Genomic DNA, 57,671 nt, shown 5'->3' with positions numbered 1-57,671 from the left:
GACCTTGAAGTCCCCGGAGAGCGTGTCGACCGCGTGCGCCTCCTTGCCCAGCCGGGCCGCCACCGCCGGGGAGGCGATGACCGGCAGCACGCGCTCAGGGCCGGACTGCGCCCCCTTGGGCAACGGCGCCGACGGGCCGGTGGCCTTCAGCAGGCCGCTCGGGAAGTCCGGCAGTCCGGTCGTCCGGGCCAGCCGGGTGTACGAGGCCGGGTCGACGCCCACCATGGTCATGGCCCTCGCCCCGCTCGCCCCGGCCGCGTCGCCGCCACCGATGTCCGCGCCCGAACCCGTACCCGTGACCCTGTCGCCCGTACCGCTGCCGTCCGCATCGCCGGCAGCGGCCGCCGTCTCCGGCATGGTCACGCCGAACTCGATCCGCAGCGGGGCCGCGCTCCGTACCCCGTCCAGGTCGCGCACCGTACGGACCAGCTCGTCGGGCAGCGTGGCCCGCTCGCTCCTGCCGCTGACCCGGGCGTCCGCGCCGACGGCCGTCAGCGCCGCGTCGTCCCGCGCGTCCCCGATCCCGGCGATCACCGAGCCGCCGAACGCCGCCGTGGCCAGCGCCAGCAGCAGGGCCAGCAGCGGCAGGGCCCCGCCGGCCGAGGAACGGCCGGCCCGGGCCAGCGAGAGGAAGCCGATCGCCCCGCGCAGCCGGGCCATGGGGCGCGCGGCGAGACGCAGGGGCAGCGGATAGAGCCGTACGAGCACCAGTGCCGCGATCAGTGCGACCAGCACGGGTGCCCCGCTGACCAGCACATCGGTGCCGCCGGACGTGCCGCGACGGCGCAGCGCCGTCACCGCGCCGACCGCCAGCACGAGCAGGGTCAGTTCGGCGACGGTCCGCCGACGCGAGGGCTTGGCGCTCACCATGTCCTCGCGGGCGCCGTGCAGGGTGGGCCGGATGTGCTGGAGCGTCGTCCGCAGAGGCAGCGCGACGCAGACGAGAAGCCCGACGCCCGCCGCCGCCAGCGCCGCCGGCCACCAGCGGCCCTCGCCCACGGCCAGTACCGCGAGCAGCAGTCCGAGGGCGCTCGCGGGCAGCACGGTCACCGAGGTCTCCGCGAGCAGACGGCCGCCGATGCCACGCAGCGAGCCGCCGCGCGAGCGCATCAGCGCCAGTTCGGCCTTGCGACGGGCGGCGATCAGGGCGCCCGTCATCACCAGGACGACGGCGGCCACGGAGCCGATGCCGAGGGCGGCGACCGCGATCACGGGGCTGATCGCGTCCCGCATCCGAGCGTTGTCCCTCACGATGTGGCCGAGCCCGGTGAGAACCGCCGCGGTGTCCCCGGCGATCGCCCGCACCTTCAGCAGCCCGGGGCCGCTCTCCAGCGAGGCGATGACGGACGTCAGCCGGTCGCCGTCGGGGCCGGTGAGCGCGGAGGGGTCGGGCGGTATCCGCCAGAAGACGGCCGGTTCGGTGGCGGTGGCCAGGAGCGCGGGCCCGGCGTCCTCGGCCAGCAGGACGGTGCCGGTCCAGTAGTTCTGCGGGAATCGGCTCGTCGGGTCCGGGATCAGCGACGGGGTGCGCACCAGCGGATCGGCCGACCAGTAGCTGCCGCGCGGGTCACGGGGGGCGACGATGCCCGTGATGGTCACCTTCAGCGAGCCCCCGGCCGCCGTGGGCAGTTCGAGGGTCGAGCCGACCTCCATGTTCAGCGCGGCGGCCGTCTCCTCGGTGACCGCGCCCCCCACCGCACGCGAGGCGGACGTCACCGCGTCGGGCGTCGCCGGCCAGGCCCCCTCGACCAGCCGGGCATGGTCCTTCAGCCCCGTCTGCGCCGTGTACGAGAGCTGCGGCGGCACCGTGTCGGGCCTCGGCAGCCAGGGCTCGGTCGCGAGGACCGGCTTCGTGGTGCGCAGGCCGTACGCCACGGACGACATGTCCGCGCGCAGCGGTGCGGGCAGGGCCTTGACGAGCGCACCGCCGACCCGCTTCAGCTCCGGGGACCGCACCCCGGCCTCCCGCTGCGCCTGCGGCAGTTCGAGTCCGGGCTGGGGGCGGGCGATCTCCAGGGCGCTGCGCCCCGCGTCGGCCCGCCGGATGTCATGGCGCAACCCCTTCGTCTCGTACGCGTCCACGGCCCGCGGGAACGCCGCGGCGAGGAACGCCGTCACCAGGACCAGCACCGCGAGGGCCACCGCCGCGCCGGGTGCGGTACGCAGCCGGGTCCGTATCCAGGGGGCGCTCGCCGCCCGCTTGCCGTCACTCATGTCAGTGGTCCCCCTGGTGGCGCAGTGTGACCGCCGGGTCGCCGCGGCGCAGCGCCATCGTCGCGACGATCACGAGCGGCAGTGCGGCGACCCCGGCCAGCAGTGCGGCGACCTGCCCGGCGGGCAGCTCGACCAGCACCGACGGAACGGGCCGGTCCGCCTGCCCGGTGAGCACGATGAGCGGGACGACGGCCCGGGTCAGCACGGTGCCGATGCCGAGCCCGATCAGCAGGGCGAGAGCGATCAGCACACCCTGCTCGGCGGCGATCATCCGGGCCAGCTGGCGGCGCGGGGCGCCGAGCGCCCGCAACACGCCGAGCTCCGCCGACCGTTCGCGCCGGGAGCCCGAGGCGCTGACCGCGAAGCCGACCGCCGCGAGCGCGGCGGCGACCACCGCGACGGCGGGCAGCGCCGACTGCGGCCCCGCCCCCAGCGGGTCGTCCACCAACTGCTGGGCGGCCTCGGCCCGGACCAGTACCTGAGCCGGGTCGGTGTCCGGCAGCGCGCGCAGGGCGGCGGCGACCTTCGGGGCGTCGCCGGGGCCGGCGCTCAGCCACCACTCGGTCGCCTCGATCGTGGCCGTCGTCCGCCGGGCCAGGACCTCGGTGACGGCCGTGAGGTCCAGCAGCAGAGCGCCGCCGTACTGCGCCGGGTCCGCGGCGCCGGACAGCTCGGCGGTCCCGGTGGTGGGCAGCCGGCGCACCGACTCCGCCAGGGTCACCCGGACGGTGTTCCCGGCCAGGGTGAGGTCGATCTCGTCACCCAGCTTCGCGTTCGCCTTCTCCAGGTAGTCGTCCGTCGCGACCGCCTTGAGGGGCGCGGCCTCCGGCCGGGCGGCGGTGATCCGCAGGGTGCTGGTGGTCTGCTTCCAGTCGTCCTCGGTCTCCACGCCGGTGTCGTACGTGAAGTCCGGCAGCCCGGATGTCCCGTTGCGCACCGGCGTTTCACCGGGGCGGCTGTCACCGTGCTCGGTGAGCGCCATCGACGCGTCCCAGCGCACCGACCCGGAGACCGGCACCGGGCGTTCCCGTCCTTCGGAGGAGTCGGCACCGGACGCGGGGTCGCCGCCGGGGCCCGTGACGGCGCGTACGTCACTCACCACGACCCGACGCTTCTGCGCCTGGCGGAACGGTGGTGTGTCGTCGACCTCGATACCGGTCACGGCCAGGCCGCCCGCCGCCGACACCGCGAACGACACCGGGACCGGTCGGCCGTCCACGGGTACCGGGCCGGCCAGGAACCGGTAGGGGAGGCCGTAGCGGTCCTCCAGGAGCACGGTGACCACCGGGGGATTCCCGTCCGGATCCACGGCGGACCGGGAGGGCTTCGGCGACACCGTGGTGATCCGCAGGTCCAGCTTCACCCGGGTGCTGTCCTCGGGGAGGACGAGCCCGGGGCGGGGGGCCGGCTTCGGGGCGATGGCGTCGAACACCCGGCGCGGGCTTCCGCCGGCGAGGTCGGAGCGCATCAGCATGTCCTCGTCCGCGTGGGCGGTGTCCAGGGCGAGGACCTCGGCCGTGCGTCCCCCGGAGGCCTCCACCGTCGTCCGGTGGGCGGGGGCCGCCTGCCGTACCCCGTCCAGGCCGCTGTAGATCCCGGCCGCCGCCGGGCCGCTGCCGTGCCCGCCCACCAGCCGGACCGCGGCCCCGGAACCGAAGTCGGCCTGGTCGGACTGCGAACGGTCCCACGAGGCGCTCTGCCCGATCGCCAGCATGCCCATCGCGACCGACAGGACCAGCAGCAGCACCGGACCCGCGCCGCGCAACGGGCGACGGCTGAACTGCCAGCCCGCCAGGGCCGCGGGCAGCCCCCGGCCCTTGGCCGCCCGCCGCTCCGCGAGCCGCGCGGCGGGCGGCAGCAGCCGCAGCGTGAGGACCGTTCCGGCGAGCAGCGCGAGGGCGGGGGCGGTGACCAGCAGCGGGTCGATCCCGAGGTTGCCCGCCCGGTCGCCGGTGAGCGCCCCGCCGCCGGCCTGCCGGTCCAGCTGCCAGTACGCCACCGCCGCGATCAGCAGCAGCCCGAGGTCCGCCCCCGCCCGCACCGGTCCCGGCAGCGACGCGGCCCGGGTCCGGCGCCCGCCCGCCCCGGCCGTCAGCGACGGCGCCACCACGGCCAGCGCACAGGCCAGCGCGACGGCCGCGGAGACCAGCCACACGGTCCCGGTCGAGGCCGCGCCGACCTCAAGACCGATCCGGGACAGGGCGCTGCGCTCGGCCAGCAGCCCGGTCAGCGGCCCCGCGAGCAGCGGGGCGACCACCGCGGCGGGCACGGCCAGCAGCAGCGCCTCGATCGCGGCGAACGAGGTGATCCGGCCCCGCGAACCGCCCCGGGCCCGCAGCAGTTCCCGTTCGCCGTCCCGCTCGCTGTTCAGCAGCCGGGCCACGAGCAGCAGGGCGTACGCGGCGAGCAGCACCAGCTGCACCGCGACGATCATCAGCGTGGACCGGGAGACCAGCAGCGCCCGGTCGAGCTGGTCGAGCACGGTCGGCAGCGACATCCGCGCGGTGACACCGGACTTGAACACGGGCGCGGCCGTCAGCGCCTCCGGGGCGCCGGCCGACGCGTCCCGCAGCCCGTCCATGGAGCCGGTGGTCAGCGTGGCGAAGTCGGCGGACGCCAGCCAGGACGTCTGCCCGCCGCCGAGCGTGCCCGAGGCGAGGACCGAGGGGTCGGTGAGCAGCGGGCCGTACGTCGTGAAGGCGAGCTTGCGCACCCCGCGCCCGCCCAGCGGGTCCAGCTGCCAGTACGGGTCGGACCGGTCGGCGGCCTCGTAGACGCCGGTGACGAGGACCCGCTGCTTCTTGTCGTCGTGCAGCCGGTCGGTGACGGTGAGCCGCGCGCCCGGCTTCAGCTTCAGCGCCTCGGCGGCGACGACGGGCAGCGCGACCTGTACGGGCCCGGTGCCGTCGGAGGCCGCGGGCGCCTTGCCCTCGGTGATCCTTGTCCGGTCGGGGTCGAGGGCGGAGAAGTGGGTGAGGTCCGGTTCGCCGCGCCGGGCCGCCGGGTCCTGGAGGCTCCGCGGCAGCGCGTACGACCCCGAACTCTCCAGCTTCCCCACGGTCACGGGCAGCCCGTCGAAGGCGTCGCGGGATGCCTTGCGGACGGCCTCGTCGGCCTCCGCGCGCTGTTCGTGGTCCACCGACGCGGACACGACGAGAGCGGCGGACGCGGCGGACCGGTGGGTGAGCGTGTGGCGCAGGGCCGCGTCCCCGACGGAACCTGAGAACGCGGTGAGCGCGGCCAGTACGGAGGTGGTCAGCAGGACGGCGAGGACGGCCGCCGAGAGCAGCAGGCGATGAGCCCGCACCCGCAGAAGGACGAAACCCGTCACCTGATCCCCCAGCCCCGGAAACACCGCATGCGCACGCCCCCCGACGTACACGTGATGTTCTCAGAGGGACCGGGGTTTCGGTAACCGCTTACAGGCGCACCTTGATGCGATCGTGATCGTTATCCGGAGGTGGAGCGTCGCATTTCGGTGACGCCCGGTCACGGATCGTTCACATGCCGACTCGTGGACCGCGCTGTCAGTCCGCGGTGTTGACCATCGAGGCGGCGGCGTAGGTCAGGTAGTCCCACAGCTGCCGCTCGTGCTCGGGCGCCAGCCCCAACTCGTCCAGCGCGACCCGCATGTGGGAGAGCCAGGCGTCATGGGCCGCGCGGTCCACCCGGAACGGCGCGTGGCGCATCCGCAGCCGCGGGTGGCCCCGGTGGTCGCTGTAGGTGCGCGGGCCGCCCCAGTACTGCATCAGGAAGAGCGCGAACCGCTCCTCGGCCGGACCCAGATCCTCCTCCGGGTACATCGGCCGCAGCAGTTCGTCACCCGCCACGCCCTCGTAGAAGCGGTGGACCAGGCGCCGGAAGGTCGCCTCGCCGCCGACCTGCTCGTAGAAGGTCTGCTCCTGAAGCGTGTCGCGCGGAATCTCAGTCACCCGTCCATGGTCGCAGACGCACCGCCCGAGGTCAGGAGTCCTAGGACCAAGGTCCGGATTCAGGGCCGTGCGCTCCCTCTCGCCCCCACGGCTCCGGCGCAGGACAGTGGAGACATGGGTGCACACCGGCAGAGCCCCTCCCCGTCCGCCCCCGACGCCGAGGCCGACGCGGCGCGGGACGCCCTCGTGCGGGAGATCGTCGCGCGGGGCGGACTCACCGATCCCGCCTGGCGGACCGCCTTCGCCGAGGTGCCCCGCCATCTGTTCGTGCCGTTCTTCTACGTGCACGGAATCGGCGGCTACGAACGCCTCGGGGCCGAGGACGCGGACCCCGGGCAACGCTCACGCTGGCTGCACGGGGTGTACGCGGACGGGGCGCTGGCCACCTGGCTCAAGGACGGCGAACTCGTCTCGTCCTCCAGTCAGCCGTCCCTGATGGCCCTGATGCTCGACGCCCTCGACGTACGGGACGGTCACACGGTTCTGGAGATCGGCACCGGCCCCGGCTACAACGCGGCGCTCCTCGCCCACCGGCTCGGCGCCCCCGCCGTGACCAGCGTCGATCTGGACCCGGAGATCACGGAATCCGCCCGCTTCCACCTCGCCGCGGCCGGGTACCACCCGACGGTGATCACCGGCGACGGGGCCCTGGGCTGCCCGGAGCGCGCCCCGTACGACCGGATCATCGCGACCTGCACCCTGCCCTCCGTACCGCGGAGCTGGCCGGAACAGTGCCGTCCGGGGGCGTTGATCCTCGCGCCGCTCGCCACCGGACTGGTCCTGCTGGAGGTCCGCACGACGGCGCACGGCCCGCGCGCCGAGGGGCACTTCCTGCACACCCCGGCGTACTTCGTGCCCCTGCGCGGGGCGCTGCCGCTGTCCGACGGGCTGCCGCACCTCGGCGGACTGGCGCGCCGGGTGGCGGGCGACGACCTGTTCCGGTTCCTCCTGACGCTGACCGCGGGCACCCTCGATCCGCACGAGGCCCTCTCCCTCTGGGAGCGCGAGGGGCGGCCGCAGCGGGAGAGATACGGCATCACGGTCGGCCAGGGCCGGCAGTGGGCCTGGCTCGACGACCCGCAGGGCCCGTACACCTGGCCCCTCGCCCCCGGCCGGTGAGCGGCCAGGTGGGCGGGGGACTCAGTCCCGGCGGACCGTGATCGTCGTCCACGCCCCGACGTGCACCTGGTCGCCGTCCTGGAGCGGCACGGGGACGTAGGGCTGGATCGGCTCCTCGGCGCCGTTCAGCGTGGTGCCGTTGGTGGAGTTCTGGTCGACGACCGCCCAGCCGCCGTCCGGCTGCTGCACCAGCACCGCGTGCTGGTGCGAGACGCCCGGGTCCTCCGGGGGCACCGACAGATCGACGTCGGGGGACTCCCCGGTGCTCTGCCGGCGACGCCCGATGGTGACCTGGCTGCCGGTGAGCGGAAGGCGCTGCTCCGGGGAGTACGCGGGGAGGTTCAGCCCGGTCGCCTCGGGGCCGCTGCGCTGCATCATCGCGAGGAAGTACGCACGGTCCGGGGCGATCACGGCGGTCCAGGTGGCGGCCTGCTGCGGCCCGCCCTGGCCGGGCACGCCGCCGTGCTGCGGGCCCTGGTCGTAGCTCTGGTCCTGCCCGTGCTGCTGCTGTCCCTGACCCTGGTGGCCCGGCTGTCCCTGTCCCTGGTGACCCTGGCCAGGCTGTCCCTGGTGGGGGCCCGGCTGCTGGAACTGCTGGGGCGGCTGCTGCGACTGCGCCTGGGAGGGCGGCGACAGCATCCAGTCGTCCCCACCGCCGGTGTGCCCCGACGACTGCGGCGGCGCGGGCGGCGCCGACTGCTGGTGCTGCTGCGGCGGTGCGAAGGGCGAGGCCTGCTGGGGCTCGAACGGCGACGGAGCCGACTGCTGCGGCTCGAACGGCGAGCGCGTCGACGGCGGGCCCTGCTGCTGGAACGAGGACGGCGGAGGACCCTGCTGGAAGGACTGCGGAGGACCGCCCTGGCCGCCGTTCCCCTGCGGACCGTTCTGCTCGGGGGCGAGCGGCTCGGCGGGACGGTTCATCTGCGAGGGCCGCGAGCCCTGGTAGTCGAACGGATCGCGCGGCCGGGGCGCGCCGGGCGGACCGCCCTGCGCACCAGGACCACCAGGACCACCGGGGCCGGGCTGGCCGCCGGGACCACCGGGACCGGGCTGGCCGCCGGGGCCGCCGGGGCCGGACGGTCCGCCGGGGTTCTGCGCCTGGAAGCCGGGCGGCAGGTTGAGGCCGGGCGGCGGGCCGCTGGGCGTGCTGTGCTGCGGGGCCAGCGGGGTGTAGGAGGTCGCCGTGTTGGTGAGGAAGTTCCAGCGGCACTCCTCGCAGAAGGGCGCCATCGCCTCACGCGGCGTACGGCACTGCGGGCAGAGCTCCGCCTGCATGGTGGGCTGTCCGCCACCGGTGCCGGACCCGGGCTGCGGGTAGCCGTATCCGGGCGCGGGCGGCGGAGGAGGCGGCGGGGGCACCGCGCCCGCGGGCGCACCACCGGTCGTCATGCGGTGTCCGCAGACCTCGCACCAGTCCTCGGAACCCGACTGGTGTCCGTTCGGGCAGGTCGGCATGTCGGCGCTTCCCCCTCTCCTCTTCCGGCCGCGGAGGCCGCATGCTGTCGGTCGCGGCGTCTTGACCGCGGGTGATCGTTCCGTGCTACTTCTTGACGCGAACGGTCTTGGTGGAGCGGGTTTCGAGGGTCATCTCGTCCGCTTCCGCGACCTTCGCCTTCAGTCGCACAGTACCTGTCGCGGCATCGACGACGTCGACCACCTTCGAAAGCAGTTTCGCAGTGTCCTGGTTCCCGGACGCCGACGCCAGCTGCACCGCACGGCCCAGCTTCGCCGTCGCGCCGTCGAAGTCGCCCGACTTGCGTGCGTCCAGCCCCTGCTGGATGACTTGTGCCAGTTCCGCCTGACCCGTGTAGTGCGCGACCTGCGGATTGATCGACGTCGACGCCACCATGTCGTCCGTCCACACGGCCCGTACGAGCCCCTGCGACAGCGTCTGCGGCGTACCCGCGCCCGAGGGGTCGGGCAGGATCAGCGAGACCCGGGCCGCCAGCATCTCCTGGCCGATCCCGGCCTCCGGCACCAGGACGCACACGTGGTAGTCGCGGGACTCGTCGCCCCAGGAACCGGTCGGGTAGTCCCCGGCCCGGGCGTTCGCCTCGGTGCGCCGGGCGGTCAGGTCGGCGACGGTCGGCGCGACCTGCTTCACGAACCGGATCTCCACGCCCACCGGGGTCCAGAGCCGCAGCGCGACGTCCGCGACCTCCTTGCCCATGGCGTTCTCCATCATCCGCGTGAAGCCCGCGGCCAGGCCCGAGGGGTCGGCGACGATGTCGGCCGTGCCGAGGAGGGCGGCGGCTATCCCGGTGACCTCCTTCACCTCCCAGTCGGTGCCCACCCCGCGGGCGTCGCAGGTGAACCGGCCCGCGCAGGAGTCCAGGGCCGCCCGCAGATCCTCGGGCGACTCGTGCTCGTTGCGGCCGTCGGTCAGCAGGATGCCGTGCCGGATGGAGACGTCGGCGGCGTTCAGCAGCCGGTCCGCCAGCCGCAGCCAGGTGCCGATCGCGGTGCCTCCGCCCGCGCTCAGCTTCCGCAGAGCCTCTTTGGCCTGGGCCTTCGTCCGAGCGTCGGCGACCGCGAGCCGGCCGTCGCCCGGATAGACGTCCTTCGCCACATGCGTCCCGGCGACCACCGCGAACCGGGTCCCCTCGCGCAGCGTGTCGATCGCCGCCGCCGTCGCGTCGCGCGCGTTGCGCATCTTCGTCGGCGGGTAGTCCATCGAGCCCGAACAGTCGACCATCAGCACCACGGCCGCGCCGGGCCCCTGCCCGGCACCCGGCGCGGACGAGGGCACCGCGTCCGCCAGGGGTATCCCGCCGGTGGTGCCGCCGCCGGTCGAGGTCACCGTGACGATCGCGTTGACCTCACGGCCGCCCTCGGGAAGGAACTCGTTCTGGTACACCTCGACGGAGAACTGCGGCACGTTCGACTTGGAGAAGTTGGCCATCTGGTCGGCTCCTTGAGGCTCAAACGGTTTCGCAGGCCGATCCTGCCCCTTGCGGCCGGACGGCGAACGGCAGAAGTGCCACTGTTACGTTGTCGTGGCCCCCACCGTCGAGCGCGTGTCCGACGAGCACCCGGGCGCCGCGCAGCGGGTGTTCCTGGGCGTCGGCCGGGACCGCGGCGGCCATCTCCTCGGCGGACTCGGCGTAGTTCCACAGGCCGTCCGTGCACACGACCACCAGGCCCGGCCGGTCCGGCTTGAACGCGGCGGTGTGCGGCTCCAGTTCGTACGCGTCGGCGCCGAGCCAGCCGGTGATGGCGTGGGCGCGCTCGTCCGCGTACGCCTCGGCCTCGTTCATCAGGCCGGCCGCCACCATCTGCGCGGCCCAGGAGTCGTCCTCGGTGAGCCGGGCGGTCGGCCGGCTCCGGTCCTGGGGCACCCAGTAGACCCGGCTGTCGCCGACCCAGCCGACGATCAGCAGCTCGCCGGCCATGACCGCGCCGACCAGGGTGCAGGCCGGGGCGTTCTGGTGGCGGTGCGCGTCGTGTTCCATCGCCCCGGCCGGTTCCTGCGCCAGGGCGTTGACCGCCTCGGACGCGGCGACGATCGCCTCGTGCATCGCCTGCTGCGGATGCGTACCGCGCGGCAGGGACTCCAGCAGCGACTCGTTGGCGGCGTTCGCGGCGGCGGCCGACGCCTCGTCGGGGCGGCTCGCCGAGGAGACGCCGTCGCAGACGATCGCGACGACGGCGGGCGAACCGTCCGGCAGGGCGGTCGAGGACACCGCGAAGGAGTCCTCGTTGCGGTGGTGGCGCAGGCCCCGGTCGCTCACCGCGGCCACCGCGTCGAGCTCCCGCTCCATGTGGTCGCGCTCGCGGGGCTGGGCGTGCCCGCAGTTCTCGCAGTAGCCGTCGGGGCCCACCCGGCCGGAGCGGCAGGCCACACAGACCTTCCCCCCGGCGGCGGGTGCGGTGGCTGCTGCGGCGGCGTGCTCCGCCGTACGGGGATCGGGCGCGGCGAGTGCGAAGTCACCGGAGTGCTCGGCGGCGTCCGGGTCCGCCCGGTCGTCGTGGCGCACCGCGGCGGCCGAGGGCTCCGGCGCGCCGAGGGGCTCCGGCCCCGGCCCGGACCCGACGGGCGCGGACCCGACCGGCCAGGACCCGACCGGCGTGCCCGGCTCCTGCTCCTGCTCCGGCTCCTGCTCCTGCTCGGCCAGGGGCCTGCCGCCCGAGTCCGTGCCCGGCAGGTCCGACGGGCGGTGCACGGGCGCGGGCACGTCCGAGCTGTCGGTCTCCGCGGCGGCGGGCCACCGCACGGCCTCGGCGCCCGCCGCTTCCGGGGCGGCCGGGGGCACGGTGATGGCCATCGTGGGCCGGTCACCGGGGCGCGCGGGCACTGCGGAGAGGTCGTAGCCGCACGCCCCGCAGAACAGGTCGCCCGCAGCTGGCGGCTCCTCGCAGCCGGGGCACTTCGACAGGGCGGGCTGCTGCTGGCTCTGTGACATCTTCACACCCACGTCCGGGGGCGGAAACGGTTGGCCCGCTCCACCAGTTCGATCCTCTCGTCGCCCCGCTGCGCGAGCCGGGCGAGCATCCGGTACGAGCGCTCCAGCCCGAACCGCAGTCCCCGCTCGGTCGTTTCGGCGCCGAGCAGCTTCCGTGCATCCGGCGGACCGGCGGCCGGTCCGCCCGGCCCGGGGACACCGGGACTACCGGAGAGTACCCAGTCCAGCGCCTTGCCCAGTACCTCCGTCGACAACTGCTCGTGCCGTACCGGGTCCAGACCGAAGGCGCCCAGCGCGGTCACCTGGGCTCCGGCGGCCGTCAGATCGGCCAGCAGCGGCTCCCGGTGCGAGCGTTCGCGCAGCCGCGCCCGGACGGCGGCGACCCGCGCCGCCGTGTAGTGGATCGAGGCCTCCGGCACCGACTCCAGGGTGCTCACCGCCGCACCCCGCTCCCCGGCGGCGATCTGCACCCGGGCCAGGCCGAACGCGGCGCTGACGAACCCCGGATCGGTCGCCCACACCAGGCGGTAGTACTCGGCGGCGTTGTCCAGCTGGCCCAGCACCTCCGCGCAGATCCCGAGCGCCAGCTTGGGCGCCATCTCGCCGGGGAACGCGTCGTAGACCGCGTCGAAGGAGAGGGCCGCCGTCTCGTGGTCACCGGTCACCAGCGAGGTGACGCCCCGATACCAGACGACCCGCCAGTCGTCCGCGTGTTCACCCTCCAGGGTGGTCAGCGCACGGGCGGCCGCATCCGGCTCCCGCATCTCCAGCCGGGCCCGCAGCTCTCGCAGCCGGGTCTCCGGCGAGGGGACGGGGACCGTGTGCAGGGCGGTGATCAGCTCGGCCGGGGCGGAGGCCATCAGACCCGCGAGGAAACCGGCGTTCGGGTCCAGCGCGTCGACCCGGGGGACCGGCAGCGCCAACGCGGTGGCCGGGGCGTCGAACAGGGCGAGCAGGACACCCCCACCGGGGCCGTACGGTCCGGCCGGGGCGGTCCGGACGTACGGTCCGGCGGAGGCACCAGCGGCGTGCGGGGCCTGGTCGGGCGGCCGGGGCGCCGGAACAGGAGCGTGCGCCGGGGGAGCGTACGCGGGCGGAGCCCCGCCGCCCGGCGCGGAGCCCCGCACATGGGTCGGCGGCACGGCCAGCGGAGCGGCGCCCGCCGTGTGACCCCCCGCCGGGCCGGACGGCTGCGCGCCCACCGGCAGCGCCCCCGCCACCGCGGACGTCACGGCCCCCGGCACGACGGGAGCCGCACCGCCGTGGACCTGCCCGCCGCCCTGCGCGGGAATGCCGGCCGTCCGACCGCCGCGCCCCTTCCGGCGGCCCAGCGGCCCGCCGCGTCCGGAGCCGGTGTCCCGGCCGCCCAGCTGCGAGACGTCGTCCGTCTGCGGGGCGAACAACTCCGTGTCGACCACGCGCAGTTCCGCGCCGAACAGCGTCGACAGGGCCGGGCGCGGCCGGCCCGTCTGGAGCACCACGACCTCCCGCAGCACCCCCGTCAGCTGCTCGGCCATCTCCGCGGCCGAGGCGAACCGCCGGGCCGGGTCCGGATCCGTGGCCCGCACCAGCAGCCGGTAGAACGACTCGTAGGTGCGGAACACCTCGATGGTGTCCGGGTCCGGCAGCGAGTCCACGAAGACGTTCGTGTACCCCTGGAAGTCGAAGGTGAGGACCGCCAGCGTCCGGGCCACCGTGTACAGATCGGAGGCGACCGACGGGCCGAGCTCCGCCACCTCGGGGGCCTGGTAGCCGACCGTGCCGTAGATCGCGGACTCTTCGTCGTCCATCCGGCGCACCGCGCCCATGTCGATCAGCTTGAGCTGGTCCTCGGTCTGGATCGCGTTGTCGACCTTGAAGTCGCAGTAGAGCAGATTGCGGCTGTGCAGATGACCGAGCGCCTCCAGCGCCTCGATCCCGTACGCGCAGGCCTGCTCCACCGGCAGCGGGTCGCGCTTCCCGGCCGGGGTGCGGCGCTCGTTGGCGATCTCCTTGAGGGCCTTGCCGCCGACGTACTCCATGACGATGTAGCCGTCGAGGGAGCCGGTGCGCTGGTCCAGGTGCTCGACGAAGTTGTAGATCCGCACGATGTTGGAGTGCTCGATCTCGGCGAGGAAGCGGCGCTCGGAGATCGCGGCGGCCATCGCGTCCTGGTCGCCGGTGTCCAGCAGGCCCTTGAGCACCACCCAGCGGTCCGAGACGGCCCGGTCCACCGCGAGATACACCCAGCCGAGACCGCCGTGCGCGAGACAGCCGACGACCTCGTACTGGCCGTGCACGATGTCGCCGCCGGTCAGCTTCGGCACGAAGGAGTACGGGTGGCCGCACTTGGTGCAGAACCCCTCGGTGCGGCCCGGCCGCTCACCGCGGGAACGGCCCACCGGGGCCCCGCAGTCCGAACGGGAGCAGAAACGCTTGCGCTCGGGCACCTCAGGCCGCTCCATCACCGCCGTACGCGGATCGGGCCGGGGGACGTCCGGGACCTCCACCAGGCCGACGCCGAGCCGCCCCCGCGCCGAGGCCGCCGACGTCGAGCCGGAGGAGCGCACCGAGACCGAACGGGAGGTCGACGCCCCGGACAGCGAACGCGACAGCCGGCCGGAGACCGAACGGCGCGAGGTCGACGAACGGGACGAGGACCGGGCGGAGGCACGGGAGCCGGAACGCTGCGAGGAACTGTCCCGGCTGCTCGCCCGGCCGCCCCCGGCGATCCCGGTCGGCGGCGAGGAGACCATGCCCGTGGGCGAGACGACCGGAGCCAGACCGCAGGTGTCGCAGTACAGCTCACCGCCGCCCATGTCCTCGTAATCGCCCTCGCACGCCGGGCGCTGGCACTGCGTACTCATCGTGATTCCCCCTGTTCGCCCGCGCCCCGCCCGTCCTGCGGTCCGTCGGGCCGGTGCGGCCGCAACGACTCCGCGACCGCGTGCTGGTAGCGCAGGACGGCCTGCTCGGCGACCCGCAGATCGCACGGCGCACTCCACAGCATGCGCCGCGCCGCGTCGTACCGCTCGATCAGCAGCGGATCCTCCGCCAGGCCGTGCCGGGCCACCTTCGCCTTGTACGCGTCGAGCCGGCCGCGCAGCTCCGCGCGGACCGCCAGCGGCGCGGTCACCGACGTCAACGACTCACGCGCGCGCAGCAGTTCGTCCTCGGCCTCCTGCTCCAAGGCCTCCAGCAGCGGTGACAGCCGGTGCCACTGGGCATGCCGGCGGTGTTCCGACGCGGCCGCCAGGCGCTCCTGGAGAGCGGTCGGCGGACCGCTGACCGCGGGCACCTCGGATGCGGCGATCTTCGCCAGCACCTCGCCGCGCGCCGCGCGCGCCTCCGTCAGCGTGCGGTCGGCCCGCGAGAGCACGTCCCGCAGCCGCACCAGGCGCGCCTCCGCGTCCTGCCGGACCGCGAGCACCGCCTCGATCTCGCGCCGTACGTCCTCCAGGGCGCGGGCCGCCCGGTCGTAGCGCGAGGTGTCCGGGCGCCCGCCGCCGGGCGCGGCGCTGCCGGGACCCGGCAGCCAGAACGCCAGCGGGTCCGAGATCACCTGCACCCGCAGCGTCGTCAGCTCCTCGGTGATCTCCGCGAGATCGTCCCCGGCCGGATGCTCACCGGGCCGCACTCCCACCGAGTGCGCCAGCGAACGTGTGCGGTGCAGCTCGGCCGCGAGCAGGTCGATCCGGGCGGGCAGCGCCGACCAGACGGAGTCGGCGGCGACGACCATGTCCAGGGACCTGGCGTACAGCTCGTTCATCCGGGCGACCAGCTCCTGGAGCGAGAACCGCTCGGAGAGCCGGGCCGGCCCCGCGGCCGAAGGCGGCGGCACCGCACCCGGGTTGGCGACCGTGACCGACTCGCCCCGCAGCAGCTCGGTCAGCGCGGTGAGGTCGTCCCGGTTCGGATGGCGGCGGCGCGCACGGATCTCGCGGGCCTCGGACAGGGCGTCCGCGTACGCGTCGAAATACCCCCACAGGAGGGTGATCGACTGCTCGGTGGCGGCCCAGCGCTCCCGGGTGACGCCGGTCAGCTCGGCGCCCTCCAGGAGCCGGCGCCCGGCATGGTCCTGGAGCGCGAGGAGCGAGGTCTCGATGGCCTCGTGCTCCGCCCCGAGCCGGGCCAGCGCACGGTCCGCCTCCTCCCGGTCCATGACCGGTCCGGAGGACCTCCCCGTGTAGCCGGGAAAGGATCCCGCGACGCCCATCGATCACCTCTCCGCTCTCCCCGCCGGGCCGGTGGGCCCGGCGGGATCGGTCTGCTGTCGGTCTGCTCCGGCCCGCTCGTTCCGGTCCGTACGCCGCTGTGGTGCACGGCCCCGCGGCGCGGGCGCCGCGGGGGGTCACGGGGTCAGTCGGTGCGGTACTTGGGGGCGGGCGGTGCGGTGATCCCGGGCAGGCCGGTCGCCAGCCACTTCTCGTAGGACCGCATCCAGGCGCTGTCCTTGCCGCCCGCCCGGTAGTCGACGAGGACCTTGTTGACCCGGGCCACCAGATCGTCGGAGCCCTTCTTCGTGGCGACGCCGTAGTACTCCGTGGTGAACGGGTCCTTTCCCTTGAGCTCCACCGCCGGGTCCTGCGCCGCCTGCCCGGCCGCCAGGGCGTTGTCCGTGACGACCGCGTCGACCTCACCGAGCTGGAGCCGCACCAGGCAGTCCAGCTGGTTGGGCACGGTCAGCAGGTCCGGGTCGCGCTCGGTACCGTCGAAATCGTCCTTGTAGAGCGCCCCGAAGGACTTCTCCTCCAGCGCCTCGTACGCCGTGGAGCCCTCGGCCGAGCAGACCCGCTTGCCCTTCAGCGAGGAGTCGTAACCGGTGATCGGCGACTCCTTGGGCGCGAGCACCTGCTGCCCCGCCCGGAAGTAGGCGGTGGAGAAGGACACCTGCTCCAGCCGCTTGCAGTTGATCGTCATCGTCCGCACGACGACGTCGACCCGGTCGTTCTCCAGGGCGGCGATGCGCTGGTTGGTGGGGATGGCCCGGAAGATCACCGCGTCGGGGTCGCCCAGGAGGTCGTCGGCGATGGCCCGCACCAGATCGATGTCGAACCCCTCCAGGTCACCGCTCTCCGGATTGCGGTAGCCCCAGCGGAAGCTGTTCTGGTCGACGCCCGCGATCAGCTTGCCGCGTTCCTTGATCCTGTCGATGTTCGGCCCGTCGTCTCCGGACGCGGGCAGGCTCGCCTCCGGCTCGGTGCACGCCTCGGCCCGTGCCCGGTCGGCCGTCGCCACCCCGCCCGACGTGCCCGCCCCGGCCGGCCCGACGCTGTGGTGGGCCAGCGGCAGCAGGGTGACCGCCGCGGTGACCGCGCACGCCACCGCCATCCCCGTCACCCCGCCCCAGCCGCGCAGACGGCCGCGCCCGGGCCGGTCCTTCGACCTGCTCATCGCTGCCCCTCTCACCGGTACTCCGAGAGCCTGCGGTTGACCCCGACGATCACGGCGACCGCCCCCAGCACCGCCAGGGCCGCGGCCCCGGTCGGCAGACCCCGCAGGGCCCCGCGCCCGTCCTTCGCCGCCGAGGTGAACTCGCCCTGCTCATGGGCGAGCGCCTTCTCCAGCGCGGCGTCCACCTGCTGGAAGGACTGCCCGGTGGACTTCTCCGTCCCGATGATCTGCTCCAGCGCGCCGTCGTAGTCGCCCCGGTCGTCCGTGGCCCGGGCCTCACGGTGCCGCACCTGCCACTGCGACACACCGTCCGCCGCTTCGGCCACCGGCGCGCTCCCGCCGGCGTCGTCCGCGAGCCGCCCGGCCTTCTTCAGCTGAGCCTTCAGCGCAGCCATCCCCGAGCTGTAGTCCGCCTCGTACTGGTCGGCGGAGCCGTCGGGCGTCAGCACCGCGCCCCGCGCCACCAGGGTGAGGTTCTCGTTGGCGCGGGCCTTCAGGGAGTTGATCCGGGCGTCGCCCAGCACATCCAGCGACTCCTGCCCGTGCACCATCGCCGACCGCAGCTCCGCGCGGGCCACCGTGTGCCCCACGGCCAGCCAGAGCACCACCACCGAGGCGGCGGCCGTCGCCGCCAGGAGCCCGGGGTTCAGCACCCGGTTCGTCCGGCGGTAGGTGCGCCGCTGCATCCACCCCAGCGCGCCGAGCACGACGATCCCGGCGCCGACCGACCACAGCGGCCACTGCCGCGCGTCGGCGGAGTCGCTCTCCAGCCGGCCCGTCTCCGCCCCGTACAGCCGCTCGGCGGCGGGGAGCATCTCACCGGTCATCTTCTGGTTCGCGTAGCGGAGATAGGCGCCGCCGAGCGGCAGGCCCTGGCGGTTGTTGGCGCGGGCACGCTCGATCAGACCCGTGTAGACCGGGAGCAGCTTGTTGAGGGTGGCTATCTCACGGCTGGACGCACTGGCGGAGTCGGTGGACCCCGACGCCTTCACCAGCAGCCGTGCCGCCTCCTCGATGTCCTTCCGATACCGCTCCTGCACCGCTTCGGGCTCCTGCGCCCCAGCGAGGAACCCACTGGCCGCCGTCGTGTCGGCGTCCGCCAGGAAGCGGTAGATGTCCGCCGCGTCGGCGCTGAGCGGCTGGCTGCGGCTGACCACGTCGTCGGCCGAGGAGGCCCGCTGCGATGTCTCCAGCGTGGTCACCGCGCCGAACGCGATGACCAGCAGGGCCAGGACGGCCCCGATGATCTGGAGCCGGCCGGGCTCGGTCGTCGCCACGGCACGCAGGCGCCGCGCCTGCGCGGTCCACGTGGTGCGCTGTGCGTCCACGCCGACGTGCCCGGACGCCGGGTCCGGCGTCAGCAGCGTCTGCGGGCCGCCGCTCGGCGGGTGTGTCACTCGACCTCCCCCTCGGTCACTGACAGTTGGGTCCCCGTCCTGTCCCCGTCATCAGTCCCCGCATTCGATCAGGGCGGACGCGGCCGATCAAGGCAAGCAGCACAACGTGCCCTGATACATCCCCATAAGCGAACGGACTTCCCATCAGGTACACGTTCCAGAAGCCCGATCGGTTCCCTCGCGCCCCTCGTACGCCGGCCGTTCACCCGTACGAGGAACGTACGAGGAACGCACGAGAAGCGTCCCCCCACGCGGTGTGCGTGAAGGGACGTTTCCCCGACGAGCGGCGTACCGGACCCGGAACCCTCAGGCGTACCGCGCGCGCAGCCTCCGGTGGGCCTCCGGACCCGCGCCCGTCCGGTCCAGGCCCAGCAGCGCCGCGCCCAGCACCGGCGGCTCGGACACGACGCGCACCTCGGCCTTCGGGGCGCGGGCGGCCAGCAGCGCGGCGATCCGGTCGTTGAGCTGCGGGTGGCGCGCGGCCAGCACACTGCCGCCCAGCAGCACCGGAACCTCCTCCTCCAGCAGATCGAGGCGGTCCAGCGCGACCGAGGCCATCGCCACCACCTCGTGCGCCTGCCGCTTCACCAGCGCGGCCGCCACCGGGTCCCCGGCCTCCGCCGTGGCGAACAGCACCGGCGTCAGCTCGTGCCGCCGCCCCAGCGGGATCGCGCCCCGGTGCAGCGCCTCGATCAGGCCGTACATCGAGTCGAGCCCGAAATGGCGTGGCAGCGCGCGGGCCAGCTCCGAAGCCTCGCCGCGCCCGTCCTCGGCGCGCGCGGCGAACCACAGCGCTTCCTCCGCGAGCCCCGAACCGCCGCCCCAGTCACCGGAGATGCGCCCGATCGCGGGGAAGCGGGCGGTCCGCCCGTCCGGGGTCATGCCCACGCAGTTGATGCCCGCCCCGCACACCACCGCGACGCCCCGGGGCTCGTCCACCCCGGCGCGCAGGATCGCGAAGGTGTCGTTGCGCACCTCCACCGAGGAGCCCCACCCGCGGGACTCCAGCGCGGCGGCCAACTCGGCCTCCTCGACCGGCAGATCGGCGTTGGCCAGACAGGCGGAGACATGGCCGGAGAGGACGGGCGGAGCCGGCAGCTCCGCGACCGCCCGTTCCAGCACCCCTGCCAGCACGTCGATCGCGGCGTCCACCCCGATCGCCGGCGGCTGGAATCCGCCGCCGCGCGCCGTGGCCAGCACCGTGCCGTCCTCGCCGATCAGTGCCACATCGGTCTTGCTGTTGCCCGCGTCGATGGCGACGACCGACACGTTCACGCCCACGCCAGGTGCTCCCGGTTGTGGGCGATCAGCCGGTCGGTGAGGCCCTCGGCGTAGTCGAACTGGCCGATCAGCGGGTGGGCCAGCAGCGCCTTGAAGACCCGGTCCCGGCCCCCGCGCACCGCCGCTTCCAGGGCGAGGTCCTCGTACGCCGTGACGTTGGCGATGAGACCGGCGTACAGCGGGTCCAGTGCCGGGACGGCCAGCGGCGTGGCGCCGTCGCGGCCGACCCGGGCCTGCACCTCGATCACCGCGTCGTCCGCGAGGAACGGCAGGGTCCCGTTGTTGTACGTGTTGACCACCTGGACCGGGGAGCCGCCGTCGCCCAGCAGCGAGGCCGCCAGGTCCACGGCCGCCTCGGAGTAGAACGCGCCGCCGCGCTTGGCGAGCAGCTCGGGCTTCTCGTCGAGCGCCGGGTCGCCGTACATCTCCAGCAGTTCCTTCTCCATCGCCGCGACCTCGGCGGCCCGCGACGGCTTGGTGCCCAGCTCCTTCACCACCTCGTCGTGGGCGTAGAAGTAGCGCAGGTAGTAGGAGGGGACGACGCCGAGCCGGTCCACCAGCTTCCGCGGCATGCGGAGATCGTCCGCGATGGCGTCGCCGTGCTCCGCGAGCAGCTTCGGCAGGACGTTCTCACCGTCCGGGCCGCCGAGGCGCACCCCCAGCTCCCAGCTCAGGTGGTTGAGCCCGACGTGGTCGAGGTGCACCTGGCCCGGCTCCACCTCCAGCAGCCGGGCGAACTTCCGCTGGAAGCCGATCGCCACGTTGCACAGACCGACCGCCTTGTGCCCGGCCTGGAGGAGGGCGCGGGTGACGATGCCGACCGGGTTGGTGAAGTCGATGATCCAGGCGTCCGGATTGGTGCGGCGGACCCGCTCGGCGATGTCCAGGACGACCGGCACGGTGCGCAGCGCCTTGGCGAGGCCGCCGGCGCCGGTGGTCTCCTGGCCGACGCAGCCGCACTCCAGCGGCCAGGTCTCGTCCTGGTTGCGCGCGGCCTGCCCGCCGACGCGCAGCTGGAGCAGGACCGCGTCGGCGTCGGCGACGCCCGCGTCGAGGTCGGTGGTCGTCGTGATCCTTCCCGCGTGGTCCTGCTTGGCGAAGATCCGCCGGGCCAGGCCGGAGACCAGCTCCAGGCGGTCGGCCGCCGGATCGACGAGCACCAGCTCCTCGATCGGCAGCGTGTCCCGCAGCCGGGCGAATCCGTCGATCAGTTCAGGGGTGTAGGTGGACCCGCCACCCACTACTGCGAGCTTCATGTCAGCCCTTTACTCCGGTCAGTGTGACGCCCTCGACGAATGCCTTCTGGGCGAAGAAGAAGACGGCGATCACGGGGGCCATGACCAGAACGGTCGCGGCCATGGTCAGGTTCCAGTCGGTGTGGTGTGCGCCCTTGAAGGATTCGAGGCCGTAACTGAGCGTCCAGGCGGCCGGGTTCTCCGAGGCGTAGATCTGTGGTCCGAAGTAGTCGTTCCAGGCGGCGAAGAACTGGAAGAGGGCGACGGCCGCTATCCCCGGCCTGGCCATCGGCAGGACGACCTTCATCAGCGTACGGAACTCACCGCAGCCGTCGACCTTCGCGGCGTCCAGGTACTCGTTCGGGATGGTCAGCAGGAACTGCCGCAGCAGGAAGATGGAGAACGCGTCGCCGAAGGCCATCGGGATGATCAGCGGCCACAACGTGCCGGACAGGTCCATCTGCTTCGCCCAGAACAGGTACATCGGGATGATGACGACCTGCGGCGGCAGCATCATCATCGAGATGACGAGCATCAGCGACAGCTTGCGGCCCCGGAAGCGGAACTTCGCCAGCGCGTACGCCACCGGGATCGACGACACCACGGTGAGGACGGTGCCGAGGCCCGCGTACAGCAGGGTGTTGCGCCACCAGGTCAGAAAGCCCGGGGTGTTGAAGACCCGTTCGTAGTTGCCCCACTCCCAGGTGTTCGGGGTGAGGTCCCGGGTCAGCGCCTGCTGGTCGCTCATCAGCGACGTCAGCACCACGAAGACGAACGGCAGCACGAAGAAGAGCGCGGCGGCGATCCCGAGGGAGTGCACGGCGATCCAGTGCAGCAGCGCCTTGCGGCGGGCTGTGCGGGCGGCGGCCGTCCGCACGGGGCGCTCCGGGGGTGCGGCAGTGGCTTTGCGGACAGGGTCGAGAAGGTCGGTCATGGCTCAGTCACCCGCCGAGATCAGGTTGTTGCGGCCCCGCATCAGCAGCGCCGTGAAGGCCATGGCCAGGGCGAACAGCACGAGGGCGACGACACAGGCGGCGCCGTAGTCGAAGCGCTGGAAGCCCAGGTTGTAGACGAGCTGTGGAAGCGTCAGTGTCGACTTGTCGGGATAGCCGGGTTCGAAGGACTGGCCGGAGCCGCCGATGACCCCGGAGGCGACCTTTCCGGCGACCAGCGGCTGTGTGTAGTACTGCATCGCCTGGATGACGCCCGTCACCACCGCGAACAGCACGATGGGCGAGATGTTCGGCAGGGTCACGAAGCGGAACTTCTGCCAGGCGGACGCGCCGTCCAGCTCGGCCGCCTCGTACTGCTCGGTCGGCACGTCCAGCAGGGAGGCCATGAAGATGACCATCAGGTCCCCGATGCCCCACACCGCGAGCATGGTGAGCGCCGGCTTGGACCAGGAGGCGTCGTTGAACCAGCCCGGTGTCGGCAGCCCGAAGTCCCCGAGGATCGCGTTGACCGGCCCGGTGCCGGGGTTGAGGAGGAAGACGAAGGCGAGCGTCGCGGCGACCGGCGGGGCCAGATAGGGCAGGTAGAACAGGGTCCGGAAGACCCCCGTCCCCGTCTTGATCTTCGTGATCAGCAGCCCGATCCCGAGGCCGAACACGACCCGGCAGGTGACCACGACGAGCACCAGCCAGAGCGTGTTCCACAGCGACGGCCAGAACATCGGATAGTCCTGGAAGACGTACGTCCAGTTCGTCAGCCCGTTGAAGACCGGTGCCCCGAACCCGTCGTAGTCCGTGAACGAGAAGTAGACCGTCGAGACCATCGGGTAGGCGAAGAAGATAGAGAACCCGATCAGCCACGGCGACATGAAGGCCGCGTTCCGCAGCGCCGACCGGCGGCGCTTGGAGCGGAGGGTGTGCGTCGTCATCGTCGGGCTACTTGGCCTTGGCGATGTCGGTGTCGATCTGCCGCGCGGTCTTCTCCAGACCCGCCTGGAGGTCCTTCACCGCACCCTTCTCGTACTGGTAGCCGAAGTCCTGGAGGGTCAGCTGGTACGTGGCCCCGTTGACGGCCCCGTCGGAGGTGCTGGACTCCGGGTGCCGGGCGATGTCCAGGAAGGTCTTGAAGCGCGGGTCGAACTTCAGGTCGGGCGACTTCAGCGCCTCCAGGGTGGAGGGCACGTTCCGGATGCCGTTGGAGAAGTTGACGACCGCCTCGGTGTCGGTGGTCATGAACTTGACCAGCTCCCAGGCGGCGCTCTGCTTCTTGCTGGCCGGGGCGATGCCCACGATGGTGCCGGAGAGGTAGCCCTTGCCGTAGCTGTCCGCCTCGTCGTCCGCGACGGGCATCGGCGCGACCCCGATCTCGAAGTCGGCCCCGGCGTCCTCGGCCATCCCGAGCCGCCACTCGCCGTCCAGCTGCATGGCCACCTGGCCGGTGTGGAACGGGTGCTTGGCGCCCCACTCGTCACCGAAGGTGCCCCGGTACTTCTCCAGCTTGGTGTAGCCGCCGAGGCTGTCCACCAGCTTCTTCTGGTACGTGAACATCTTGGCGAACGCCGGGTCCTTGGCGATGTTGGACTTGCCGTTCTCGTCGAAGTAGGCGTGGTTCCACGAGGGCATGTAGTGGCTGACGACGGTCTCGTAGCCGTGGAAGTTCGGCATGAACCCGAGCTGCTGGTAGCTGTCGCCCTTCTCGACCGTCAGCTTCCTCGCCGCGTCGGCCAGTTCGGACATCGTCTTCGGCGGCGCGGTGATCCCGGCCTTCTTGAACGCGTCCTTGTTGTAGTAGAGGCCGTAGGCGTCCGTGAGCAGCGGCAGGGCGCAGCGCTTGCCCTCGAACTGGGTGTAGTCCAGGAGGACCTTCGGGAAGGTCTTCTCCAGGTCCAGCTTCGACTTCTCGATGAACGGCTTCAGATCGGTGAAGGCGCCCGACGAGCAGAACTTGCCGACGTTGGCCGTGGTGAAGGACGAGACCACGTCCGGCCCGTCCGAACCGCCCGCGCGCAGCGCCTGGTTGAGCTTGTCGTCGTTGATGTTGCCGGAGACCTTCACCGTGATGTTCGGGTGGGCCTTCTCGAACCGGTCGATGTTGTCCTGGACCGCCTTCACCTCGGCGGGCGCGCTCCAGCCGTGCCAGAAGTTGATCGTGGTCTTCGCGTCCGGGTCGTCGGAGGCGCCGGCCTCGGACTGGCCGGTACACGCGGTGGCGAGCACCGATATCGCGGCGACGGCGACAGCGGTGCTGGTGAGACGGTTGGTGCGCATGACGAAACTCCCAGGGACCAAGGACGGGGAAGAAAGCAGACGGCACGAACGGGAAGAAGGGGACGGGCTCAGCGCGAGGTGTCGAACACTTCGTCGCGGGTGTCGGCGAGCGCCCTCTCCAGGGCGCCGCGCAGGACGGGGGTGCGGTCGATCTCGCCGACGACGAGACGCGGCCGGGAGGCGGCCAGCTCGGCCAGCTCGGACTGGATCAGGGAGCGCAGGATCTCGCCGCCCGCCGCGACCGCCCTGCCGGAGAGCACGATCAGCCCGGGGTCCAGGACGGCGGTGACGGAGGCGAGGCCGGTGGCGAGCCGCTGGGCGTACTGGCGCAGCAGCTCGGTGAGCGCCTCGTCCTCCTCGTACGCGTCGGCCGCCCGCGCCAGCAGTTCGGCGGCGACCTTCGCGTACGGCTGCTGCGGGGTGTCGATGCCCAGCGCCTTCGCGAGCCGGGGCACCGCCTGGGCGCCCGCCAGCTCCTGGAAGCCGCCGCTGTTGGCCTTGACGACCTGGCGGACCAGGGGGGTGCCGGGCACCGGCAGGAAGCCGACCTCGCCCGCGCCGCCGGTGAAGCCGCGGTGCAGCCGGCCGTTGATGACGAGGGCGGCGCCGAGGCCCTCCTCGTTCCACAGCAGCACGAAGTCCTCGTGGCCGCGGGCCGCGCCGAGGCGCTGCTCGGCGACGGCGACGAGGTTGACGTCGTTCTCGTACTCCACCGGCATCGGCAGGAACGCGGCCAGCTCGTCCAGCAGGGTGGGGGAGTGCCAGCCGGGCAGGTGCGAGGCGTACCGCAGCCGCCCGGTGCCCGGGTCGAACGCGCCCGGGGTGCCGATGACGATCCGGTGGACGTCCGCGCGGGTCAGCCCCGCCTCCTTCACCGCCCCGTCCAGCGCGTCGGCGACCTGCCGCACCACGCTGTCGGCGCGCCGCCCCGGAGTGGCCAGCTCGAACTGCCCGACGGTCGCCCCGGTCACGTCCGCGACGGCGGCGACGATGCGCTGCCCGTTCACGTCGAGCCCGGCGACATGGGCGGCGCGCGGGTTCACCGTGTAGAGCTGCGCGCTGGGCCCGGGGCGCCCCTCGCTGGTGCCGGTGGCGACGACGAGCCCCGCCGCCTCCAGTCGGGCCAGCAGCTGGGAGGCGGTGGGCTTGGAGAGCCCGGTCAGCTTGCCGATCCGGGTCCGGGAGAGCGGCCCGTGCTCCAGCAGCAGATCGAGGGCGGCCCGGTCGTTCATGGCCCGCAGGACGCGCGGGGTGCCTGGAGTGCCGGACGCGCCGGGTGGGCCCGGAGTGGTTCCCGCCATCGTGGATGCACCGCCCTCTGTCAGGGACTCACGTCCCGTGACGTCCGTCCGCGACGTTCTCCCGTGAGGTCCGCCGCGACTCTGTTAGGAAAGTTTCCTATTCGCTTGGGAGGACGGTAGGGCGCTGGTCACCGGGGCGTCAATGGGTGCCACCCGTCCGGCAATCAAAGCGTTACCTGACACGACGACACCCCCGGCCGCCGTCCTGGGGTCCAGGGGGTGGCCGGGGGCGTCGAGGAGGGGGCTACTTGTTCAGGTTCGCCGGAGGTATCGGGGTCGCCGCCAGCGACTGAGGGGAGACGGCCGAGGCGTAGGCGGAAGGGGCGGCCATCCCCGCCGTCGGATCGGCGCCCTCGCCGTCCGGCTGGAGCGGCAGGGTGCCGACCATCCGGATGCCCGCGTCGTCCAGCGCCTGCTTGATGCGCCAGCGCAGCTCCCGCTCCACGCCGACCGACTTGCCCGGCATCGTCTTCGCGGTCACCCGCACCGTCATCGAGTCCAGCAGCACCTCGTCCAGGCCGAGCACCTCGACCGGACCCCACAGCTGCTCCGACCAGGGCTCTTGCTTGGTCATGCTCTCGGCCGCAGCGGTGATCGCCTTGCGGACCTGCTCCAGGTCCTCGGTCGGGCGCACCGTGACATCGACCCCGGCCGTGGACCAGCCCTGGCTGAGGTTGCCGATCCGCTTCACCTCGCCGTTGCGGACGTACCAGATCGCGCCGTTCTCGCCGCGCAGCTTGGTGACGCGCAGCCCCACCTCGATGACCTCGCCGGAGGCCACGCCCGCATCGATCGAGTCGCCGACCCCGTACTGGTCCTCCAGGATCATGAAGACGCCGGAGAGGAAGTCCGTGACCAGGTTGCGGGCGCCGAAGCCGAGCGCCACACCCGCGACACCGGCCGAGGCCAGAAGTGGCGCCAGGTTGATCTTGAAGGCGCCCAGGATCATCAGGGCGGCCGTGCCCATGATCAGGAACGAGGCCACCGAGCGCAGCACCGAGCCGATCGCCTCCGAGCGCTGGCGTCTGCGCTCCGCGTTCACCAGCAGCCCGCCGAGCGCCGTGCCCTCCACGGCCTGGGCGCTGCGGTTCATCCGGTCTATCAGGTTGGTCAGGGCACGTCGGATCAGATAACGCAGCGTGATCGCCACGGCGACGATCAGCAGGATGCGCAACCCGGTGCTCAGCCAGGTGGACCAGTTCTCCTCGACCCAGCCCGCGGCGTTCCCGGCCTGTTCGGCGGCTTCGCCCAGCGAGCCGACCGGCTCGGGAGACGGGGCTGCGGCCAAGAGGGCGGACAGGGACACGACGAGGACCTCCAGGGGGACGACGGCTGGTCAATAACACTAACGAAGCCGGGGGAGTGGATCCTTGCCGTCGCGGGAGGAGAGACGGGTCTCACCGGGAACACCCGTGCTGTGGCCGATCGCACAGCGCGGACGGCCGCCCTGGTGAGGCACCTGTTCGCCGCCGCGGAACGGCGCGTGGGGCCCGGGGTGAGAAAAATCCTCCCGGCCCGTTACCCGTACGTGGTGGCGCTTTGACCAGGCATGAGGAGAGACTGAGATCGGATCGTCCCGGCGCGAGCCACGCGCCGCCGGCGTACAAGGAGGCATCCACCGTGCCGCACGTCCTGGTTCTCAACGCGTCGTACGAGCCGCTCGGCGTCGTACCGCTCCGCCGCGCGCTCGTCCTCGTCCTCGAGAACAAGGCCATCTGTCTTGAGGAGTCCGGCGCCTTTCTGCACAGTGCCACCCGTGCCGTGCCCGCACCCAGTGTGGTCCGGCTCAAGCGCTTCGTCCGGGTGCCCTACCGGGGCCCCGTCCCGCTCACCCGGCGGGCGCTGTTCGCCCGGGACGGCGGGCGCTGCATGTACTGCGGGGCGGCCGCGACCAGCGTCGACCACGTCATTCCGCGCAGCCGCGGCGGACAGCACGCCTGGGACAACGTGGTGGCGGCCTGCCGCCGCTGCAACCACGTCAAGGCCGACCGCCATCTGCCCGAGCTCGGCTGGCGGCTGCGCCATCAGCCCGCCCCGCCGACCGGCCTGGCCTGGCGGATCATCGGTACCGGGCACCGCGATCCGCGCTGGCTGCCGTATTTGCAACCGTTCGGCGCGGACGACGTGATGGCCCGGATCGACGGCGTGTCCGCCTGAGACCGGGCCTTCGTCGTCCCCGGTCGTCCGGTCGGCTCCCCCGTACGGCTCAGTCCCGGTCTTTCCCGTACGGCTCAGTCGTCCGCGACCGCGTACGCCTCCACCGACCAGAGCGAGTAGCCGTACTCCGTGGCCCGGCGGTCGCCCTGCACCCGGACGAACCGGGTGTCCTTCGCGTCCATCCGGACCGATTCGCGCCCGCCCCGGCCCTCCGTCACGGTCGCGGCGGTGCGCCAGACGCGGCCGTCGGCGGAGACCTGTACGCGGTAGCGGGAGGCGTACGCGTCCTGCCAGCTCAGCACCACCTGGCCCAGCCGCACCGGCTTCTCCAGCTCGGTCTGCCACCAGGCGCCGTCCTCCACCGGCGAGGACCACCGGGTCTCCGGATCGCCGTCGGTGGCCGCCGACGCGGGGAAGTCCGGGGTCTCGTCGCCGGACGAGGAGGCCTTGGCCGTACGCGCCAGATCCGGGCCGCCCGTACGCGGGAAGGCCCGCACGGTCAGCGTGGACTCCTGGCCGCCGAAGGTCAGCGGCACCTCGTACTCGCCCGCCGGGGTGTCCTTCGGGACGGTGATGTCGACGGGCACCTCCGTACGCGATCCGCGTGGCACGGTCGTCTGCTTCGGGACCCGCACCTCGATGCCCTTCGGGGCCTTCGCGGTGAGCTTGCCCTTGACCTCGACCGGACGCCGGCCCGCCAGCCGCGCCGCGACCCGCTGGGGTTCGCCGCCGATCTCCGCGTCGGTCTCGCCGTGCTTCAGGTCGAGCGTGGCCGCGGGCTCGTCGCCGAACCACGGCACCAGGGCCCGCACCTGCGGGGTCCCCGCCACGACAGCGGGTGCGGCGGGCAGCGTCGGGCTGAGATACGGCGGCCGGGCGCTCCGGGCGGCCTCCGGCACGGTGACCCGTACGGCGTCGGCGCGCAGCCCCTTCGCGGCGGTCTGGGTGAAGCCGCTCGGCGAGAGCCGCCCGAGGGGCCGCCACCCCTCGCCGGGCACATGGGCCTCCACGACCGCGTCGGCGAGGGCGTGCCCGGGTTCGGCGAGCGCCGTGACGGCCTCCACCGGGCGGGGCGCGTCCAGCCGGACCGTATAACCGTCGGCGTCCTTGGTGACCCGGCCCGAGGCGCGGTCGGTGCCGTTCCACCCGGCGGCCACCTTCGCCGCCTTGTCCAGGAACGGGTCCAGCACCCCCTTGCCGACCGTGGCCCGGCCCGCCCCGATCTCCTCGCGCAGCGGCTCCAGGGCCAGCTGGATGCGCCAGGCGGCGGCCCCGTCCCCGGCGGCCTGGGCCTGGAGCAGGTCCACCGCCAGCTCACCGGCCCGGCCGTAGCGGGCCAGCTGCTCGGTCCAGGGGCGCACCTCGTCGGTGAGCCGGCCCTCCGCGGGGGTCTTCAGCCGCTCCGGGGCCTGCCGCATCACGGAGAACGCCGCCCGCAGCGTGTCCGCCGCCCGGTCGCGGCGGGAGGCGTCGGCGCGGGTGCTCCAGAAGGCGTCGAACAGGGGCTGGAGGTAGGCGGACTCCTCCGCGCCGAGCACCGAGCCCGCGCTGTTCCCGGCCAGGGCCAGCAGCGCGTCCCGGGCGGACGCGTCCCCGCCCGCCAGATCGTCGATCGCCGCCCGCCAGGACGCGGCGGGGTCGTACCCCTTCGGGTTCCACGCGAAATCGGCGGCGGTGAACAGCGGGATCCGGGAGGCGGACGGCTGCTCCATGGCGTTGGCCAGCAGCGCCGCCGAACCGCTCGCCACCGCCGGATCCCGGCCGGTGTACGGGCCGAGGAAGATGCGGTCCTGGGCGTAGTCGTTGACCGGGTAGTTGTCCATCGTCACGAGCGGGTGGCGGAACGCGGCACGGGCCCCGGCCAGTTCACCCCCGGTGATCTTCTTCGGGACCACCCCGACACCCGTCCAGGCCACCTGCACCCGGTCGTCCAGCTCGGCCGCCAGCGCGGTGCGGTAGTCGGTGGCCCCGTCCTGGTAGAACTCCGTCGGCAGCACGGAGAGCGGGGCCGCGTCCGGGTACCGCTCCGCCAGATGCCGGTCGAGGGCGCCCGCCACCCGGGCCTGGGCGCGGGCCGCCGCCTTCGGGCCGCTGCCGAAGGTCTCGGAGTCCAGATCGCAGTGCCACTCGCTGTAGCTGACGTCCTGGAACTGGAGCTGGAAGACCCGGATGCCCAGCGCCCACATCGCGTCGACCTTCTTGGTCAGCGCCCTGACGTCCTGGTCGGACGCCATGCACATCGCCTGGCCGGGGGAGAGCGCCCAGCCGAGCGTGACGTGCTCGGCGCGCGCCCGCTCGGCCAGCGCCCGGAAGTCGGCCCGCTGGTCCGCGGGGTAGGGCTCGCGCCAGCGCGCCAGCCGGTAGGGGTCGTCGCCCGCCGCGTAGAGATAGCGGTTCTGCTTGGTGCGGCCCATGAAGGAGATCTGGGCGAGCCGCTCGTCGCGGGTCCACGGCTGTCCGTAGAACCCCTCGGCCATGCCGCGTACGGCGGTTCCCGGCCAGTCCCGGACGGTCACCCCGGCCACCGATCCGCCGGCGACCAGCTGACGCAGGGTCTGGACGGCGTGGAACAGGCCGTCCCCGCCGAGCCCTTCCAGTGCGACGGTGGCCCGCCCGGCGGCCTCGCCGACCGCGAGCCGGTAGCCGCCCGACGGCAGATCGGCCCGGTCGGGGGCGCGCAGCGCCCGCAGCGCCTCGCCGGCGCCCGTGCCGCCGAGCCGGATCACGGGGCCACGGCCGGGCAGGCTCTCGTGCAGGGTCCGGACGCCCGCCGAGCGCAGCAGCGAGCGCGTCTGTTCGACGGCGTACGGATCGGCGTCCGGCGCGGCGACGAGTGTGGCCTCGGAACCGAGTTCCACGGCGGGCCCGGTGGTCCTCATGCTCTGCGGGCGGGGCCATACGGACGGCGTCCGCGCGCTGTCGGCACGGTCGGCGGTGTCGGTGACGGGCCGGCCGGGATCGGCGGGGGCGGCCACCGCCGACGGAGCGACGGAGACGGAACCGAGGAGTCCGCCGATCACTGCGGCGGCCACGGCCGTCGCCTGCCTTCTGCGCCCGATCCGCACGTCGCGTCCCCTTCCGTACGTACCCACTGCCGCTGGCGGGCTCCGAGCCCACCACCCGGGCGCAAGGGTGTCAATGCGCTTGGCCGTTCTGCCGGAATTGCCGGAAATCGTGACACCTCGGGCCCTGTGGGGCTGGTGTGACGGACGGGAGTGGCTGAAAACGGCTCATACCTGCCGTACGGGGGAACGGAATGTGACCCAGGGCACGTTGTGCTCGTTGTCATAACGCCTGCATCACGTCCACGTCTGCCGGGGCGAGGCCTGGGTAGGTCTGCTGTGTCCTGTTCTCCACGGCCAGGAGGCCACCATGCCCGCAGCTGCGCAGCTTCTGCTCTCCGCCCTCTCCAAACAGGTACCCACCCAGTCCACGTCCGGGCCGCTGACCAGCGAACTTCCCCTGTCCGACGTCGCCCACCTGATCAGCGGGCCGCCGCTCGCCGATGTCTCCCTGCTCCTCGGCGAATCCTCGTTCGCCGATTCCGCGCCGCTGACCAGCGAGCCGCCGCTCGCCGATGCCACACCTCTCACGAGCGAGCCGCCGCTCGCCGCCGTCGCCCCACTGACCAGCGAGCCGACCGCACCCGGCACCGCGGGGGGCATGGAGTACCCAGGAGTCTGAATGGGCTTGTCCCGGCTCGCCGCACTGCACGGTGTCGCCACCTCCTACTCCCCGTCGCCGGATGTCACGGTGTCCGTCCCCGACGACACGGTCATCGCCGTGCTCGCCGCGCTGGGCGTCGACGCCGGCACTCCGGCGGACGTACGGAAGTGCCTCGCCGCCGCGGAGTCCCGCTCGCGCCTGCTGCCGCCGACCGTGGTGGTCTGGGCCGGCGAGCCCCTGCCGTCCGCTCTGGCCGGCCTGCCCCCCGGCTCGACCGTCACGGTCGAGCCGGAGCCGTCCGATTCCTCGGGACACCCCGCGGGCCGCCCGCCCGCCCCGCTGAGCATGCGGGCCCGGGCGGCGGGCCCGGCCCCCGGCGCTCCCGCCGGCTCCCCGGCTCCTGGCTCCCCGGCCGCCGACGCCCCGGGGGCGGCTCCGGGTGAGACCGCCGAGACCGCCGAGGGAGTCGTTCCGCCTCGGGGTGACGAGGCCGCCGCCCCCGCGCCTCCCGCCTGGTGGATTCCGCCGCCCCACGGCGTCCACCGCATCCACGTCCGTACGCCGGACAACCGCCGGGCCACCGCCACCCTCGTCGCCGCCCCGCCCCGCGTGCCACAGCCGCCCGAGCGCACCCACGGCTTCCTGGTGCAGCTCTACTCCCTGCTCTCCGCCCGCTCCTGGGGCATGGGTGACCTCGGGGACCTGACGGACCTCGCCGTCTGGGCCGGGCGCAGCGTCGGCTCCGGGTTCGTGCAGGTCAACCCGTTGCACGCGGCCGTTCCCGGGAAGCCCACCGACCCCTCCCCGTACCGCCCCTCCTCGCGCCGCTTCCCCGACCCGGTCCACCTGCACGTCGAGTCGATCCCCGAGTACGGCCACGTCCGCGACCGGGCCACCCTGGACGACCTCCGGCAGGACGCCGCCGCGCTCAGCGAGGCCGTGCTGAACAAGGGCGCCCTGATCGACCGGGACGCCGTCTGGGAGCTGAAGCGCCAGGCCCTGGAGCTGGTCGTCCAGGTGCCCCTCACCCCCGGCCGCCGCGCCGACTACTGCGACTTCCTGGCCGAGCAGGGGCAGGCGCTGGAGGACCACGCCCTGTGGTGCGCCCTCGCCGAGGTCCACGGCCCCGACTGGCACACCTGGCCCGAGGCCCTGCGCGACCCCCGCTCCCCGGGCACCTCCCGCGCCCGCTCCGAGCTGCTGGACCGGGTCGACTTCCACTGCCGCCTCGCCTGGCTGACCGCCGGCCAGCTCGCCGCCGCCCAGCGGGCCGCCGAGGACGCCGGGATGGGTGTCGGCATCGTCCACGACCTCGCCGTCGGCGTGCATCCGGCCGGCGCCGACACCTGGTCCCAGCAGGAGGCCTTCGCCCACGGCATGTCCGTCGGCGCGCCGCCCGACGCGTTCAACGCCCGCGGCCAGGACTGGGGCCTGCCGCCCTGGCGCCCCGACGTCCTCGCCGCCACCGGTTACGCCGCCTACCGGGGCCTGCTGCGCGGACTGCTGGCCCACGCGGGAGCCCTGCGCATCGACCACGTGATGGGACTCTTCCGGCTCTGGTGGGTCCCCGAGGGCCGCCCGCCCACCGACGGCACGTACGTCGCGTACGACGCCGAGGCCATGCTCGCCGTCCTCGTCCTGGAGGCCCACCGGGCCGGGGCCGCCGTCGTCGGTGAGGACCTCGGCACCGTCGCCCCCGGGGTCCGCGAGGCGCTCGCCCGGCGCGGGGTGCTCGGCACCTCGGTGCTCTGGTTCGAGCGCGACTGGGAAGGCGACGGCCGGCCGCTCGCCCCGGAGAAGTGGCGCCGGGACTGCCTGGCCACCGCCACCACCCACGATCTGCCGTCCACCGCCGCCCGGCTGACCGGCGATCATGTGACGCTGCGTCACCGTCTCGGGCTGCTCACCCGTTCCCTGGAGGAGGAGCTGACCGAGGACGCCACCGACACCGCCGAGTGGCTGGCCCTTCTGGCCCGGCTGCGGATGCTCCCCGAGGGCGACGGCGACGAGGAGGCCGCCGTCCGGGCCGTCCACCGCTTCCTGCGGCGCACCCCCGCCCGGATGACCGGCGTCTGGCTCCCCGACACCGTGGGCGACCGCCGCCCGCAGAATCTTCCCGGCACCTGGGACCAGTACCCCAACTGGAGGCTCCCGATCGCCGACCCCGAGGGTCATCCGGTCACCCTGGAGGAGATCACCGCCTCGCCCCGGCTGCACGCGCTGATGGAGGTCCTCAGGCCCCGAAAGCCTCATACGGCACCCCCGGGCGAGCGCCGTCCCTAGGCGTTCGCTACGTTGGCACCGTGGACAAGAAGAACGCTATGCGCGCCGGCGTCGTTGCGGCCGGGACGACGCTGATGATGCTGCTCATGTCGGCCCCGGCGCTCGCGCTCACGCCCGACGACGGTGACGACCCGGCTCCGCGCCTGAGCGCGATCGAGACCATCGGTCTCTACGTGGTCGCGCCCATCGCCCTGTTCGTGGTGATCACGGCCCTGGTGATGGTCCTGGACAAGTCCAAGAAGCAGGTCTGACCCGCACACGTACGACACGTCCGATACGTACAACACGCTCGACGGGTGCGCCGCCGGTGAGAACCACCGCGCGGCGCACCGGTGCGTGCGGCCCCGGACGGACATCCCGTGGCCCGCGCCCGCCCGGTAGGTTGCGCCCATGACCGAGTGGGACGTCAAGAAGCTCCGCATCCTGCGCACCCTGCGCGACCGGGGCACGGTCACAGCGACCGCCGAGGCGCTCCTGATGACCCCCTCCGCGGTCTCCCAGCAGCTCACCAATCTCGCCAAGCAGCTCGGCGTGGACCTCCTGGAGGCCCAGGGCCGCCGGGTCCGCCTCACCGACGCCGCCCACCTCGTCCTGCGCCACGCCGAGGCCGTCTTCGCCCAGCTGGAGCGGGCCGAGGCCGAACTGACCGGCTATCTGCGCGGCGAGGCCGGAGAGGTCAGGGTCGCCGCGTTCTCCACCGCCGTGCCCGCCCTCGTCGTCCCCGCCGTCCGGCTGCTGCGCGACGGGGACCGCCCGGGGCCCGACGTACGCGTCCGGGAGGCCGAGGCCGCCCAGGCGTACGAGCTGCTCACCGCGGGCGAGGTGGACCTGGCCCTCTCGCTGGCCGCCCACGCGCCCACCGCCCGAGACCCCCGCTTCAGCCTCTTCCCGCTGCTCGCCGACCCGCTCGACGTGGCGCTCCCCGCCGGTCACCCGCTCGCCGACGCGCCCGGACTGCGCCTCGCGGACCTGGCGGCCGACCGCTGGATCTTCGGCGGCTCCGGGCCCTGGTCCGAGATCACCACCTCCGCTTGCGAGGCGGCCGGCTTCGTCCCCGAGCAGGCCCACAGCGCCGCCGGCTGGACCGCGATCCTCGCCCTGGTCGAGGCGGGCATGGGCGTGGCGCTGGTGCCCCGGATGGCCGCCCGGGAGCGCCGCGAGGACGTGGTGATGCGGGTGCTGGAGGCGGACCGGCCGCGCCGCCATGTGGTGGCGGCGGTCCGGCACGGGGCGGAGAGCGGGCCGGCGGTGGCCCGCGTCCTCGCGGCACTCACCGAGACCGCTCGATCTTTCAGTTGAGCTGAACGGTATCTGCGAAAACTTTCGCTGGACCTGATGGGTCCGGTGGCGTCAGGGTAAGAGACATGACCTTCGACGCGAGCGAGACCACATTCCAGAACTCCGACACCGACCCCCATGCCAATGACGCCGCGCCCTACGGCGGCGGCGACCCGTACGCCGACTACCGCGAGGCCGGGGACCTCGCCTTCACCGAGCTGGTCGACCTCGCCGACCGCCGCCTCGGAGCGGGAGTGATCGCCGCCAACGACGAGTTCTTCGCCGAGCGCGAGAACCTCCTGATCCGCGAGCGCGCCGTCTTCGACCCCGAGCACTTCGGGCACAAGGGCAAGATCATGGACGGCTGGGAGACCCGCCGCCGCCGCGGCGCCGACGCCGACCACCCCTTCCCCGCCCCCGAGGACCACGACTGGGCGATCGTCCGCCTCGGCGCGCCCGGCATCATCCGCGGCCTGGTCGTGGACACCGCCCACTTCCGCGGCAACTACCCGCAGCGCGTATCCGTGCAGGCCACCTCCGTCGAGGGCGCCCCGGGCCCCGAGCAGCTGCTCGCCGACGACGTGAAGTGGGAGGAGATCCTCCCGCCCACCCCCGTACGCGGCCACGCGGCCAACGCCTTCGAGATCACGAGCGGCCGCCGCTACACCCACATCCGCCTCTGCCAGCACCCCGACGGCGGCATCGCCCGCCTCCGCGTGCACGGCGAGGTCGTCCCGGACCCGGCCTGGCTCGCCGCGCTCGGCACGGTCGACCTGATCTCGGTCCTCAACGGCGGTACGTACGAGGACGCCTCCGACCGCTTCTACTCCTCGCCCACCCAGATCATCCTGCCGGGCACCTCCCGCAAGATGGACGACGGCTGGGAGAACCGCCGCCGCCGGGTCCGCGACACCAACGACTGGGTGCGCTTCCGCCTCCCCGCCCAGGGCGCGGTCCGCGCGATCGAGATCGACACCGCCTACCTCAAGGGCAACTCCGCCGGCTGGATCGCCCTCCAGGGCCGCAACGGCGACACCGGCGAGTGGTTCGAGATCCTCCCGCGCACCCGCCTCCAGCCCGACACCCTGCACCGCTTCGTGCTGCGCGCCCAGGCCGTCGTCACCCACGTCCGCCTCGACGCCTTCCCCGACGGCGGCGTGGCCCGGATGCGGCTGCACGGCACCCTCACGGAGTCCGGCGCGGCCGAGCTGACCCGCCGCTACGAGGAGTCGGGCGCGTAACCCCGTAAGGCCTCCTGGCGGCCCCCGGTTCCCGCCCGGCGGACGGTTGCGCATCAGCGCCCGCCCGCCGGGCGGTTTCCAACGGACCCGGCGGCCCGGCGGGTCGGCCGCTCAGGCCGCGTACGCCGTGAAGCGCAGCGTCTTGGCCAGCACCCGCCAGGTCACCCAGGCGAACGCCCGGTTCACCCCGTTGCAGAAGGCCTCGCCCGTGCAGTCGGTGGGCCGGTCCTGCCAGGCCCGGACCGTCATCGTGTGGAAGCCGAGGGTCCGCGAGAACGCGAAGCGGATGTGCATGCCCCGGCCCAGCTGATGGCCCGGCAGCGTGTTGATCTGGAAGAAGTCGTCCCCGATGTACTCGACCTCGACCGGGTTGCCGCCCAGCAGCTCGCACCGCGCCCCGGCCCGGATCCGCCCCGCACACCCACCGCTGACCGGGAACAGCCAGAAGTGGTCGGTCAGCTGCCGCCGTACGGCGTCCGGCCCGGTGAAGGGGTGCAGCCCCAGGGTGTAGCCGTACGTGTAGAGGTCGTAGCAGCCCGCCGGACCGGCCCGGCAGTCGGCGGCGGGGGCCGTGGCGACGGCAGGCACGGCAGCGGCGGGCGCGGGCGACGGGCCCGTCAGCAGCCCCGCGCACAGGGCCAGCACGACCGGCACGGCGGCGGAGCCGGGCATCCGAACCCTCCCGTGGCCTGCGGCCGAAGCATCATGCGACGACCCTTCGGACCGTAGGCCACGGGAGACCCACCCGCGCGCGGACGTACGCCGAAGGGGCGCCCCCTCCGCCGCGACGAATCCGCCGCAGCGAGGAAGACGCCCCTCCGGGGGTGCGGGTCAGGCCGTGGCCGCCGCCGCGTCCGCCGCCTGGGCCTTCAGGGCGCGCTCCACACCGGACCGCGACTCCGACATCAGCCGGCGCAGGGCCGCGCTCGGCTCGGCCGAGGCCAGCCAGGCGTCGGTGGCGTCCAGGGTCTCCTGCGAGACCTGGAGGGCCGGGTAGAGGCCCACGATGATCTGCTGGGCCATCTCGTGGCTGCGCGAGTCCGAGACCTCCTTCACCGAGGCGAAGTACTTCTCCGTGTACGGGGCCAGCAGCTCACGCTGGTCCGGCTGGACGAAGCCGGAGATGACCGCCTCCTGGAGCGAGTTGGGCAGCTCGCCGGACTCGACGACCGCCGCCCACGCCTGGGCCTTGGCCTCCTCGGACGGCTGGGCCGCCCGCGCGGACGCCGCGTGGCGCTCGCCCGCGGCGGTCTTGTCCCGCTCGTACTCGGCGGCGATCTCCTCCTCGTCCAGCAGCCCGGCCGCCGCCAGCCGCTGCACGAACGCCCACCGCAGCTCGGTGTCGACGGCCAGGCCCTCGATCGACTCGGTGCCGTCCAGCAGCGACTGGAGCAGGTCCAGCTGCTGCGGGTTGCGGGCCGTGGCCGCGAAGGCGCGCGCCCACGCCAGCTGGTGGTCGCTGCCCGGCTCCGAGGCGCGCAGGTGCGCCAGCGTCGCGTCGGTCCACTGGTTGAGCGCGCCCTCACGGGTCTCCGGGGCCGCGTACAGGTCGAGCGCCAGCTTCACCTGGCGGTGCAGCGACTGGACGACGCCGATGTCCGACTCCTTGCCGATGCCGGAGAGCACCAGCGAGAGGTAGTCGCGGGTCGCCAGCTCGCCGTCGCGGGTCATGTCCCAGGCCGAGGCCCAGCTCAGGGCGCGCGGCAGCGACTCGGCGAAGTCGCCCAGGTGCTCGGTGACGACCCGCAGCGACTCGGCGTCCAGGCGGACCTTCGCGTACGACAGGTCGTCGTCGTTGAGCAGGACGACCGCCGGACGGGCCTTGCCCACCAGGGCGGGCACCTCCGTGCGCTCGCCGTCGACGTCCAGCTCGATCCGGTCGGTGCGCACGAGCTTGCCGTCCGCGTCGAGGTCGTAGGCGCCGATGGCGATCCGGTGCGGGCGCAGCGTCGGCTCGCCCTTGGCGCCGGCGGGCAGCGCCGGGGCCTCCTGGAGCACGGTGAAGGAGGTGACGACGCCGTTCTCGTCGGTCTCGATCTCCGGGCGCAGGATGTTGATCCCGGCCGTCTCCAGCCACGCCTTCGACCAGGTCTTCAGGTCCCGTCCGGAGGTCTTCTCCAGCGCGCCCAGCAGGTCGGAGAGGCGGGTGTTGCCGAAGGCGTGCGCCTTGAAGTACGCCTGCACGCCCTGGAAGAACGCGTCCTTGCCGACGTACGCCACAAGCTGCTTGAGCACCGAGGCGCCCTTGGCGTACGTGATCCCGTCGAAGTTGACGAGGACGTCTTCCAGGTCGCTGATGTCCGCCATGATCGGGTGCGTGGACGGCAGCTGGTCCTGCCGGTACGCCCAGGTCTTCATGGAGTTGGCGAACGTCGTCCAGGAGTGCGGCCACTTCGAGCCCGCCGCGTCCGCCTGGCAGGCGATCGAGGTGTAGGTGGCGAACGACTCGTTCAGCCAGAGGTCGTTCCACCACTCCATGGTCACGAGGTCGCCGAACCACATGTGGGCCAGCTCGTGCAGGATCGTCTCGGCGCGGACCTCGTACGCCGCGTCCGTCACCTTGGAGCGGAAGACGTACTGGTCGCGGATGGTGACCGCGCCCGCGTTCTCCATCGCGCCCGCGTTGAACTCCGGGACGAAGAGCTGGTCGTACTTGGCGAACGGGTACGCGTAGTCGAACTTCTCCTGGAACCACTCGAAGCCCTGCCGGGTCACGGCGAAGATGTCGTCCGCGTCCAGGTACTCCGCCAGCGAGGGGCGGCAGTAGATGCCGAGCGGGACGGTCTGGCCGTCCTTCTCGTACGTGCTGTGCACCGAGTGGTACGGGCCGACGATGAGGGCCGTGATGTACGTGGAGATGCGCGGCGTCGGCTCGAACGCCCAGACGTCGTCCTTCGGCTCCGGCGTCGGCGAGTTCGAGATGACCGTCCAGCCGGAGGGGGCCTTCACGGTGAACCGGAAGGTCGCCTTCAGGTCCGGCTGCTCGAACGAGGCGAAGACGCGGCGGGCGTCGGGCACCTCGAACTGCGTGTACAGGTAGGCCTGTTCGTCGACCGGGTCGACGAACCGGTGCAGGCCCTCACCGGTGTTGGTGTACGAGCAGTCGGCGACGACCTTCAGCTCGTTGGCGCCCTCGCGCAGCCCGGCCAGGGCGATCCGGGAATCACGGAACACGGCGGCGACGTCCAGCGCCTCACCGTTGAGCACCGCCTCGTGGACGGCCGGGGCGACCAGGTCGATGAAGGTCTCCGCACCGGCCTCCGCGGAGTCGAAGCGCACGGTGGTCACGGACCGGTAGGTGCCGCCCTCCTGCGCTCCGGAGAGGTCGAGATCGATCTCGTACGCGTCCACGGTCAGCAGGCGCGCCCGCTCCTGTGCCTCTTCGCGGGTCAGATTCGTGCCAGGCACGCGGTCATCTCCTTTGATGGTGACGTTTCGGATCATCCTTCCATGTCCGGCCCTGCTGGACGATGGGTAGCGCCTTCTTCCTACCGTTGGTAGCATCGCTGGTATGAAGATCAGTGTGAGCCTGCCTCAGGAGGATGTCGCCTTCGTCGACGAGTACGCGGCGAAGACCGACGCGGGTTCCCGGTCCGCTGTCATACACGCCGCTATCGAGTCGCTGCGCACCGCGGGCCTGGAGGCGGAGTACACCGAGGCGTTCCAGGAGTGGGACGCGAGTGAGGACGCCGCTCTGTGGGACCGCACGGTGGCCGACGGGCTCACGGATGCGTAGGGGCGACATCCACCTCGTGGACCTGGAGCCCGCGCGGGGGAGCGAAGCCAACAAGGTGCGTCCGGCGGTGATCGTCTCCAACAACGCCGCCAACCGGTCGGCCGAGGTGTCCGGTAGGGGCGTCGTCGCCGTGGTGCCCCTGACCTCGAACACTTCGCGGATCCTCAGCTTCCAGGTGCTTCTCACCGCGGAGGAGAGCCGCCTTCCGCAGAACTCCAAGGTTCAGTGCGAACAGATCCGGGCGGTCTCTCCCGACCGGATTCTGAAGCGCCTCGGTGAGGTGCCCCGTCAGCGCATGGCGGAGATCGACAAGGCTCTGCGCCGCCACCTCGCCCTCTGACCCGTACACACAAAGGGGCGGGCACCGGTGCACACCGGTGGCCGCCCCTTTCCGTACGGGTACGGGAGTGCGTGCCGCGCGTCAGCCCTTCAGCTCGGCCGCCACCAGCTCCGCGATCTGCACGGCGTTCAGCGCCGCGCCCTTGCGGAGGTTGTCGTTGGAGACGAACAGCGCGAGGCCGTTGTCCACGGTCTCGTCGACCCGGATGCGGCCGACGTAGGAGGCGTCCTTGCCGGCCGCCTGGAGCGGGGTCGGGATCTCGGACAGCTCGACGCCTTCGGCGTCCTTCAGCAGCTCGTGGGCGCGCTCGACGCCGATCGGGCGGGCGAAGCGGGCGTTGATCTGGAGCGAGTGGCCGGAGAAGACCGGGACCCGGACGCAGGTGCCGGAGACCTTCAGCTCCGGGATCTCCAGGATCTTGCGGGACTCGTTGCGGAGCTTCTGCTCCTCGTCCGTCTCGAACGAGCCGTCGTCCACGATCGAGCCGGCCAGCGGCAGCACGTTGAAGGCGATCGGGCGCTTGTAGACGCCGGGCTCGGGGAAGTCCACGGCCTCGCCGTCGTGGACCAGCTTCTCGGCGTCGGCGACGACCTTGGAGGCCTGGCCGTGCAGCTCGGAGACGCCGGCGAGCCCGGAACCGGAGACGGCCTGGTAGGTGGCGACGGTCAGCGCTTCGAGACCGGCCTCGTCGTGCAGCGGGCGCAGCACCGGCATCGCGGCCATCGTCGTGCAGTTCGGGTTGGCGATGATCCCCTTGGGGCGGACCTTCGCCGCGTGCGGGTTGACCTCGGAGACGACGAGGGGGACCTCGGGGTCCTTGCGCCAGGCGGAGGAGTTGTCGATCACCACGGCGCCCTGGGAGGCGACCTTCTCGGCCAGCGCCTTCGAGGTCGCGCCGCCGGCGGAGAACAGCACGATGTCCAGGCCCGTGTAGTCGGCCGTGGAGGCGTCCTCGACGGTGACCGGGGAGCCCTGGAAGTCGATCGTGGAGCCCGCGGACCGGGCGGAGGCGAACAGCCGCAGCTCGTCGACCGGGAAGGTGCGCTCGGCCAGGATCCTGAGCATGACTGTGCCGACCTGACCGGTGGCGCCGACGATTCCGACCTTCACGAGGACTCCTCTGTTCTGTACACCTGTGCGTCTGTGCGGTCCGTATGCCGCACCATGATGCGTATGTCCCGGCCCGCCTTGTCCAATCCATTGTCCGACCTGCGGACTCTTCCCGCGAGGGCCGCAGAATCTGCAACGTCCGTGCCTGCGTGGGGAAACATCTGCGGCGCCGCGGACGGCCTGTGACGAGGAACACGCACAGCGGGGCGGGTGCTCGTGAGAGCGCCCGCCCCGCCGTCGTACCGCAGGGGATCCGTTACGGCGTGACCTTCTCGATCACGACGCTGCCGGTGCCCGCGGCGGTGCCGCGGGCGTTGACCAGCTGGACCTCACCGAAGAACTGACGGCCCTCGGGAGCCGCCCCGGCGACCACGACCTCGGCGCCGACCTTGGCGGAAGCGCCGTTGGCCAGGTTCACCGCCTTGGAGGAGTCGACCTTGATCGTGCCGAGCGACGCCGCGTAGTACACGTCGCGGTAGTCGTACGTGGTCGACCCGGACGGGACCGAGTAGCCCTCGACGACGACGGTGTACGTGCCGGCGGCGGGCTTCACCAGGCTGACCGCCTCCTCGGAACCGGCGGTGGTGCCGCTGCCGACCTGCGTGGCGCCCCGGAAGACGTACAGGTCGAGGTCGGCGTTGGCGTCCGACGTACCGCCGATGGCGAAGTCGAGCTTCTCGACGCCCGCCCCGATGGTCACCGTGGTCTCACGGGTCTGCCCCGTGGAGATCGACGGCTTGTCCACCTTGGCCGAGCCCAGCGAACCGCCCTGGAGCTTGCCCTGGAGGGCGGCGGCGGTGTTGGTGACCGTCCAGTCGACCGCGGCCGGAGCGCCGACCTTCGCCTCGGCGATGGTGCGCACCGCCGGGTCGAAGGCCGCGCCGAGCAGCGAGACGTCCAGCTTGTACGGGTTGTCCAGCAGCGGCGACGTACGACGCGACTCGACCTCGATCTCCCACACGCCGGGCTGCGGGTCCTTGTAGGAGCGCACGTCCGGGCGGCAGGTGTTGGCCGGGTTCTCGTAGTTCGGGTAGCAGTTGATCGTGGAGGTCGGGTCGACCGGCGTCCCGTACGGGTGCAGGGCGATGAACCGGGTCTGGCTGCCCGAGCGCAGCGCGCTGAGGGCGACCTCAAGGGTCTTCGCGCCCTCCGGCACGTTCACGAAGTACGACGTGGTGCCGTTGCGCTGCACCGAGCCGGACGTCTTGTAGGCGTAGCCGGGCTGCTTCAGGTCGTGGGCGACCACGACCGTGGTCATGATCTGGTGGTCGACGCCGGAGGTCTTCTTGTCGTCGACCCGGAGGATGGCGCTGTGCACCCCGGCGGTCTTGGCCTTGGCCTTGACCTTCAGCTTGACCGGCGTGTCGAGCGGCAGCGAGACGTACCGGGGGCTGCTGAGCTCGAAGGTGCCGTCGTTGTTCTTCCACGTCAGCTTGTGCTGGACGTCGCGGTCCGGGCCCGTGGTGCGGGTGACGACGACGTCGTAGACCTTGGACTCGCCGACCTTCAGGCCGCCCTCGCGGTCGTAGAGGCCGGTGCCGAAGCCCGGGTCCTTCAGCGCGAAGTCGATCGCGGTGTCGACCGGGGCCTTCACCGAGAACTCGTGCGCGGGCTTGCCCTGCTTGGCGATCTGCTTCCAGGCCTTGACGATGTTGATCAGACCGGAGCCCTGGACGTGCGCGGGCACGTCCTTGATGTGGCCCGCGGTGCTGGTCAGCGCCACACGCAGATCGGCCGGGGGAAGCTCGATGCCCTGCTGCTTCGCTTTCGACAGCAGCAGCGCGGCAGCGCCCGCTGCCTGCGGGGAGGCCATCGAGGTGCCCTGGAGCATGGAGTAGCCGGCCGGCAGGTCGTAACCCGCCTCCTTGACCGGACCGCCCGGCGCCCAGGTCTGGGTGGTGTTGATGGACGCGCCCGGCGCCGAGATGATCGGCGTGAAGCCGCCGTCCTCACGCGGACCGCGCGAGGAGAAGGGCAGCATGTCGTACTTCTTGGTGACGTTGGAGCCGTAGTTGGCCGCCCACGTCTCCTTGGAGATCGACGCGCCGACCGAGATCACGTGGTCGGCGAGCGACGGGTCGCCGATGGTGTTGAGACCCGGGCCGCTGTTGCCGGCCGAGATGACCAGCTGCACGCCGTAGATGTCGACGAGGCGCTTGTACAGCTCGGCACGCGCGTTGTTGCCGTCGTTCAGCGGCGGCAGGCCGCCGATCGACATGTTGACGATGTCGACGCCGCGGTTGACGACGAGGTCGATCATGCCCTCGGTCAGTGCGATGTTGGTGCAGCCGCCGGACCAGGTGCAGGCGCGCGAGGAGACGATCTTGGCGCCGGGAGCGGCACCGTTCATCTCGCCGCCGAACAGCCCGTTGGCCGCGGTGATACCCGCGACGTGCGTGCCGTGCGAGCCCTCGATGACACCGATGTTGACGAAGTCGGCCTTGGCGCCGGCCGCGTTGTAGGTGACACCCTTGCGGGTCTCGACGACGAACGGGATGCGCTCGACGACCGGGGTCCGCGGGTCGTCCTCACCGAAGTAGGAGACCTGGAACTTCTCCTTGTACGGCTTGAGGACCTTGTCGTCGGAGAAGTCCGCGTTGCTGTTCAGGTCGACCCGCGTGGTGCCGGTGACCGGGTCGTACAGCACGCCCCAGACGTCGGTGGTGTCACCGTCGCGGTTGAGGTCGCCCGCCATGTCGCCGCCGGTGGTGGCCGACTCGGCGAACGTGGCGAACTTGTAGCTGCCCGCCGGGGCCGCGTACGTCTTGCCGCCGGCCGTGAACGTCGGGCCGCTGACGGACTCGGACATCCGCAGCCAGGTGCCGTCCCCGTCGCTCACCGGGTCGGTGGCGGTCACCCAGTCGACGATCTTGCGCTCGCCGGTGGTGGTCTTCTTCAGGGCCGGGTGACCGAGGTCGACGCCGGAGTCCAGGACACCGATGGTGATCCCGCGGCCGTCGGCCTTCGGGTTCTTCTTGACGAAGTCGACCGCGCCCGTCTCGAACGACGGGTTGTACGGGTTCTTCGCCGGGGTCTTCTTGTTCGGCGCCGCGTAACTGCCCGTCGCCTTCGTCTGCTTGGCACCGGCGGCCCGGTCGCCCTTGGGCGTCGGGTCGTCCAGCTTGATCTCCTGCTTGAGATCGATGCCGAGCACGGAGGAGAGCTTGGAGGCCGCCTTGATGGTGGACTCGGCGCTCTTCGTCGGAACCGTCGCCCGGACGTAGCCGAGCTTGTCGTAGGTCTGGCCGAGCACGGAGCCCTCGACGGCGTCCAGCTGCTTGCTGACCTGCTCGGTCGCCCCGGGGGTGGTGGCGACCATCATGGTGACGCTCTTCTCGCCCTTGGCCTCGGCCTTCGCCAGGACGTCGGCGTCGGCCTTGCCGAGCTTGTCGCCCCGGTCGCTCGTGGCGGCCGGTTTGACGGGGGCCGGAGCCGGGTCGCCGACGGCGAACACCGGAGCGGCACCGGTGGCGGTGAGAGCGGCCACGAGGCCCGCCGCGGCCGCTATGCGGGCCGCTCGTCTCGCGCCCGGTATGGAACTGGGGGATTCCTTGGTCATCAGCATCCCTGTTGGTGAAAGAGAGAGTCCGGAATTCGGTACCGGATGACCGCTCACCCTGTCGTAAATGACAGAGGTTTGTGGAGAGTTGACGGAGACGAGTTGGCGACATGGCAGAGATCCGCCACTGGGGGCAATGCGCCACCAGGGATGAATGAGGTGAAAGTGACCTCCGGAGGGGCGAGTTTGAGACAGGTGGTCCGTACCAGCGCCGGACGGCCGTCCCTGTGTGGAGGGCCTCGCTCCGGATCCCGCGCTCGACACGGCGGCACCCCCGCGCCCGCTCAGCGCGGCAGCACCATCACATACGCGGCCGGCTCCCGGTCCGCCGCCGCCATCAGCGCCGTCCGCACCACCGTCGCCTGCTGGTCGAGAGCCTCGCGCAGCTTCCTCGGCGTGAGGTGGACGACCGTGATCCCGAGCCGCTCCAGATGCTCCCGCTTCGCGGCGTACGCGGACCACTGCGGGTCCTCCTGTGCCCGGCCGCCCCGCCGCCCGGGCGCGCCGTGCCGGGGCGCCCGGGAGTCCAGCTCCACCGCCACCGCGTGATCGGGCCAGTAGGCGTCGACCCCGCCGAGATCCGGCCCGCCCGGCAGCCGCAGCTCCACGTTCCACACCGGCTCCGGCAGCCCGTACTCGCGCACCATCGCGTACAGCCGCGCCTCCGCCACCGCCCGCCCCTCGGCCAGCAGGGCGTCCACCGCGTTCACCACGGCGGTCCGCCCCAGCAGCTTCGCCTCGCTCAACTCGCGTACCACGGCGGCCGGTTCGCAGTGCCCGTCGCGTACCGCCTCGGTCAGCAGCCGCCGGACGTCCGCCGCGTCGACGGTGGCCGCCACGGCGTCCGCGAGCGCCCGCTCCACCGGGGCGACGGGCACCTCGCCCACCCCCACCGGGTCCGGCATCGAGGCGGTCCGCAGCACCTCCACGAACCGGGTGGACCGCAGCCGCCGGGTACGGGGGACCAGCACGTCGATCCGGTGCAGTGTGCCCAGCTCCGCGACCGAGGCGAAGCCGTGCAGCGCGAGCGCGGCGACCCCGGTGACCATCGCCTCCCCGTACCCCGCGTCCGGCGCGCCCGCCGCGGTGCGCCGCGCGGAGACCGGCGGGCGCCCCGCGTACAGCAGAGCCCCGTGCAGCCGCTCCTGGCCGGTGGGCGGGCCCGGGTGCAGCAGATAGACCCCCGGCAGCAGGTGCTGCCAGGGGCCGCCCGGCAGGCACTGGGCCGACGTCTGCGCGGCGGACACGCCCCGCGCCCTCAACTGGGCGGCGGACAGGACACGCTGCGTCACATCGTCGGGGTGAAGGGGGAGGCGCGGGAGACGGGCGGAGAGCGGGGTGTTCTGGGTCATGTCCCGGGGTTTCCCGCCCGCGTAGGGGGCCCTAACCCCTGTTACACGCCCGTCGACATTCCCGGACAACGCCGTCCTAAAGTACGGACGTTCGACAACCGAAAAGGGCCGTCGCGCCGGGAATCGGGGAGGGGCGCCCCGGGCGGGTGTACGAGCGCCGCTTTCACGCCGCACGCACGCCTCACCCGAGCGCCCCTCGCTCACGCCCTCCCGCCTACGCGGACCGGTCGCACTCCTGCCCGCGCAGCGCCCGCGCGAGATCGTCCCGGGCCTCCAGCACCAGCCGCCGCAGTGCCGGGGCCGCGTCCTCGTGCTCGCCGAGCCAGGCGTCGGTCGCCGCGAGGGTCGCGGGGCTGTCCTGGAGACCGGGGAACATCCCCCGCACCACATGCATGCCGATCTGGATGGACCGCTCCGCCCAGATCCGCTCGATCACCTCGAAGTAGCGCTTGGCGTACGGGGCCAGCAGCTCCCGCTGCGAGGACTGCTCGAAGCCCGCGATGGTCGCCTCGACCAGCGCGTTGGACAGCTTGTCCGACTCCACGACCGCCGCCCACGCCTGCGCCTTCACCGCCTCCGACGGCCGCGAGGCCAGGCACCGTACATGGTGACGCTTGCCGGACGCCGTGTCGTCGCGGGCCAGCTCGGCGTCGATGGCCGCCTCGTTCGCCACCCCGTGCGAGGCGAGCGGGGAGAGGAAGGCCCAGCGCAGCTCCTGCTCGACGTCGAGACCGTCGATCCGGGCCGTGCCGTCCAGCAGCCCGCCCAGCAGCCGGAAGTCCTCCTCGGACGAGGCGACCGCGGCGAAGAAGCGGGCCCAGGCCAGCTGGTGCTGGCTGCCCGGCCCGGCGGCCCGCAGCTCGCGCAGCGCGCCCCCGGCCAGCGCCCGGCCGCCCTCCTCGCGCCAGTCGGGGGCCGCGTAGTTGACCAGCGCGGACTGCGCCCAGGCGTGCAGCATCTGGACCACGCCGATGTCGCTCTCGCGCCCGGCGTGTGCCAGCACCAGCGCGACGAAGTCGCGGGCCGGGAGGACGGCGTCCCGGGTCAGGCCCCACAGGGCGGACCAGCACAGCGCACGGGCCAGCGGGTCGGTGATCTCGCCCAGGTGGTCGCGGAGCGTGGCCAGGGAGCCCTCGTCGAAGCGGACCTTGCAGTAGGTGAGGTCGTCGTCGTTGACCAGGATCAGATCGGGCCGCTCGGAGCCGGCCAGCGCCTCCACCACGGTCCGCTCGCCGGCCACGTCCACCTCGGCGCGCGCGTACCGGGCCAGCTCGCCCTCGGGCGTAAGCCGGTACAGGCCGACCGCGACGCGGTGCGGGCGCAGCTCGGGGTACGAGGCGGCGGCCTCCTGGACGACGGCCAGCTCGGTGAGGACGCCCGCCGCGTCGTACACGGGCACCGGGGTGAGCGTGTTGACGCCCGCCGTCTGGAGCCAGGAGCGCGACCAGGCGGTCATGTCCCGGCCCGAGGTCTCGGCCAGCACCGACAGCAGGTCCCCGAGCCGGGTGTTGCCGTAGGCGTGGCTCTTGAAGTAGCGCCGCGCGCCCTCCAGGAACGCGTCCCGCCCCACATACGCCACGAGCTGCTTCAGCACGGAGGCGCCCTTGGCGTACGTGATCCCGTCGAAGTTCAGCTTGGCGTCCTCCAGGTCACGGATGTCGGCCGTGATGGGGTGCGTGGAGGGCAGCTGGTCGGCGCGGTAGGCCCAGGCCTTGCGGTTGTTGGCGAAGGTGATCCAGCCGTTGGTGAAGCGGGTCGCCTCGACCATCGAGAAGGAGCCCATGAAGTCCGCGAAGGACTCCTTCAGCCACAGGTCGTCCCACCACTCCATGGTGACCAGGTCGCCGAACCACATGTGCGCCATCTCGTGGAGGATGACGTTGGCCCGCCGCTCGTAGGCAGCCGAGGTGACCTTGCCGCGGTAGATGTACTCCTCGCGGAAGGTGACCATGCCCGGGTTCTCCATGGCCCCGAGGTTGTACTCCGGCACGAACGCCTGGTCGTACTTGCCGAAGGGGTAGGGGAAGTCGAAGTTGTCGTGGAAGAAGTCCAGGCCCTGCTTGGTGACGAGGAAGACGTCGTCCGCGTCGAAGTGCTTGGCGAGCCCCTTGCGGCACATCGCGCCGAGCGGGATGTCCAGCGTGGTGCCGTCGGCGAACGTACGGCTGTAGTGGTCGCTCACGTAGTGGTACGGGCCGGCGACGACGGCGGTGATGTACGTGGAGATCGGCTTGGTCTCGGCGAAGGTCCACACCCCGCCCTCCCGCGACTCCTCGGCCCCGTTGGACCAGACCCGCCAGCCGGCGGGGGCGGTGACCTGGAAGCGGTAGGGAGCCTTCAGGTCGGGCTGTTCGAAATTGGCGAAGACGCGGCGGGCGTCGGCCGGCTCGTACTGCGTGTAGAGGTAGACCTCGCCGTCCTCCGGGTCGACGAAGCGGTGCATGCCCTCGCCGGTCCGGCTGTACGCGCAGCGGGCGTCGACCACGAGGACGTTCTCGCCCTCCAGGAGCCCGTCCAGGGCCACCCGCGTCCCGTCGAACACGACGGCCGGGTCCAGGGCGTTCCCGTTCAGCGTCACGGCGTCCACGCTCGGCGCGACCAGGTCGGCGAAGGTCGAGGCACCGGCCCGGGCGGAGCGGAACCGGATCGTGGTGAGCGACCGGAACGTCAGCGGACCGCCGTCCCCGTCGTCCCCCTCGGGCCCGCCGACGGCGGACCGCAGGTCGAGAGCGACCTCGTATCCGTCGACGGTCAGCAGCTCGGCCCTCTTCTGGGCCTCGTCGCGGGACAGGTTTTCACCGGGCACGGGCACTCCTTCGTGACGCGCGTCTTGTGTCGTGTTCGAACCCATTGATCCTTGCATGCGTCCTCGCGCGGCGGCAGGCAGGGAATGGGTCGCCCCCGGGAGACGTTCTCCTTCGAAGGCGAACACGCCCTTCGTGTGTCACGCCCTGCTGTGGAACGCGCCCTTCAGAGGAGAGACATGTCCGAGAACACCCCGGCGAACGGCAAGACCCCGGTCGACTTCTGGTTCGACCCGCTCTGCCCCTGGGCGTGGATGACCTCGCGCTGGATGCTGGAGGTGGAGAAGGTCCGAGACGTCGAGGTCCGCTGGCACGTGATGAGCCTGGCCGTCCTGAACGAGGACAAGCTGGACGAGCTGCCCGAGGAGTACCGGGACATGCTGGCGAACCAGGCGTGGGGCCCGGTCCGGGTCGTCATCGCCGCCCAGCAGCTCCACGGCGACGACGTGGTCGGCCCCCTCTACACCGCGCTCGGCACCCGCTTCCACAACAACGGCGAAGGCCCCACCCCCGAGGCCGTGGCCGCCGCGCTGAAGGACGTCGGCCTGCCCGCCGGCCTCGCGGAGTACGCCGACAAGGACACGTACGACACCGAGCTGCGCGCCTCCCACAAGGAGGGCATCGACAAGGTCGGCCAGGAGGTCGGCACCCCGGTCATCGCGGTCCCCGGCGCGGACGGCGAGCAGGTCGCCTTCTTCGGCCCGGTCGTCACCCCCGCCCCCAAGGGCGAGGAGGCCGCGAAGCTCTGGGACGGCACGCTGCTGGTCGCGTCCATCCCCGGCTTCTACGAGATCAAGCGGACCCGGACGCAGGGGCCGGTCTTCGACTGACGCAGCACCCGGTCCTCGACCGACGCGGGCCGGAAATCCGCGAGCGCGGGTATCCGTGTGGGGGCGGCGCCCCCTCGCGGGTACCCGCGAGGCGTTGTCAGTGGTGCGCCGTACGGTGAGGAGCATGCGAATCTCACCGGAGATGATCACGATCGACTGCGCCGACCCCCAGACGCTGGCCGCCTGGTGGGCCGAGGCGCTCGGCGTCGAGGACACCCAGGACTACGACGCGTTCGTCGTCCTCGCGGCCACCCCGCTGGTCCTCGGCTTCCAGCGGGTGCCCGAGCCCAAGCCCGGCAAGAACCGGGTGCACATCGACTTCGCCTCGCCCGACCGCTCGGCCGACGTGGAGCGCCTGGAGAAGCTGGGCGCGACCGTCGTCGGCGAGCAGTCGATGCAGGGGATGACCTGGACGGTCCTCAAGGACCCGGAGGGCAACGAGTTCTGCCTGGCGGACGCGGGCAGCCACTGACCGGCCCCCGGAGTCCCGGGATCCCCGGGGGCGACCGGCCCCGGGGATCCACCGACCCGCCCCGGTCTCCCGCTACTTCATCACTTCATCACTTCATGCCGAGCACCTGCTCCAGCGGATCGATGAGGAAGTACACCAGGAAGAGCGCCGCGGTGCCCCACAGCAGCCAGTGGACCTCGCGCGCCTTGCCCAGGCACGCCTTGATGACCACGTAGGCGACGAAGCCGGCGCCGATGCCGTTGGTGATCGAGTAGGTGAACGGCATGACGACGATGGTGAGGAAGGCCGGGATGGCGACGTCGTAGCGGTCCCAGTCGATGTGCTTGACCTGGGTCATCATCAGGAATCCGACCACGACGAGGGCGGGCGCCGCCGCCTGCATCGGCACGATGGTCAGCACGGGCGTCAGGAAGAGGGCGAGCGCGAACAGCCCGCCGGTGACCAGGTTGGCGAAGCCGGTGCGGGCCCCTTCGCCGACACCCGCGGCCGACTCGATGTAGGTGGTGGCCGACGACGAGGATGTGGCGCCACCGGCGACGGCGGCAGCACCGTCGATGAGCAGGACGCGGCCGAGGCCGGGCACCTGGCCCCGCTCGTCGAGGAGACCGGCCTCCGCGGTGACGCCCACGACGGTGCCCATCGTGTCGAAGAAGTCGGACAGGATCAGGGTGAAGATGAGCAGGACGACCGTCAGCACGCTGACCTGACCGAACGACCCGAACAGGTCGAACTGGAACAGCAGCCCGAAGTCGGGCGCGGCGACGGGGTTTCCGGGGATCGAGGGCGACGTCAGGCCCCACCCCTTGATGTCGGCGATCTCGTTGATGACGATGGCGACGGCGGTCATCAGGACGATGCTGATGAGGATCGCGCCCTTCACCTTCCGGGCGACCAGGACGATCGTCAGGAGCACGCCGAGGCAGAAGACGAGCATCGGCCAGCCGGTGAGCGTGCCGGTGCCGAGCTGGACGGGCACCGTGGAGTTCGCGGCGTCGGGGATACGGGTGACGAACCCGGCGTCCACGAAGCCGATGAAGGCGATGAACAGACCGATACCGACGCTGATCGCCTGCTTCAGGGGTTGCGGGATGGCGTGCATGATCGCCTCGCGCAGCCCGGTCACCACCAGAACGCAGATCAGCAAGCCCTCAAGCACGATGAGCCCCATCGCGTCTTCCCAGCTCATCAGGGGCGCGATCTGGAAGGCCACGACGGCGTTGATGCCCAGACCCGCCGCCAGCGCCAGTGGCAGATTGCCTCCCACACCCATGATCAGCGTCATCACCGCGGCGACCAGAGCGGTGGCGGTCACCAGCTGCACACTGTCCAGCGTCTCGCCGAACTTGTCCTCGGCCCCGCCGAGGATGATCGGGTTGAGCACGAGGATGTATGCCATCGTGAAGAACGTGGCGAATCCACCACGTATCTCCCGTATGTAGGACGAGCCGCGTTCGCTGATGCGGAAGAACCGGTCGACGGCGCCCCCTGATGCGGCGGGCTTCGCGTCGGGCGGCGGTGGGCTGGTCGGGCTGGCGTGCATGACGGAGTCTCCTGGACATGCGGATGAATGAGGGGACGGGTGGGCGCCGGCGGCTGCCCGAAGCGCGTGGCAGGCACTGTGCGAACGCACATACGGCACCTTGCGAGCGGATCATACGCGGCGCTGACGGGAGCGCAACTACCCGCGTAGAGCGTCTCGTTGGCACCCTTTCGCTCCTGTGCTTTCCTACGGAATCGGTGGTGACCTTTGCCGCCAAACCGGCAGGCAGCCGACAGAGGGTATGGAAGTGCCGGTGACAACTCCCCTACTCTCCGTGCGTGCACCCACCACTCCCCTTCAACGCGCGGGCAGCGCGCGCCTTGCGCGAGAAGCTCGGGATGGCCCCCGGTCATGTCGCGTACGGCATGCGCGCGTCCTTCGGCACGACGCACATCACCCCCGAGCACGTGATGGCCTGGGAACGCGGCACCCACGTCCCGGACGCGGGTGAACTGACGGCCCTGGCAGGCGCGCTGTGGTGTCAGCCCAGTGAACTGATGGGCCACCCCGGCACCTTGCTGGAACACCGCATCGCGCGTGGCGTCTCCGCCGAGGACGTCGCACGCGCCACGGGCCTGACCCTCGACGCGTATCTGTCCATGGAGGAGGCCGGTCAGTGGACCGGCGACAAACGGCAGTCCGTCAAGCTCGGCGAGGTCCTCCGGCTGCCCCCGCGCGACTTCATCGCGATCACCAGACTGGAGGAGGAGCTGGCCCGCCTCCTCACCGAGGCGGTCTCCACCCGCTGGCAGGCCCACATCCGCGCCATCGCCAAGCTGGTCTCCATGGACCGCCGCGATCTGAAGGCCCCGTTGCAGGCCATGCAGCAGGACTACCAGGCCCTGATGACGGCCACCCTGAGCCGGGCGGGCGGGACGACGGCGTCCGGTGAGGACGGCCGCCGGTACGTCGAGAACATCGTCGACCACTTCTGGAGCCGGGTGCCGGGGCCTTCCTAGCCGCTGCACCGGCGGGCTGCGGGTGTCTGCGGGGGCGTGGGGCCCCGGCCTCACACCGGAAGGTCCCACCCCGGACCGTCCTCGGTGCCGATCCACACCCGCTGCCGGGCAGCCGAGACCGTGATGCCGAAGCCCTCCTGATGCGGCTCGCCGGCCGCCTGCCAGAGCCGGACCGCCGCCTCGACCCGGTCCCACAGGCGTACGGGACCACGCTGTACGACCGTCCACGCGCCGTCGGGCCCGGCAGCGTCCGCGCCTGGGAACCCGTGGAGACGTCCCAGAGGATCTGCTCCGCGCCCGCTCCCATGCGCTCCGCCGCAGGAGCGGCAAGCTGGGCCACCCAACTGCCGGTCCACGTCCCGATCACCGCCGGGTCGACGAGGCTCGTCCGCTCCTCACCGGGGAGCAGGGCCAGGGGAGGCCGGGGCGGCCGGTCGCGCGGCCGCGCGATCATGAAGCTGGTGTATCCGGGCAGGAACCGTCCTGTCGCCGACCCCGGGCCGGTCACGGTGAGGAGCGCCAGCCCGGAGGCGTAGCTCCAGCCGGAGAGGGTGACCAGGATCTTCCCGCCCGGTTTCACCTGGTGCAGCCAGGCCATGGGGACGTACCGGACCGAGCAGGTGGCGATCAGCCGGTCGTACGTGCCCGCGCTCGCGTGCGGGTCTCCCCGCAGACCGTCCCCGACGACCAGGCGCGGCGCGTACCCGGCCGCCTTGAGGGCGGAGGCGGCGGCCCGCCCGACCACCGGGTCGTACTCGACGCTGGTCACCCGGTCGTCGCCGAGGCGGTGCGCACCGAGGGCGGTCGAGTAACCGGTCCCGGTGCCGACCTCCAACACCTCCTGTCCCGGCTCGACTTCGAGCTGTTGCCACATGCGCAGTTGGAGGGCAGGGGACCGAGTGCGTCGAGGTCGCCCACACCGCCGACGGCGGCCGGGCGGTCCGTGACAGCAAGGACCCTGCCGCCGGGCTCCAGTTCTACGGCCCCGGCCACTGGGCCGCGTTCATCGACGGTGTGAAGGCCGGCACCTTCGGCGACTGAGGGTACGGTCACCAGGACATGAACGACATCCTCCTGCTGCTCGCTGTGTTGGCCGTGTTCGTCACGCCGACCGCCCTGGTGTGGCTGCTGGGGCGACGGGCGGGCTTCCCCCGCTGGATGCTGCTCGCGTTCCTGCTGGCCGGTTGGCTGACTGTGTTCGTCGGATGGTCACTTTCGCAGCGCGCGCAGCCATTCCTGTTTCCCGACACGTCGCCCTGCTTCAGCACGCGCACCACACCTGTCTCGCAGTATTTCCCGCCTGACTCGTTCTGCCGCCACGCGGGCGGAGAGCTGCGGACGGTCAACGGGCCGGACGCCAAGCTCGCCTTCTGGGCTGCCGCGACCACCACCGTGGCCATGGCCGGTACTGCGGTGGTGTGGCGTCGTCGACGTGTGTGATCGTGCTCGTTGAGTCAAGGGCGGCTGAGCCCGAACAGTGATGACCCCGCCGAGCAGTTGGCCTGGCGACGGCTGACCGCTCGGCACGGTGACCGGCTCGGCGAGATCATGGCGGAGCACGGCTGGCCGACGGCGGAACTGGTCGGCGAAGAGGCCGCGCGTGCGGCATGGTTCATCGCTCAGCACGCGGACCGGCAGCTCGACATTCAGCGTCGCGCCCTTCGGCTGATGCAGCAGGCGGTGTCGGCGGGCGCGGCCGGCCCACGCGAACTGGCCTTTCTGCGTGACCGCACGCTGGTCAACGAGGGGCGTCAACAGGTCTACGGCACGCAGATCGCCGGTGTGAAGGACGGGGCACCGGTTCCGTGGCCCTGCGAGGAGCCCGAGCGCGTGGATGAACTCCGGGCGGCAGTCGGCATCGAGCCCTTCGACGAGTACGTCGCCCGGTTCTCGTAGGCGTTACCGTCCCGAAGGCCCGCCCTGCACACCCCCCGGCGCCGCCGCCTCCAGCTCCGCCACCGTGCCCGACATCACCGTACGGATGTGGCGTGTCAGGTGCTCCGCCGGCCAGTCCCACCAGGCCACCGCCAGCAGGCGCGCGATGTCCGCCTCCTCGTAGCGGGTGCGGATCAGACGGGCCGGGTTGCCGCCGACGATGCCGTAGTCCGGGACGTCCGAGACCACCACGGACCGGGCGCTGATGATCGCGCCGTGGCCGATCCGCACGCCCGGCATGATCACCGCCTCGTAGCCGATCCAGACGTCGTTGCCGACCACCGTGTCACCCCGGTTGGGGAGGCCCGTCAGCAGGTCGAAGTGGTCGGTCCAGGAGCCGCCGAGCGTGGGGAAGGGGAACGTGGACGGGCCGTCCATGCGGTGGTTGGAGCCGTTCATGATGAACCGCACCCCCGTCGCCAGCGCGCAGAACTTGCCGATCACCAGGCGCTCCGGGCCGTAGTGGTACAGCACGTTCCGGGTCTCGAACTCCGTGGCGTGCTCGGGGTCGTCGTAGTACGAGTAGTCACCGACCTCGATCAGCTCCGAGGTGACCAGCGGCTTCAGTTGCACCACGCGCGGCTGGCCGGGCATCGGGTGCAGGATGGTGGGGTCCGCCGGGACGGGCGTGGGGGCAGAACTCATGGCGTCATCGTGGCATCCGGGCCCGCCGATCCGCTGACCATTATTGCCCCGGCCACCTCCCTCGGTCGCACTGCCCGCCCCCGCCGCGCCTCCGTAACCGCGCCGCACCGCCCCGCCTCCGTAACCGCACCGCCCCGGCGCCCTCCCGTAACCCCTCTACGCGGCCCCCGCCCCGCACCCCACCCGGAACGGCTCCCCCTGCGACCAGTCCGCCGCCACGCCCCGCATCACCAGCGCGCTGTCCAGCACCGCGCTGCCCGGCGGGAAGCGGTCCGGGTCCTCGAAGAACGAGGAGCGTACGTGGCGCGGGCGGCCCGCCGTCACCTTCCAGGTGTCCGTGGAGAGTTCGAGGACGTCCAGGTGGTCGCTCCCGGTGCGCGGGGAGAGGCCCCGGCTGCCCCGGCGGAAGAACTCCGACGCCTCCGCCAGGTCCGTGAACAGGCCGCTGCCGTGCAGTTCCCCGGCCGGCTCCACCGTGGCGTCCACCTCCACCGCGCCGTCCCGGGTCGCGAAGGCCACGCGTACGGCGTCGGGGTCCTCCCGCACCGTGAAGTCCGCGCGGCCGTGCTCGCCCGGGTAGATCCGGCCGCCCGCGAAGGAGTTGAGGCGGGAGGCGGTGTCGCGGCGCGGGATGTAGACGCCCCGCTCGACGCCGTCCGGGCCGTCCCACTCGACCGAGATCCGGTGCGCCGCGTTCTCGCTGGTCAGCCCGGTCGCGGCCGGGGCCCAGGCGGGGCGGACGCCGCCGATCCGGAGCAGGCAGATTCCGGCCACCGTCTGGCCGCGCACGAGTTGGGGCCGCAGCGGCGAGGGCAGCAGAGCGGCCGCGACGTACGGGTCGACCCGGTAGTTCACCAGGAGGCGGCGCTCGATGACGCTGGACAGCCGGGATCCGATCATGAGGCGTCGCCTTCCGGCGCGGAGCGCCACTTGGTGTTGCGGAGCACGATCTGCTCGGGGCAGACCGTGCTGAGGAAGCGGCCCACGCACAGGGCGAGCCGCTCCTCGGCGAGCGAGTAGAGGATGCGGTTGGCGTCCCGGCGCTCCGTGACGAGCCCGGCCCCCTTGAGTACGCCCAGGTGGCGCGAGATGGACGGGGCGCTGATCGAGAACCGGCTCGCGATCTCCCCGGCGGCCAGCTCGCCGCCCCGCAGGTCCTCCAGGATCTGGCGGCGGGTGGGGTCGGCGAGCGCGCGGAAGGCGCTCGCCTCTTCGTCTGCCGGAAGGGCGCGTGATTCCATGTGTGCATGTTTAGCACATGAGCTAAACGGCTAAGGAGTCGGCATGGGAAGGCCCCCGCGAGTCACGTCCTCGCGGGGGCTCTCCGTTCATCCGCCTGCCGAAGTGAAGGTTGAGAAGACGATCACGAGGCAGGACGATTCCGGCGTGCCGACAGGGTCGGCGTCGCTCAGGGAGCGAGCAGCAGCACGTCCGCGCGCTCCTTGGCGGCGGCGTAACGCTTGGCCACGTCCTGCCAGTTGACGACCTGCCACATCGCCTCGATGAAGTCCACCTTCTGGTTCTTGTACTGCAGGTAGAAGGCGTGCTCCCAGGCGTCGAAGACCAGGATCGGGACCGATCCCTGGCCGACGTTGCCCTGGTGGTCGTAGACCTGCTCGACGATCAGCTTGCCGCTGACGGGCTCGTACGCGAGCACGCCCCAGCCCGAACCCTGGGTGGTGGCCGCGGCCTTCGTCAGCTGGGACTTGAAGCCCGCGTAGGAGCCGAAGGACTCGGTGATCGCGTCGGCGAGGTCGCCCACGCCGTCCGCCGCGAGGGGCTCGCCGCCGCCGTCGCCGGTCATGTTGTGCCAGTAGATCGAGTGCAGGATGTGGCCGGAGAGGTGGAACGCGAGGTTCTTCTGGAGGCCGTTGATCGCTCCCCAGGCCTCCTTGTCGCGGGCCTCTTCCAGCTGCTCCAGAGTGTCGTTCGCACCCTTGACGTACGCGGCGTGGTGCTTGTCGTGGTGCAGCTCGATGATCTGCGGGTTGATGACCGGTTCGAGCGCCGCGTAGTCGTACGGGAGTTCCGGGAGCGTGTACGTGGCCATGGTTCGAACCCTCCGACTGCTGGGAATGCCGTCCAGTTGTTATTGCAACCTATATGCAGGAGCAATCTACGGGCAGGCTAACAGGAGGACGGTCCGCGAAGTGATCAGCCCTTCGGCCTAGGTCCTGTCGTCAAACTGCCGTCTGCCGCGCGACGCCTGGCACGCACGCTCGCTGCGTTACCGAAATGCCCTGGTAGCTCCGCTACAAGACCATTCCGGCGCCTTGCGATCGCACGCACCA

General features: G+C 72.3%; 43 protein-coding genes and 2 pseudogenes (1 of these 45 running past the window's edge). 15 read left to right on the top strand and 30 right to left on the bottom strand.

Going from position 1 to position 57,671, the window contains the following annotated elements:
* The 3 genes from IE140_RS27160 to IE140_RS27150 form a co-directional block, all read right to left on the bottom strand.
* On the bottom strand, positions 1 to 2,214 hold the 5' portion of the coding sequence (locus IE140_RS27160; protein ID WP_150193393.1) for an ABC transporter permease. 666 nt of this gene lie to the left of the window's left edge; the window shows 2,214 of its 2,880 coding nt (coding positions 1–2,214); the start codon lies at positions 2,212 to 2,214; its stop codon lies beyond the left edge, outside the window.
* Between the two features lies 1 nt (position 2,215).
* Positions 2,216 to 5,545 carry an FtsX-like permease family protein gene (locus IE140_RS27155; RefSeq protein WP_150193392.1) on the bottom strand — a complete coding sequence of 1,110 codons (3,330 nt, stop codon included), beginning with the start codon at positions 5,543 to 5,545 and terminating at the stop codon, positions 2,216 to 2,218.
* 196 nt (positions 5,546 to 5,741) lie between these two features.
* Positions 5,742 to 6,146, bottom strand: a complete 405-nt coding sequence (locus tag IE140_RS27150; protein ID WP_006124491.1) for a globin — start codon at positions 6,144 to 6,146, stop codon at positions 5,742 to 5,744.
* Positions 6,147 to 6,260: 114 nt separating this feature from the next.
* Here IE140_RS27150 and IE140_RS27145 point away from each other — a divergent pair, with 114 nt between their 5' ends.
* On the top strand, positions 6,261 to 7,265 hold the full coding sequence (locus IE140_RS27145; RefSeq protein WP_150193391.1) for a methyltransferase domain-containing protein: 1,005 nt from the start codon (positions 6,261 to 6,263) through the stop codon (positions 7,263 to 7,265).
* A 21-nt stretch (positions 7,266 to 7,286) separates the two neighbouring features.
* Here IE140_RS27145 and IE140_RS27140 read toward each other — a convergent pair whose 3' ends face one another.
* From IE140_RS27140 to IE140_RS27075, 14 genes are all read right to left on the bottom strand, one after another.
* A complete protein-coding gene (locus IE140_RS27140; protein ID WP_150193390.1) occupies positions 7,287 to 8,720 on the bottom strand; it encodes an FHA domain-containing protein in 1,434 nt (477 codons plus the stop codon).
* An 85-nt stretch (positions 8,721 to 8,805) separates the two neighbouring features.
* A complete protein-coding gene (locus tag IE140_RS27135) occupies positions 8,806 to 10,167 on the bottom strand; it encodes a vWA domain-containing protein (protein WP_150193389.1) in 1,362 nt (453 codons plus the stop codon).
* A 19-nt stretch (positions 10,168 to 10,186) separates the two neighbouring features.
* Positions 10,187 to 11,668: a PP2C family protein-serine/threonine phosphatase gene (locus IE140_RS27130; protein ID WP_150193388.1), complete on the bottom strand. Its 1,482-nt coding sequence runs from the start codon at positions 11,666 to 11,668 to the stop codon at positions 10,187 to 10,189.
* Positions 11,669 to 11,670: 2 nt separating this feature from the next.
* On the bottom strand, positions 11,671 to 14,514 hold the full coding sequence (locus tag IE140_RS27125) for a serine/threonine-protein kinase (protein ID WP_150193387.1): 2,844 nt from the start codon (positions 14,512 to 14,514) through the stop codon (positions 11,671 to 11,673).
* Complete coding sequence (locus IE140_RS27120) at positions 14,511 to 15,863, bottom strand: coiled-coil domain-containing protein (RefSeq protein ID WP_093438221.1); 1,353 nt, start codon at positions 15,861 to 15,863, stop codon at positions 14,511 to 14,513. The genes IE140_RS27125 and IE140_RS27120 overlap by 4 nt, the downstream gene beginning before the upstream one ends.
* 143 nt (positions 15,864 to 16,006) lie before the next feature.
* Positions 16,007 to 17,041 (bottom strand): glutamate ABC transporter substrate-binding protein, encoded by a 1,035-nt coding sequence (locus IE140_RS27115; protein WP_150193386.1) that lies wholly within the window; start codon positions 17,039 to 17,041, stop codon positions 16,007 to 16,009.
* A gap of 11 nt (positions 17,042 to 17,052) precedes the next feature.
* Complete coding sequence (locus IE140_RS27110) at positions 17,053 to 18,438, bottom strand: GlnX family signal transduction membrane protein (protein ID WP_150193385.1); 1,386 nt, start codon at positions 18,436 to 18,438, stop codon at positions 17,053 to 17,055.
* 306 nt (positions 18,439 to 18,744) lie between these two features.
* Positions 18,745 to 19,719, bottom strand: coding sequence for an N-acetylglucosamine kinase (locus tag IE140_RS27105; protein ID WP_093438213.1), 975 nt, complete (start codon positions 19,717 to 19,719; stop codon positions 18,745 to 18,747).
* Complete coding sequence (locus IE140_RS27100) at positions 19,710 to 20,975, bottom strand: 6-phospho-beta-glucosidase (protein ID WP_150193384.1); 1,266 nt, start codon at positions 20,973 to 20,975, stop codon at positions 19,710 to 19,712. The genes IE140_RS27105 and IE140_RS27100 overlap by 10 nt, the downstream gene beginning before the upstream one ends.
* 1 nt (position 20,976) lies before the next feature.
* Positions 20,977 to 21,888 carry a carbohydrate ABC transporter permease gene (locus IE140_RS27095; RefSeq protein ID WP_150193383.1) on the bottom strand — a complete coding sequence of 304 codons (912 nt, stop codon included), beginning with the start codon at positions 21,886 to 21,888 and terminating at the stop codon, positions 20,977 to 20,979.
* Between the two features lie 3 nt (positions 21,889 to 21,891).
* Positions 21,892 to 22,833, bottom strand: a complete 942-nt coding sequence (locus IE140_RS27090; protein WP_093438206.1) for a carbohydrate ABC transporter permease — start codon at positions 22,831 to 22,833, stop codon at positions 21,892 to 21,894.
* A gap of 7 nt (positions 22,834 to 22,840) precedes the next feature.
* Positions 22,841 to 24,172 (bottom strand): ABC transporter substrate-binding protein, encoded by a 1,332-nt coding sequence (locus tag IE140_RS27085; protein WP_150193382.1) that lies wholly within the window; start codon positions 24,170 to 24,172, stop codon positions 22,841 to 22,843.
* 68 nt (positions 24,173 to 24,240) lie between these two features.
* Positions 24,241 to 25,473, bottom strand: a complete 1,233-nt coding sequence (locus tag IE140_RS27080; protein WP_032762151.1) for an ROK family transcriptional regulator — start codon at positions 25,471 to 25,473, stop codon at positions 24,241 to 24,243.
* 244 nt (positions 25,474 to 25,717) lie between these two features.
* Entirely contained in the window at positions 25,718 to 26,779 is a 1,062-nt protein-coding gene (locus tag IE140_RS27075) for a mechanosensitive ion channel family protein (RefSeq protein WP_093438201.1), read from the bottom strand.
* 314 nt (positions 26,780 to 27,093) lie between these two features.
* Here IE140_RS27075 and IE140_RS27070 point away from each other — a divergent pair, with 314 nt between their 5' ends.
* Positions 27,094 to 27,630: an HNH endonuclease gene (locus tag IE140_RS27070; RefSeq protein WP_006124472.1), complete on the top strand. Its 537-nt coding sequence runs from the start codon at positions 27,094 to 27,096 to the stop codon at positions 27,628 to 27,630.
* 74 nt (positions 27,631 to 27,704) lie between these two features.
* On the opposite strand, the gene IE140_RS27065 is transcribed toward IE140_RS27070, so the two are convergent.
* The gene (locus IE140_RS27065; RefSeq protein ID WP_150193381.1) at positions 27,705 to 30,695 is read right to left on the bottom strand and encodes a glycoside hydrolase family 84 protein; all 2,991 of its coding nucleotides are present in this window, start codon (positions 30,693 to 30,695) and stop codon (positions 27,705 to 27,707) included.
* A gap of 307 nt (positions 30,696 to 31,002) precedes the next feature.
* Between IE140_RS27065 and IE140_RS27060 the strand changes: the two genes are divergently transcribed.
* The 5 genes from IE140_RS27060 (at position 31,003) to alc (ending at position 36,098) form a co-directional block, all read left to right on the top strand.
* Positions 31,003 to 31,314: a hypothetical protein gene (locus tag IE140_RS27060; protein ID WP_100564114.1), complete on the top strand. Its 312-nt coding sequence runs from the start codon at positions 31,003 to 31,005 to the stop codon at positions 31,312 to 31,314.
* Positions 31,315 to 33,579 carry a 4-alpha-glucanotransferase gene (gene malQ / locus IE140_RS27055; RefSeq protein WP_150193380.1) on the top strand — a complete coding sequence of 755 codons (2,265 nt, stop codon included), beginning with the start codon at positions 31,315 to 31,317 and terminating at the stop codon, positions 33,577 to 33,579.
* Positions 33,580 to 33,599: 20 nt separating this feature from the next.
* The gene (locus tag IE140_RS27050) at positions 33,600 to 33,830 is read left to right on the top strand and encodes a hypothetical protein (protein ID WP_006124466.1); all 231 of its coding nucleotides are present in this window, start codon (positions 33,600 to 33,602) and stop codon (positions 33,828 to 33,830) included.
* Between the two features lie 139 nt (positions 33,831 to 33,969).
* Complete coding sequence (locus IE140_RS27045) at positions 33,970 to 34,878, top strand: LysR family transcriptional regulator (RefSeq protein ID WP_150193379.1); 909 nt, start codon at positions 33,970 to 33,972, stop codon at positions 34,876 to 34,878.
* Positions 34,879 to 34,943: 65 nt separating this feature from the next.
* Entirely contained in the window at positions 34,944 to 36,098 is a 1,155-nt protein-coding gene (gene alc, locus IE140_RS27040; protein ID WP_032762146.1) for an allantoicase, read from the top strand.
* 111 nt (positions 36,099 to 36,209) lie between these two features.
* Here alc and IE140_RS27035 read toward each other — a convergent pair whose 3' ends face one another.
* Positions 36,210 to 36,770, bottom strand: a complete 561-nt coding sequence (locus tag IE140_RS27035) for a hypothetical protein (protein WP_150196842.1) — start codon at positions 36,768 to 36,770, stop codon at positions 36,210 to 36,212.
* A 159-nt stretch (positions 36,771 to 36,929) separates the two neighbouring features.
* Positions 36,930 to 39,506: an aminopeptidase N gene (gene pepN, locus IE140_RS27030; RefSeq protein WP_150196843.1), complete on the bottom strand. Its 2,577-nt coding sequence runs from the start codon at positions 39,504 to 39,506 to the stop codon at positions 36,930 to 36,932.
* 103 nt (positions 39,507 to 39,609) lie between these two features.
* Here pepN (IE140_RS27030) and IE140_RS27025 point away from each other — a divergent pair, with 103 nt between their 5' ends.
* Positions 39,610 to 39,834 (top strand): ribbon-helix-helix domain-containing protein, encoded by a 225-nt coding sequence (locus IE140_RS27025; RefSeq protein WP_093438185.1) that lies wholly within the window; start codon positions 39,610 to 39,612, stop codon positions 39,832 to 39,834.
* Positions 39,827 to 40,174 carry a type II toxin-antitoxin system PemK/MazF family toxin gene (locus IE140_RS27020; RefSeq protein ID WP_093438178.1) on the top strand — a complete coding sequence of 116 codons (348 nt, stop codon included), beginning with the start codon at positions 39,827 to 39,829 and terminating at the stop codon, positions 40,172 to 40,174. Before IE140_RS27025 ends, IE140_RS27020 begins: the two co-directional genes overlap by 8 nt.
* Before the next feature lie 81 nt (positions 40,175 to 40,255).
* Here IE140_RS27020 and IE140_RS27015 read toward each other — a convergent pair whose 3' ends face one another.
* The 4 genes from IE140_RS27015 to pepN (IE140_RS27000) form a co-directional block, all read right to left on the bottom strand.
* Positions 40,256 to 41,284 (bottom strand): aspartate-semialdehyde dehydrogenase, encoded by a 1,029-nt coding sequence (locus IE140_RS27015; protein ID WP_032762131.1) that lies wholly within the window; start codon positions 41,282 to 41,284, stop codon positions 40,256 to 40,258.
* A gap of 256 nt (positions 41,285 to 41,540) precedes the next feature.
* Positions 41,541 to 44,849, bottom strand: a complete 3,309-nt coding sequence (locus tag IE140_RS27010) for a S8 family serine peptidase (protein WP_189460784.1) — start codon at positions 44,847 to 44,849, stop codon at positions 41,541 to 41,543.
* Between the two features lie 278 nt (positions 44,850 to 45,127).
* Positions 45,128 to 46,195: a hypothetical protein gene (locus tag IE140_RS27005; protein WP_150196845.1), complete on the bottom strand. Its 1,068-nt coding sequence runs from the start codon at positions 46,193 to 46,195 to the stop codon at positions 45,128 to 45,130.
* Positions 46,196 to 46,409: 214 nt separating this feature from the next.
* Positions 46,410 to 49,001: an aminopeptidase N gene (gene pepN, locus IE140_RS27000; RefSeq protein WP_150196846.1), complete on the bottom strand. Its 2,592-nt coding sequence runs from the start codon at positions 48,999 to 49,001 to the stop codon at positions 46,410 to 46,412.
* Between the two features lie 177 nt (positions 49,002 to 49,178).
* Between pepN (IE140_RS27000) and IE140_RS26995 the strand changes: the two genes are divergently transcribed.
* Entirely contained in the window at positions 49,179 to 49,829 is a 651-nt protein-coding gene (locus IE140_RS26995; protein ID WP_093438166.1) for a mycothiol-dependent nitroreductase Rv2466c family protein, read from the top strand.
* 124 nt (positions 49,830 to 49,953) lie between these two features.
* Positions 49,954 to 50,301 (top strand): VOC family protein, encoded by a 348-nt coding sequence (locus IE140_RS26990; RefSeq protein WP_032779172.1) that lies wholly within the window; start codon positions 49,954 to 49,956, stop codon positions 50,299 to 50,301.
* A gap of 88 nt (positions 50,302 to 50,389) precedes the next feature.
* On the opposite strand, the gene IE140_RS26985 is transcribed toward IE140_RS26990, so the two are convergent.
* Complete coding sequence (locus tag IE140_RS26985) at positions 50,390 to 51,841, bottom strand: NCS2 family permease (protein WP_093438088.1); 1,452 nt, start codon at positions 51,839 to 51,841, stop codon at positions 50,390 to 50,392.
* Positions 51,842 to 52,179: 338 nt separating this feature from the next.
* Between IE140_RS26985 and IE140_RS26980 the strand changes: the two genes are divergently transcribed.
* Positions 52,180 to 52,800 (top strand): helix-turn-helix domain-containing protein, encoded by a 621-nt coding sequence (locus IE140_RS26980; RefSeq protein ID WP_150196849.1) that lies wholly within the window; start codon positions 52,180 to 52,182, stop codon positions 52,798 to 52,800.
* A 610-nt stretch (positions 52,801 to 53,410) separates the two neighbouring features.
* On the opposite strand, the pseudogene IE140_RS36215 reads toward IE140_RS26980, so the two are convergent.
* Positions 53,411 to 53,674: pseudogene (locus IE140_RS36215) on the bottom strand (methyltransferase domain-containing protein); the annotation flags it as partial.
* A 68-nt stretch (positions 53,675 to 53,742) separates the two neighbouring features.
* Here IE140_RS36215 and IE140_RS26970 point away from each other — a divergent pair.
* The 3 genes and pseudogenes from IE140_RS26970 to IE140_RS26960 form a co-directional block, all read left to right on the top strand.
* Positions 53,743 to 53,841 (top strand): annotated as a pseudogene (locus tag IE140_RS26970) (DUF397 domain-containing protein); the annotation flags it as partial.
* An 18-nt stretch (positions 53,842 to 53,859) separates the two neighbouring features.
* The gene (locus IE140_RS26965; protein ID WP_109178523.1) at positions 53,860 to 54,240 is read left to right on the top strand and encodes a hypothetical protein; all 381 of its coding nucleotides are present in this window, start codon (positions 53,860 to 53,862) and stop codon (positions 54,238 to 54,240) included.
* Positions 54,241 to 54,249: 9 nt separating this feature from the next.
* The gene (locus tag IE140_RS26960) at positions 54,250 to 54,696 is read left to right on the top strand and encodes a DUF6624 domain-containing protein (protein ID WP_150196847.1); all 447 of its coding nucleotides are present in this window, start codon (positions 54,250 to 54,252) and stop codon (positions 54,694 to 54,696) included.
* Between the two features lie 3 nt (positions 54,697 to 54,699).
* On the opposite strand, the gene IE140_RS26955 is transcribed toward IE140_RS26960, so the two are convergent.
* The 4 genes from IE140_RS26955 to IE140_RS26940 all read right to left on the bottom strand — a co-directional run bounded on the left by IE140_RS26955 (position 54,700) and on the right by IE140_RS26940 (position 57,430).
* Positions 54,700 to 55,380: a CatB-related O-acetyltransferase gene (locus IE140_RS26955; protein ID WP_150196848.1), complete on the bottom strand. Its 681-nt coding sequence runs from the start codon at positions 55,378 to 55,380 to the stop codon at positions 54,700 to 54,702.
* A gap of 156 nt (positions 55,381 to 55,536) precedes the next feature.
* A complete protein-coding gene (locus IE140_RS26950; RefSeq protein ID WP_189460781.1) occupies positions 55,537 to 56,280 on the bottom strand; it encodes a DUF2071 domain-containing protein in 744 nt (247 codons plus the stop codon).
* Positions 56,277 to 56,621 carry a metalloregulator ArsR/SmtB family transcription factor gene (locus tag IE140_RS26945; RefSeq protein ID WP_032779161.1) on the bottom strand — a complete coding sequence of 115 codons (345 nt, stop codon included), beginning with the start codon at positions 56,619 to 56,621 and terminating at the stop codon, positions 56,277 to 56,279. Before IE140_RS26945 ends, IE140_RS26950 begins: the two co-directional genes overlap by 4 nt.
* 167 nt (positions 56,622 to 56,788) lie before the next feature.
* Positions 56,789 to 57,430, bottom strand: coding sequence for a superoxide dismutase (locus IE140_RS26940; RefSeq protein WP_073216666.1), 642 nt, complete (start codon positions 57,428 to 57,430; stop codon positions 56,789 to 56,791).
* Positions 57,431 to 57,671 lie beyond the last annotated feature (241 nt).

This window comes from Streptomyces parvus, assembly GCF_014648875.1.
GTDB lineage: Bacteria > Actinomycetota > Actinomycetes > Streptomycetales > Streptomycetaceae > Streptomyces > Streptomyces parvus.
This window is presented reverse-complemented; position numbering and strand designations above follow the sequence as displayed.

What these genes read in the sequence shown, in the direction of transcription:
- IE140_RS27135 (WP_150193389.1), bottom strand. Translation starts at nt 10,167, where the DNA reads ATGGCCAACTTCTCCAAGTCGAACGTGCCGCAGTTCTCCGTCGAGGTG.
- IE140_RS27090 (WP_093438206.1), bottom strand. Translation starts at nt 22,833, where the DNA reads ATGACGACGCACACCCTCCGCTCCAAGCGCCGCCGGTCGGCGCTGCGG.
- IE140_RS27080 (WP_032762151.1), bottom strand. Translation starts at nt 25,473, where the DNA reads ATGGCGGGAACCACTCCGGGCCCACCCGGCGCGTCCGGCACTCCAGGC.
- IE140_RS27020 (WP_093438178.1), top strand. Translation starts at nt 39,827, where the DNA reads ATGCGTAGGGGCGACATCCACCTCGTGGACCTGGAGCCCGCGCGGGGG.
- IE140_RS26965 (WP_109178523.1), top strand. Translation starts at nt 53,860, where the DNA reads ATGAACGACATCCTCCTGCTGCTCGCTGTGTTGGCCGTGTTCGTCACG.
- IE140_RS27145 (WP_150193391.1), top strand. Translation starts at nt 6,261, where the DNA reads ATGGGTGCACACCGGCAGAGCCCCTCCCCGTCCGCCCCCGACGCCGAG.
- IE140_RS27100 (WP_150193384.1), bottom strand. Translation starts at nt 20,975, where the DNA reads ATGAAGCTCGCAGTAGTGGGTGGCGGGTCCACCTACACCCCTGAACTG.
- IE140_RS27120 (WP_093438221.1), bottom strand. Translation starts at nt 15,863, where the DNA reads ATGGGCGTCGCGGGATCCTTTCCCGGCTACACGGGGAGGTCCTCCGGA.
- IE140_RS26980 (WP_150196849.1), top strand. Translation starts at nt 52,180, where the DNA reads ATGGCCCCCGGTCATGTCGCGTACGGCATGCGCGCGTCCTTCGGCACG.
- IE140_RS26950 (WP_189460781.1), bottom strand. Translation starts at nt 56,280, where the DNA reads ATGATCGGATCCCGGCTGTCCAGCGTCATCGAGCGCCGCCTCCTGGTG.
- IE140_RS26990 (WP_032779172.1), top strand. Translation starts at nt 49,954, where the DNA reads ATGCGAATCTCACCGGAGATGATCACGATCGACTGCGCCGACCCCCAG.
- IE140_RS27125 (WP_150193387.1), bottom strand. Translation starts at nt 14,514, where the DNA reads ATGAGTACGCAGTGCCAGCGCCCGGCGTGCGAGGGCGATTACGAGGAC.
- IE140_RS26940 (WP_073216666.1), bottom strand. Translation starts at nt 57,430, where the DNA reads ATGGCCACGTACACGCTCCCGGAACTCCCGTACGACTACGCGGCGCTC.
- IE140_RS27140 (WP_150193390.1), bottom strand. Translation starts at nt 8,720, where the DNA reads ATGCCGACCTGCCCGAACGGACACCAGTCGGGTTCCGAGGACTGGTGC.
- IE140_RS27010 (WP_189460784.1), bottom strand. Translation starts at nt 44,849, where the DNA reads ATGCTGATGACCAAGGAATCCCCCAGTTCCATACCGGGCGCGAGACGA.
- IE140_RS27130 (WP_150193388.1), bottom strand. Translation starts at nt 11,668, where the DNA reads ATGTCACAGAGCCAGCAGCAGCCCGCCCTGTCGAAGTGCCCCGGCTGC.
- alc (WP_032762146.1), top strand. Translation starts at nt 34,944, where the DNA reads ATGACCTTCGACGCGAGCGAGACCACATTCCAGAACTCCGACACCGAC.
- IE140_RS26945 (WP_032779161.1), bottom strand. Translation starts at nt 56,621, where the DNA reads ATGGAATCACGCGCCCTTCCGGCAGACGAAGAGGCGAGCGCCTTCCGC.
- IE140_RS27085 (WP_150193382.1), bottom strand. Translation starts at nt 24,172, where the DNA reads ATGCGCACCAACCGTCTCACCAGCACCGCTGTCGCCGTCGCCGCGATA.
- IE140_RS27045 (WP_150193379.1), top strand. Translation starts at nt 33,970, where the DNA reads ATGACCGAGTGGGACGTCAAGAAGCTCCGCATCCTGCGCACCCTGCGC.
- IE140_RS26955 (WP_150196848.1), bottom strand. Translation starts at nt 55,380, where the DNA reads ATGAGTTCTGCCCCCACGCCCGTCCCGGCGGACCCCACCATCCTGCAC.
- IE140_RS26985 (WP_093438088.1), bottom strand. Translation starts at nt 51,841, where the DNA reads ATGCACGCCAGCCCGACCAGCCCACCGCCGCCCGACGCGAAGCCCGCC.
- IE140_RS27095 (WP_150193383.1), bottom strand. Translation starts at nt 21,888, where the DNA reads ATGACCGACCTTCTCGACCCTGTCCGCAAAGCCACTGCCGCACCCCCG.
- IE140_RS27005 (WP_150196845.1), bottom strand. Translation starts at nt 46,195, where the DNA reads ATGACCCAGAACACCCCGCTCTCCGCCCGTCTCCCGCGCCTCCCCCTT.
- IE140_RS27035 (WP_150196842.1), bottom strand. Translation starts at nt 36,770, where the DNA reads ATGCCCGGCTCCGCCGCCGTGCCGGTCGTGCTGGCCCTGTGCGCGGGG.
- IE140_RS26995 (WP_093438166.1), top strand. Translation starts at nt 49,179, where the DNA reads ATGTCCGAGAACACCCCGGCGAACGGCAAGACCCCGGTCGACTTCTGG.
- IE140_RS27060 (WP_100564114.1), top strand. Translation starts at nt 31,003, where the DNA reads ATGCCCGCAGCTGCGCAGCTTCTGCTCTCCGCCCTCTCCAAACAGGTA.
- IE140_RS27115 (WP_150193386.1), bottom strand. Translation starts at nt 17,041, where the DNA reads ATGAGCAGGTCGAAGGACCGGCCCGGGCGCGGCCGTCTGCGCGGCTGG.
- malQ (WP_150193380.1), top strand. Translation starts at nt 31,315, where the DNA reads ATGGGCTTGTCCCGGCTCGCCGCACTGCACGGTGTCGCCACCTCCTAC.
- IE140_RS27025 (WP_093438185.1), top strand. Translation starts at nt 39,610, where the DNA reads ATGAAGATCAGTGTGAGCCTGCCTCAGGAGGATGTCGCCTTCGTCGAC.